The following is a 56,804-nucleotide window of genomic DNA, read 5'->3' as shown; positions in this document are numbered from 1 at the left end:
CTGTCCGAAGTGCAGGTCCGCGCCATTCTCGACCTGCGGCTCCATCGCCTGACGGCCTTGGGTCGCGACGAAATCGGCAAGGAACTGGCTGGTCTGGCCGAAGCCATCGCCGAATATCTCGCCATCCTGGGCGACCGGGTGAAGCTCTACGCCGTGATGCGCGAAGAACTGGAAGCGATCGAACGTGAATTCGCAACGCCGCGCTTGTCCGAAATCACGGCGGCGGCCGACGGCATCGATGACGAAGATCTGATCGAGCGCGAGGAGATGGTCGTCACCGTCACGGTGCAAGGCTATATCAAGCGCACCCCGCTCGAAAGTTTCCGGGCGCAGGCGCGCGGCGGCAAGGGACGGTCGGGCATGGCGACCAAGGATGAGGACGCCGTCACCGAACTGTTCGTGACGTCGACGCATACGCCGGTCCTCTTCTTCTCGACCGCGGGCAAGGTCTATCGCATGAAGGTCTGGCGCCTGCCCGAAGGTGGTCCGGCAACGCGCGGGCGTCCGATGGTCAACCTGTTGCCGCTGGCGGCCGGTGAAACCATCCAGACCGTCCTACCGCTGCCAGAGGATGAGGAAAGCTGGAAGGATTTGCACGTCATGTTCGCGACGGCGAACGGCACGGTGCGTCGCAACAGCATGGATGCCTTCGCCAATGTGCCAAGCAACGGCAAGCTCGCCATGCGCTTCGATGAAGGCAGCGACGATCGGCTGATCGGCGTGGCGCTTCTGTCTGAAGAGGATGATGTCCTCCTTGCTACGCGGCAAGGCAAGGCAATCCGCTTCGCTTCGACCGATGTGCGCGAGTTTCAAAGCCGGACCTCGACCGGGGTGCGTGGCATGACCTTAAAGGGCGACGACGAGGTTATCTCCCTTTCCATCCTTCACCGATCCGGTGCCAATCAGGAGCAGCGCGAGGAGTATCTGCGCTTTGCTCCCTGGAAGCCGGAGAAGGAAGGCGAAATGGCCGATCAAGAAATGTTCGCGCATATGAAGGAAAGCGAGCAATTCATCCTGACCGTCTGCGCCAACGGCTATGGCAAATTGTCGTCCGCCTATGACTATCGTCGCACCGGGCGCGGGGGTCAGGGCATCACCAATATCGACAATATCGGTCGTAACGGGCCAGTGGTCGCCAGCTTCGCCGCAACCCAGGGCGATCAACTGATGCTCGTCACCGATCAGGCCAAGTTGATCCGCATGGGGCTGGACAGCCTGCGCGTCATCGGCCGCAATTCGGCGGGCGTGCGCCTGTTCGATGTCGCCAAGGACGAGCATGTCGTCAGCGCCGCCAAGATTGAAGAAAGCGACGAGGCACCTGAGGCCGAAGAAGCGTGAGCGACCTCTTCGCCTATAAGATATTGACCGCCGAGCAATATGCGCAGTTCAAGGCCGACGGCGTGTTCAAGGGTGCGCCGGTCGACTTGGCGGATGGGTATATCCACCTGTCCACCCGCGATCAGGCGGCGGAAACCGTGGCGAAGCATTTCGCCGGACAGGATAGATTGGTCATGGTGATGGTCGACCTCGCGCCCTTTGGCGAGGCGATCCGTTGGGAGGAGTCGCGCGGCGGTGCGCTCTTCCCGCATCTCTATGCCGACCTGCCGATCACGGCCGTTGCGGGCAAAGTGGTGCTACGCATCGGCGACGATGGCACCCATTCCTTTCCCGCAGGTTTTTAAGGCGCGACCCGCGCCATCCGCCCCACCTTCCCGCGCTGCATCCAATAGTCCCAACCGCCCCAGCGGATATGATTGGAGGTTGCTGCCGCCACCTGAACGATCAGATGCGCCCAGGTCACAGCAAAGGGCGCGGTACAATCCCACCAGAGCGAGCGCGTCGCGTGTTTCGCCTGGTCCGGCTCCAGCACCGCATCAATGATCTGCCGCCGCACCGCTGCCCTGCCCCAGGCCGCGCCATAACCGATCGCAATGGCGCTCCAGCCACCCCAGCCCAACGCCCAGAGCCACGCGCCAGCCTGCACCGACACCCCCACCGTCGCCAACGCCCACATGCCCAGATTGTTGGTCGCAATATGCCGATATTGCCGGACGCCGAAACCGATGAGATTGCGAGCAGGTCCGTCCAGCGGGCTGGCGACCAGCAGATCGCGCACTGGCCGGAGCCGCAGCTTTGCGCGCCAGCCTGCCAGGCCGATAGTCATATCGTCGGACAACCGAGCGGCCAGCACCGCATCCAGGTCCAGTTGCTTCGCCACCGCGCGCGGCAGAGCCATCGCTCCACCCCAGGGCATGGTCGCATTGGCAGCGCGCGGCAGCGTCGCCAATTGCATCTCGACCGCGCCGACCATCGCCGCCATCAATCCACCCCTTGGCAGCAACAGCCTATAGCCCGTCACGATATCCGCCTTGTCCCGCACCAGCGGAAATAGCAGCCGGCCGACCAGCCGCGCTGGCGGTTCGATATCCGCGTCGATGAAGACCAGCCACTGGTCATCGGGACGCAAGGCCCGCAACGCTGCGCGCAGCTTGTGTACCTTCTGCCCCTCATCCGTCGCCACCCCTGCATGCACGATCTGCACCTTGTCCCCGGCCAGCGCCTCCGCTGCTGGACATGCGCCTGATGTCGTTATCAACAAGCGAAATTGTGCGCTTTGCGCCGCCAGCCGCGCCATCAGCGCCGCACCGCCGTCCCAATCGTCGCGCACGCTCAGGATCACGACCACCCCATCGGGCGCTTCCTCCCGCCGCTCGACCGGCAGATTCCGCCAATAATTGACGACACCCAGCAGCGTCAGTCCCTGAAGGACAATCCAGACCCAGATCATGACCGCCGCGCACCTCTTTACCGTCTCGCCGCCTCCTGTATGACGGCAGGCTTATGCTCTCCAACCCCTTTCTTTTCGCGCTGATGCGGGTGCTGCCCGCCCGGTCGGCCTCCTGGCTTGGTGGATGGCTGTCTGTCCATGTCGCCCGCCCCCGCATGAAACTGCGCGACGCCCGTGCCCGCGCCAATCTGGCGCTGCTCCGCCCTGATCTGGACGAGGCGACGCGGGAAGCGATACTCACACGCCGCTGGCGCAACATCGGGCGGACGCTGGCCGAACTCGCCAATGTCGACAGGCTCGTGAACGACGCGCATGTCGAGGTCGTCGATCGCGCAAGCTATCAGGCGGTGCTGGACGGGCCGCGCCCCTTGCTCGCTTTGTCCGTGCACATGGGTAATTGGGATTTGCTGGGCGCGCATGGCAAGGCGCTGACCGATCGACCAGGCCTCGGCGTCTATGCGCCGCCGCGCGATGAACGGACGGCCGCGCAACTGCAAAAGGCGCGGCAAAGCTATATGGGCGAAACGATCACCGGCGATGGCGCGGCGCGGCGCATATTGAAGCATCTGACCAGCCATCCGCGCGCCAGCCTCTATATCCTGCTCGATGAACGGCGCGATTTTCAGGTCTGGTTTCCCAAATTGGGTCGCACACTTCCGCCTTCAGGCAATCTGTCCGTGGCGCTGCGGCTGGGGCGCAAGGTCAATGCCCGCTTCCTGCCCTTCTATCTGGCGCGGACGAACGGACCCCATTTCCGGCTGCATTGGCACCCGCCGCTCGACCCGCAGACGATGAGCGACGACGAGATCATCGCGGCGGCCGACGCCTTTCTGGGACGGGCCTGCATTACCCATGCCGACGAATGGCTGGCGCTGCATGATATGGACCTGACGCAGCCGGGCCATGCGCCCACTGCCCCACCGGCCATGTGACTTGGGCGTACTTGCCCGCTAAAGCCCCTGCATGTCCCGACTCGCGATCAAAATCTGCGGCCTTTCCACGCCCAACACCGTGGGCGCAGCCGTGCGTGCGGGGGCGAGCCATATCGGTTTTGTCCACTTCGCCAAAAGCCCGCGCCATATCGACGCGGCCCAGATAACCGCGCTGGCCGCTATCGCGCCTGCGCATATGGAAAAGGTCGGCGTCGTGGTCGATCCCGCCGACGATCTGCTGGCCGAACTGACCGCAGGCAGCGCGCTCACGGCGCTGCAACTCCATGGCAAGGAAAGCCCGCAACGCGCTGCTGCCATCCGCCAGCGCTTCGGCCTACCGGTCTGGAAAGCGATATCGGTCAAGACCCGCGCCGATATAGATGCCGCGACCGCTTATGTCGGCGCAGTCGATCTGTTGCTGTTCGATGCCAAGACGCCCGATGGCGCGGCCTTGCCCGGTGGCATGGGAATGCGCTTCGACTGGACTTTGTTGCGTGGCCTTTCGATCCTAATGCCCTGGGGCCTGTCAGGCGGCTTGTCGGCCGACAATGCGGCCGAGGCCGTCCGCATCACCGACGCCCCGCTGATCGACGTATCTTCCGGCGTGGAAAGCGCGCCCGGCATCAAGAGTGTGGACAAGATCATGGCCTTCTGCAAAGCGGTATCCGCATGTTGACGCTCATCGCTCCTGTCGAGCGCATCGGGATACGATGGCGCTGATCGCTTCTCCCCTGATCGAAGCGAACCGCCCTTCATGCCTGAAAGATTGATATCATGACCGACACGATAACCTTGCCCAACAGCCTGCGATCGCAGCCCGACGCCAATGGCCATTTCGGTGCCTTTGGTGGCCGCTATGTCGCCGAAACGCTGATGCCGCTGATCCTCGACCTCGAAAAAGTCTATAAGGCGGCGAAGGAAGATCCGGCGTTCGAGGAGGAATATGACCATCTCCTCAAACATTATGTCGGCCGTCCCAACCCGCTTTATTATGCCAGCCGCCTGACCGAAGCGCTGCGCGCCAATGCGCCCACGGGCAAGGGCGCCAAAATCTATCTGAAGCGCGAGGAATTGAACCACACCGGCGCGCACAAGATCAACAATTGCATCGGCCAGGCACTGCTCGCCCGCCGCATGGGCAAGAAGAAGGTCATCGCGGAAACCGGCGCTGGCCAGCATGGCGTCGCCACCGCAACCGTCGCCGCGCTGTTCGGCATGGAATGCAAGATCTTCATGGGCGCCAAGGATGTGGAGCGCCAGCGCCCCAACGTCTTCCGCATGAAGCTGCTGGGGGCCGAGGTCATTCCCGTCACCTCCGGGTCGGCGACGCTCAAGGATTCGATGAACGACGCGCTGCGCCATTGGGTGTCGAATGTGCATGACACATTCTACATCATCGGCACGGCGGCAGGACCGCACCCCTATCCTGAAATGGTGCGCGATTTTCAGTCGATCATCGGCAAGGAAACCCGTGCCCAGATCATGGAAGCGGAAGGTCGCCTGCCCGATATGCTGATCGCGCCGGTCGGCGGTGGCTCCAACGCCATCGGCATGTTCCACCCTTTTCTGGACGATCCCGACGTCGCGATGATCGGCGTGGAAGCGGCAGGCGAAGGTCTGACGGGCAAGCACGCGGCGTCGCTGGCCGGGGGGGCGTCAGGCATCCTGCACGGCAACCGCACCTATTTGCTGCAGGACGAGGACGGCCAGATCACCGAGGCGCACAGCATTTCGGCGGGGCTCGACTATCCCGGCATCGGCCCGGAACATAGCTGGTTGCATGAGATCGGCCGGGTCAAATATATGCCCGTGACCGACGATGAAGCGCTGGCCAGCTTCCAGAAGCTCTCCGCCCTGGAAGGCATCATCCCCGCGCTCGAATCCGCCCATGCCATCGCCGCCGCCGAACAGGTTGCGCCGACCATGGATGCGGACAAGATCATCGTCATCAACCTGTCCGGCCGGGGCGACAAGGACATCTTCACCGTCGCCGAAGCGTTGGGAGTGGAAATGTGAGCATGACTGACCGCCTCTCTACCCGCTTCGCCACCTGCAAGGCGCAAGGACGCGCCGCGCTGATCACTTTCGTGACAGCCGGTGATCCCGATGTCGCGGCGACCCCTGCCATCCTCGACGCGCTGGTCGCGGGCGGCGCGGACATCATCGAACTGGGCATGCCCTTCACCGATCCGATGGCCGATGGCCCCGCGATCGAACTGGCCAATCTGCGAAGTCTGGGGTCGGGCACTAAGACGAAGCATATCTTCGCGCTCGCCGCCGAGTTTCGCGCGCGTCACCCGGACACGCCGCTGGTGCTGATGGGCTATGCCAATCCGATGCTGGTGCGCGGTTCCGACTGGTTCGCTGATCAGTGCAAGGCCGCTGGCGTCGATGGCGTCATCTGCGTCGATGCGCCGCCGGAGGAAGATGCCGAGATCGGCCCGGCGCTGCGTAGCGCGGGCGTTCACCTGATCCGCCTCGCGACCCCAACGACCGACACCGCGCGCCTGCCTGCGGTGCTCCAAGGCGCAAGCGGTTTCCTTTATTATGTCTCCGTCGCCGGGATCACCGGCAAGCAGCAGGCGGCCCAGGCCAATATCGACATGGCCGTCGGCCGCCTAAAAGCCGCTACTGACCTGCCGGTTGCGGTCGGCTTCGGCGTCCGCACCCCGGAACAGGCCGCCGCCATCGGGCGCGTTGCCGACGGCGTGGTGGTCGGCTCGGCCATCGTCGATATCGTCGGCAGCCATGGCGATGCCGCTGCCCCCTTCGTTCAGCAATTCGTCGCTGCCCTGTCCGGCGCGCTCACCCCCAAAATCCAAGAGACTGCCGCATGAGCTGGATCAACCGCGTCCGCAAGGCCATCCCCTTCATCGCCCGGAAGGAACAGACTGCCGAGACATTATGGCATAAATGCCCATCCTGTTCGGAGATGCTGTTCATCAAGGAATGGGAGGATAATCTCTCGGTCTGCCCGCGGTGCGACCATCATGGCCGCATCGGCCCGGCGGAGCGGTTCGAGCAGATCCTCGACGCCGGTTTCATCCTGCTGCCAACGCCACAGGTGCAGGAAGACCCGCTGAAATTCCGCGACACCAAACGCTATCCCGATCGTATCCGGGCGGCACGCGCCGCGACCGGCGATCAGGATGCGCTGATCAACGCGCGCGGCGCGATCGACGATGTGCCGCTGGTGCTGGGCGTGCAGAATTTCGCGTTCATGGGCGGCTCCATGGGCATGGGCGTGGGCGCGGCCTTCATCCAGGGCGTCAATGACGCGATCGCCCATAATTGCCCCTATGTCATCTTCACCGCCGCCGGCGGCGCGCGGATGCAGGAAGGCATCTTGTCGCTGATGCAAATGCCCCGCTCCACCGTGGCGATCCAGAAGCTGCACGCGGCGGGCCTGCCCTATATCGTCGTGCTGACCGATCCGACCACCGGCGGCGTGACGGCCAGCTATGCGATGCTGGGCGACGTGCAGATCGCCGAACCCAATGCCCTGATCGGCTTTGCGGGCCAGCGCGTGATCGAAAGCACGATCCGCGAGAAGCTGCCCGAAGGCTTCCAGCGCGCCGAATATCTACTCGACCATGGCATGATCGACATGGTGGTCCATCGCCACGCATTGCGCGATACGCTGGCGCGCGTGATCGGCTATCTTACGCCGCGCATCGCCGCCTGAACCAACGCGCCGGGGGGACGCGCTTATGGCCGATCATGCCGTTTCGGACGACCCGCAGGTGCAGGCGCAGCTTGACCGGCTCTGGTCGCTATCGCCGGGTGCCGACATATTGGGGCTGGAGCGCATCACCCAGTTGATGACGCGGCTGGGCGACCCCCATCGCGCCCTGCCGCCAGTCTTTCATGTCGCGGGCACTAACGGCAAGGGGTCGACCTGCGCCTTCCTGCGCGCGGCGATGGAGGCGGATGGCAAGACCGTCCATGTCTTCACCTCGCCGCACCTTGTGCGCTTCAACGAACGCATCCGCGTGTCGGGGCAACTCATCAGCGACGAAGCGCTTGCCCGCTATCTCGCGCGCGTATTGGACATTGCCGAGGGTATCGGGGCGAGCTTCTTCGAGGTCACCACGGCGGCCGCGTTCCTGGCCTTCGCCGAACATCCAGCCGACGCCTGCATCATCGAAGTGGGCCTGGGTGGTCGCCTCGACGCGACCAACATCATCGCCGATCCGGTCGTCTGCGGCATCGCCCAGCTTGGGATCGATCATCAGGCCTTTCTGGGTGATACACTGGCTGAGATCGCGGCGGAAAAGGCAGGAATCGCCAAGCCCGGCGCGCCGCTGGTGACGCAGCGCTACGCCGAATCCCTCTTCCCCGTGATGATCGACGCCGTGGCCAAGGCGCGCACCACCTGGATCGCCCAAGGCGATGGCTGGGACGCCGCCGTCTATCGCGACCGGCTCCATTATCGCGACGATCAGGGTCGGATTGACGCACCACTCCCCCGCCTGGCGGGTGCGCATCAGGTGCAAAATGCCGCACTGGCTTTTGCCATGCTGCGCCATCAAAACGCTGTCCCACTTTCAGACGCAGCGCTCAAGGCAGCGCCGCTCTGGGCGCATTGGCCCGCGCGACTACAGCGGCTCGACCATGGCCCGCTGCTGGCGCTATTGCCCGCCGGTGCCACCGCCTGGCTCGATGGCGGGCATAATGCGGGCGCGGGCGAGGCGATCAGTGCCTTCTTCACGCCGGAGCGGCTGGAAGGCCACAAGTTGCAGCTCGTCATCGGCATGCTGGCCAACAAGGATGTCGATGCCTTCCTTGCGCCCTTTGCCGGACGGATCGCCCATATTCATGCACTGCCTGTCCCCGGTCATGATCATCATCCGGCGGAACGTTTCGCCGCGATCGCGGCACAATGGGGCATTGGCTGCACGGCGCATGATGATGCGCAAGGCGCTATCGGGGCCATAGCCGCGCTGGGCGATGCTGCGCCTAAGCTGCTGATCGGCGGCTCGCTCTATCTGGCGGGCGAAATTTTGCGACTAAACGCGCAATTGCCTGACTGATTATACTTGCGACTAACTCGCAATAGCGTAGTCTGCGGAGAGCAATCACCGCAGAAGGCGTATCATCATGGCTCATGGAGAGACCTCCCCCCTCGATCTGCCCCGGCCCATGCCCACGGGCTATGGCAACCGGCTATTCCTGTTCGTCATGCGCCGCATGGCCAGCGCAGGCGTCAATGACGCCCATGCCGCCAACGCCATGTTGGGTGCGTTCGGGCGCAGCTACCGTCGCCCATTGGTGCTGATGCGGGCCATGATGCTGGAACTCGCCCGCGCCTCCAGCCGTAAGATATTGGTCGCGCCCTGCTGCTGCGCGCGCATGACCGCGGATGAGGGGATGTTGATGCAGGCGACGGGCGAAGCGCTGCGTGATCCCAACGCCGCTTATGAGCAACTGACCGACCTGCTCGGCAATGACCATGCATTGGGCGCGCTCACCTGCATGCAGGCAGTCGCGCAGGCGCATGCCGATCTGGGGCGGCCGCTCGAACTCTATTCGGGCGGCTGAGCTGTGCGATCCGTCGCGGCCGTGCCGACGCTGGCGTCGATCAGCCCGGCGCGCATCATCAGCCAGAACAGCGCGATCCCCGGCATCGCCGCCAGGGTGGTGAACAGGTAGAAATCGACATAGCCAAACTGTTCGATCAGACCGCCCGCTGTCGTGCCCGTCAAAAACCGCCCGACGATGCTTGCCGCCGCCGAGATCAGCGCATATTGCGCCGCCGTAAAGCGCAGGTCGCACAGAGCCGAGAAATAAGCGACCACGGTGACGCCGCCGATCCCGCTCGCGAAATTCTCGAACCCGATCGCGCCGGCCATGCCCCAATTGCTTTTGCCCAGCGCCGCCAGCGCGGCGAAGCTGACATTGGACACGCCCATCAGGATCAGGCTGAGCAGCACCGACCGCTTCATGCCGATTCGGGCGTAGAGGATGCCGCCGATGAAGATGCCGATCAGATAGGCCCAAAAACCAATGCCAATGTCATAGATGGCGATTTCGTCATTGCTGTAGCCCATGTCGTCGAACAGCAGGCGGAACGTCAGGTTTGCCAGCGTATCGCCGATCTTGTGCAGCAGGATGAACAGCAGCACGAGCATGGCTCCGCGTCGGCGGAAAAATTCGAGCAGCGGCCCTGAAATGGATTGCCACAACTCGCTTGCGCCCCGGCGCGCCAGCGGATCGCGGTGCCGTTCCGGTTCGCCCAGCAGCAGGCCGGTCAGCATGGCGGGCAATGCGAATATGGCGCAGGCCATATAGGCCCCCTGCCAGCCGATCCGTGCCGCCAGCACCAGCGCCAACGCACCCGCCGCGACCGATCCGATGCGCCAGCCATATTGCGACATGCCCGACCCGACGCCCAATTGTTCGGGCTTCAATGTTTCGATGCGATAGGCATCGATCACGATGTCGAATGTCGCGCCTGCCATGCCCACCAATATCGCGGCATAGGCGGTATTAATCAGGCTGGCGGAGGGATCGACCAGCGCCAGATTGACGACCGCGGCCATGACCAGCAACCCCGCAAAAACCAGCCAGGAGACGCGCTGGCCCAATCGGCCGAGCAGCGGCAAGCGGACGCCATCGACCAGCCAGGCCCAAAGCCATTTGAGATTATAGACAAGGAAGGCGAGCGTGAAGGCGGTGACTGCCTTCTTGTCGATGCCGTCCTGCGCCAGCCGGGTCGTCAGCGTGGCACCGATCATGGCGAAGGGGAACCCCGACGACACCCCCAGGAAGAAAGCGGCCAGCGGCGCTTTTTCCACATAAGGTTTCACGGCGTCGAGCCAGCTTTTGCGGCCCGCAATGGCGTCAGTCACTTCATTCCCCCGGTATCGTCCTGTTGCGCGCCACCATATGGCCTCGCGCCGGGCTGGCAAGCGTTGCGTGGGGTCAGTTTGGCTCGAACAGGCTGAGGCCTACCGGCAAGCGTGGCGGACGTGCGCCGCGCAGCCGGGCGTCGATCACCCGGATCGCGGCGACCAGATCGCGAGGGGCATAGGGTTTGGCGAGGCATCCGACCGCCAGTTCGCGGGCGTCGATCGGGCAATGGCCGGTCACGAACAGCACCGGCAATCCCTTGGCATGAGCGTGGCGGGCGACGTCGATGCCGCTCTTGGGGCCATGGAGGGCGACGTCGGCGATGACGAGATCCAGTTCCCCGCCGTCGATCACGGCGACGGCATGGTCATAATCATCGACGGTCGCGGCAATGCTGTATCCGGCCTGTTCCAGCGCATGTTCATTGTCGAACGCGACCAGCGGTTCATCCTCCACCACCAAGACGGTGCGGATTGCCTTGCGGCGCGGAAGGCGCACGCTCCCGCTATTCAAAAGCCCGAAAAACATTTGCCAAGTCCGCCCTGTTTCCGCCATGCAACCGAACAAACGCCGCGCCCCCGCGCCGGGTTGCCGAAGCGATGGGTTTTTACCCCCTCGCTCAAGCGCCGGGACGGCACATTTCAGCCTGTTGCTGGCTTATTGCCCATATGGGGAGAGCCAGAGCCTACGCAAAGGAACTTATCCGTGGAACCGCCGAAAAAATCAGGACCGCCACGCCGGTCCGGCCCCGGCGGCCCTAAACGCCCCGGTGGCCCCGGCAAGCGGCCAGGCTTTGCGCCGGGTCGCGACGAAGCGACAGGCGGCAAACCGCGCTTTGCCAAGCCGGGCGAACGTGCCCAGCCTGGGCGTGGCCCACGGCCCGATGCCGCTCCCAGTGGAGACCGCACCGGACGCGACCGCACCCGGCCGGTGACTGCCAAGGCCGATGTGCTTGTGCGCCCTCCCCGCCGCAATGATAGCGACAAGCCGCGCGGCGCGGCCTTCGGCACTGCTGCCAAGCCTTGGGCCAACAAGCCACCGCGCCGGTCGGGCACTGGCCCCAAGACCACCGCCAACCCGCATCCTGCCCATGCCACCGCCAGCGATGGCAAAGGCGAACCGCAGCGTATCGCCAAGCTGCTGGCGCGCGCGGGCATCGCCTCGCGCCGGGAAGTGGAACGGATGATCGAGGAAGGCCGCGTCACACTAGACGGCGCGACGGTCGAAACGCCCGCCACCCTACTCGCTTCGCTTGCGGGCGTGGCGGTGGATGGCGTGGCGGTCGCGGCCCCTGCCCCGACCCGGCTGTTCCTGTTCCACAAGCCGAGCGGCTGCCTGACGGCCGAGCGCGATCCGGTCGGGCGACCGACCATCTATGACCGGCTGCCCGCCGACCTGCCCCGCGTCATCCCGATCGGGCGGCTCGACATGAATACCGAGGGTCTGTTGCTGCTCACCACCGATGGCGGGTTCAAGCGGCAGATGGAACTGCCCTCGACCGGCGTGCCGCGCACCTATCGCGCACGGGCCTTTGGCGAGATCAGCCAGGCGCAGTTGGAAGATTTGTTCGACGGGCTGGAAGTCGATGGCGTCCGCTATGGTCCGATCGAGGCCAATCTGGAACGGCGCACCGGGCGCAACCAGTGGATCGAAATGACCCTGACCGAAGGCAAGAACCGCGAAGTGCGGCGCGTGCTTGAACATCTGGGGTTGCAGGTCAACCGCCTGATCCGCACCAGCTATGGTCCGTTCGTCCTCGCTGACCTGCCGATCGGCATGGTGGCGGAAGTCAGCGAACAGGATCTGGCGATATTCCGCAAGACATTGAAGGACGCGAAATGAGGATCATTTCGGGCCAATGGCGTGGCCGTCCACTGACCGCGCCCAAGGGCGATGCCACCCGCCCCACCGGCGATCGGACGCGCGAGGCGCTGTTTTCGATGCTGACCAGCCGGATCGGATCGTTCGAGGGGCTGGCCGTGGCGGACTTCTTCGCAGGCTCCGGCGCCTTGGGGTTCGAGGCGCTGTCGCGCGGCGCGGCGTCCTGCCTGTTCGTGGAACAGGACAAGCCCGCGCTCGACGCGATCCGCGCCAATGCGGAGCGGCTGGGCATTCGCCCTGATGTTCGCGCGGCGAGTGTGCTGACGCTGGGACAGGCACCCAAGCCGCTCGACCTCATCTTCATGGACCCGCCCTATGGCACAGGCGCGGGGCAGGTCGCGCTCGACAAGCTGTCGCGGCTGGGCTGGACCAGTCCGGCCAGCTGGATCAGCATCGAAACCGACAAGCGCGAGGATGTGGTGGTGAAGGGCTTTACTATCGACACGGTGCGGGATGTGGGCAAGGCGCGGATTACCCTGCTTCGGGCAGAGGGGCAAAGCGACGCCTAGCGCCACCAAGGCGGTTTCCTTCGTTTCCATAATCGAAAAGCGGACAGCGATGCGGACAATGGAATCGCTTTTTCACGAGCCATTACGATCTATCTTGGATCTATCTTGGATATATCTTGGATATATCTTAAAGACATTAAGGACGCGAGCGACAGACCTGTCATTCGCGTCCTCCACACCTATATGGATCGGCTCAGCGCTTACGCATCTTCCGCGCTTCGCTTGGGTTCACGCACTCGTCGGTTACCGTTTTCGAGCAGACCGGATAGTCCTTCGCCTCGGCGGGCGGGGGAGTCATATTGCCGCCGACCGTGACGGGATTGTTTGACGAGCCCATGGGTGCGGCCGGGTCGCGCGGCGCGCCGGGCGGAGCTGGCGCCATGCCGGGATCAGCGGGGACTGCGCCGGTCGGCATGCCTGCATTGGGGTCTTCTGCGGGCGGCGGTGGCCCCATGGATGGATCACCTTGCGGCGTCATTGCGTCACCGGGCATCTGGTTGGCGGGCATATCCTGCGCAATCGCCGTGGTGCCAAGTGAGGCGATACCTATCAAAGCTGCGCCTGCGAACATGAGGGATTTCATCGGGGGGATCCTTTCCTTATTCTTGTCGCTGCCCCGTTCTGCTGCGGGGGCGTCGAAAGAACCGGCGCTAGGCCATCTCCGTTCCGCCGCTGGCGACGAACCGAGGCGCTGGTGCCATGAAAGGAAAGGCGAATCGGCCCTATTCGCCAGGGAAGCGATCGAATTTGGGCAGCAGATGGGCGTTGGCCATCCAGTCGGCGGCTTCGGCCATCTGGATATGGGCTTGCGGCGGCAGAGCGCTGATATCGTCCAGCGTGCCGGTCTGGATGTCGATCTTGCCGGGGAAAATCGTGGCATTTGTGTAGAACAACCCCGAACCGCACGTTCCGCAGAAATGGCGGATGGCATGTTCGGAGGAGCGATATTCGACCGGCGTGCCGCTGATCGTCACCGCCTCCTGTGGGTATAGCGCCCAGCCAACCATCGGCGCGCCCGCACTGGTGCGGCAATCCTTGCAATGGCACAGTGCGCTATGCGCCGGTTCGCCCTGCGCCTCGTAGCGGATCGCGCCGCAATGACATCCTCCTGACAACATCGCTTGTCCTCCCTTGCATGATTCGCCTTTTGTTCTCATAGAAGGCGCTTCGCCGCAAGGGTCATGCCTTGCCCCTGTCGCCCCCTATCCCTAGTTGTCCTCCATGACTCTTCCATTGCCCTCGCCCAATGATCCGCCCTATTTGCGGGGTTTGAACCCGCCCCAGCGTGAGGCCGTGCTGACGACCGAAGGGCCGGTGCTGGTGCTGGCGGGCGCAGGCACGGGCAAGACCGCGGCGCTGACCGCGCGGCTGGCGCATCTGGTCGCCACGGGCCGCGCCTATCCCTCGCAATTCCTGTCCGTCACCTTCACCAACAAGGCCGCCCGCGAAATGCGGGAGCGGGTCGGCAAGATGATTGGTCCGGCGGTGGAGGGGATGCCGTGGCTTGGCACTTTCCATTCCATTGCGGCCAAGATGCTGCGCCGTCATGCCGAACTGGTAGGGCTGCAATCCAATTTCACCATCCTCGACACCGATGATCAATTGCGGCTGATGAAGCAGTTGATTCAGGCGGAAGGGATTGACGAGAAGCGCTGGCCCGCGCGGCAATTGGGCGGCCTCATCGACCAGTGGAAGAATAAGGGCTGGACCCCGGAGGATGTCGGCGCGGGCGAGAGCGAAGGCTATGCCAATGGTCAGGGGCAGAAACTCTATGCCGCCTATCAGGCGCGATTGCGTGCGGTTAATGCCTGTGATTTCGGAGACTTGCTGCTGCATGTTCTGACGATTTTGAAAAAGCATCGCGATGTGCTGCAAAGCTATCAGGAGCGGTTTCGCTATATATTGGTGGACGAATATCAGGATACGAACTCCAGCCAATATCTGTGGCTGCGGCTGCTCGCCCAGACGCGCAAGAATATTTGCTGCGTGGGCGATGACGACCAGTCCATCTATTCATGGCGTGGCGCAGAGGTTGCCAATATCCTGCGGTTCGAAAAGGATTTTCCCGGCGCGACGATCATCAAACTAGAACAAAATTATCGATCGACTCCGCATATTTTGGGAGCCGCGTCCGGGGTGATCGCCGAGAATGGCACGCGGCTGGGCAAGACATTGTGGACCGACATTGACGTGGGCGAGAAGGTGCGCGTCATCGGCATATGGGATGGGCCGGAGGAAGCGCGGCGGGTCGGCGAGGAGATCGAGACGATCCAGCGCGATGGCGGTTCGCTGGACGAGGTTGCCATATTGGTGCGCGCGCAGCACCAGACTCGCGAGTTCGAGGATCGCTTCATCCAGATCGGCCTGCCCTATCGCATCGTCGGCGGGTTCCGCTTCTATGAGCGCGCCGAAATCCGCGATGCGCTCGCCTATTTGCGGCTGGTGAACCAACCCGCGGATGATTTGGCGTTCGAGCGGATCGTCAATGTGCCCAAGCGTGGCCTGGGCGACAAGGCGGTGGAGAAATTGCATCGGCTGGCGCGGGCGGAGGGTATCCCGCTGCTCCATGCCGCCGCGCGGATATTGGACACCGACGAACTGACACCGCAGGCGCGGCGGTCGCTCGGCAGTTTCGTCGGCGATCTGGCGCGTTGGCGCGACCGGGCGGCGCAATTGCCCCATGCGGAACTGGCGCGACAGATATTGGACGAGAGCGGCTATACCGCGATGTTGCAGGCCGAACGCAGCACCGAAAGCGCGGGGCGGCTGGAAAACCTGACCGAATTGACGCGGGCGATGGAGGAATATGAGACGCTGGGTGCGTTTCTGGAGCATGTCTCGCTGGTTATGGATAATGAGGCGCAGGCCGAGTCTGCCAAGATCACCATCATGACCATCCATGCCGCCAAGGGGCTGGAGTTTGACTCGACCTTCCTGGTCGGGTGGGAGGAAGGTATTTTCCCGTCGCAGCGGGCGCTCGACGAAGGCGGGCTCAACAGCCTGGAGGAAGAGCGGCGGCTGGCCTATGTCGCGATCACGCGGGCGCGCAAGCGCTGCACCATCCTGCATGCCGCCAACCGGCGTATCTATGGCCAGTGGACGAGTTCGATCCCGTCGCGTTTCGTGGGCGAATTGCCGCCGGAGCATGTCGAGGAAGAAAGCAGCATGACCGGCGGCGCGTCTTTATGGCGGGCCAATTGGTCGGAGCGCGAAGATCCCTTTGCCCATGTCGGGCGCGGCGAAGGGCGCGGGCCGGGCTGGCAACGCGCACAGTCATCGGGCCAGTTCAGCCGCGAACCCGTGCGGATAGTCGAGGCGCGCACCGCCGCCGTGTCGATCGGCAATAAGGGGCGCAGCGACATGGCCGTGGGATTGCGCGTCTTTCATCAGAAGTTCGGCTATGGCATCGTCGCGGAGATTGAGGGCAACAAGCTGGAGATTGATTTCGAGACGGCGGGCCGCAAGCGAGTGATGGACAGTTTCGTCTCGCGGCCCTGAGAGTGATGCCCAAAGCTGGCGCCTGCCGTTTGTCCTGTTCCCCGACGAAGGTCGGGGTCCAGATCAGAGCGTGGAACTGGACCCCGACCTTCGTCGGGGAACAGGTATGCTGCGGCTCGTAACGGTCAGTCGGCGCGGGGGAGCGACAGGATGAAACGGGCACCTTCGCCTGGTGCGCCGCCGATGCGGATGTCGCCGTGCATGGCGCGTGCGAGGCGGCGTGAGATATAGAGGCCGAGGCCTGACCCGCCCGCATCATCGCGGCCAAGCCGTTCGAATTTCTCGAATATGCGTTCGCGATCGGCGAGCGCCACGCCCTGCCCCTGATCGATCACCATGATGCGCGCTTCGCCGGGCGCGGATTCGGTGACGATGCGAACCTGCGTCTCTTCGGGCGCATATCGCACGGCGTTGCCGATGAGGTTGACGAGGATTTGCAGCACGCGGCGAAATTCGCCGGTGGCGAGCAGGCTTTGATCCTCCTGCGGCGGCAGGATGGTGATGCGGCGATCGAGCGCCTTGACGGTGAGCAATCCGGCGGCGCGCCGTCCGAGATCGGCCAGGTCGACCTCTTCGGCGATGACGGCGAAATCGGGCCGGTCGATCGCCTGAAGATCGGCGAGATCATCGACCAGTGCCATCAGGTGCCGCCCGGCCGAGGCGATATCCTTGGCATAGCCCGCATAATCGGGACGGAGCGGCCCCTCCATCTGCGCGCTGATGGTATCGGCATTGGCGATGATTCGCCCCAGCGGCTGGCGCAACGAGCGGTCGAGCCGCTTGCCAAATTCGCCCGGATAGAGCGCGAGGGTCGCGCTTTCCTGCGCAAGCGGTGCGATGACGGCGCGTTCCAGCGGCATAGCGGTGCCGCGATAGCCCATGAGATGACCCGCCAGGTCAAACAGCGGAACAGCAGATAGACGAAACAGGCGAGCGGGATCGCTGACCAGCGCGGCATCCTGATCGCGAAAGGCGCGCCGCTGGGCAAAGCCACGCAGCATCGCCATGTCCCCATCGGCATCAGCGCGCAGCTCGAAATAGGCGGAAAAGCGGCTGCCCGGCAGCGGCGGATCGCGCGGCAGCGCGCCCTGCGGCCCGCAATTGTCCATCGCCATTTGAAAACGCAACTGCGTGTCGACCTGCCAGGTCCAACCTTCGGCCAGGGTAGCGATATCGGCTTCGCGGTCGATCGGCTCGACCGGGGCGACCGGAATCGGCCGCTCCTGCCAGTCGATGATCGAGAGCGATACGCCCGCGCTATCGGGCTTGGCGCGCACCCACATATCAATGTCGCCGCGTTCGGCGGCAGCGGCGACGGGCCGCGAAACGGGAACGCCGAGACGCTGGGTCAACCGGGCGATGGCGGCGAGTTGGGGGATGACGAGCAGAGAACCAAGGCTGCCGCCCGCTTCCTCCTGCAGCGCGAGCAGTGGCGCGTCGGCGCTGAGCAGCCGCCCGTCACTGGCGACGGTTGCGCGCACGATGGCCGGATGGAGCGGCATGTTCAACGCGCGGTGACTTGCAGTAGATGGTCGAGCTTCGCGCGGAAGGGCGCTGGCGTGCGCAGGGCGCTGACCGCCGCATCGGCCGCCATTTCGGGCAGATCGCGATAATGGGCCGAAGCCTCGACGATGGCGAGGTCCGACAGCGCAGGGCGAATCGGGCGCAGCGACAGGAGCAGATGGCGATAATCGGCATCCGCCCCGCCGAGCGCCCGGCACAAAGTCGCAATCTGCGCCACTGGACCCATCACCAATATGTCAATGACCTGCATCGCGCGCATCCGCAGTCGTCGGGCGGCGAGCGCGGCAAAGAGCAGGAAGCGCCGTTGGTCGAGCGCTGCCCCCAGCAGATCGGGCGCATCGGCCGCCGCGCCCATGCCGCGCACGAGCCGCTCGGCCTCGGCGATCGGGCTGACGCTTTCGTCATGGTCGGCGAGCAAGGCCCAGCCCGACCGCTCGAACGCGACCAGCATCGCGTCGCCCGCCTCCCCCGCGCCGCGCCGCGCGATCGACGCGAGGCAAGCGGCGGCGGTCCAGACCAGTTCGGCATGATATTCGGCGGGCAGATCGGGCCGCATCGGCTGATCCTCTCCCCCGCGCGCAATCCAGCGCCCTTCGGCCAGAGTGAGCGCGGAAACGGCGTTGCCGATCAGCGGATCGTCGGCGCGCAGCAGCGGTTCGCCCTCCTCCTCGGTAATGTGGTCGGCACCGGGCTGGCCGAACTGGCGCAGCATCAGCGTGACGCCAGCGCGCATCTGCATATGGGCGAGCAAGGCGGGGCTGAGCATGGCGGGATGATCGCAGAGCATCCGCCAGCAGACGGGATCGGGCCAGGGGTCCAGGGCGGTGGCGATGGCCGGGGCATGATCGAGCGAGACGCGCAGCGCCATTTCGATCGCCGTCAGGCAGCCACCCAGATGCCGCCGCGTCTCCGCGATCAGCGCGTCATGGCGCTGGCGATCGTCCTTCGGAAAGAAAAAGGCCAGGTCGATGGCATGACCGACCGGCACGGCGGACATGCCCGCCAAGACTCGCGTCATCGGCCAGCTATCCGTCATGGTCGAACCGGCAAGGGACGAAAAGACGCTCATGCGGTGCAGCATAACCGCACGTCCTTAAAATGCACTAAACCGTCCGCAGGAAATCTTTACGATCGACGCCGCAATATGATCGCGCCGATTGAGGCCACGGCGAGCAGCATGGCAACGCGCAATCCCTGCGCCAGCACGCCGAACAGGCCGGTTGCGAACATCAGCAGCAGCGCGCTGCCGGGTGTGAAGATCATCCACGGCCGCGCCTCGCCAATGCGCCCCTGACGGTCGGCAACGGAAATGATCGCCAGCAGCAAAGCGAGATCGACCGCGAGCGGACTGCGGCCCGCAAGGACGATGCCGATCAGCGCCATGACCGGCGTGGCAAAGGCCAGCACCCCTCCAGGGAGGGGCCGCAGCGCCATCATGTCAAGCCGATCCGCCAGTTCCGCCAAGAGCAGCGCGATCAGCAACAGGCAGAAGCCGGTCAGCGGCCAGAGCAGTTCAATCGGTATGAGGGCAACGGCACCGAGCGCGATCGCGGCGATGCGAAGTTGAAAGGCCGGCACCTGCATCCGCATCAGCGGGGCGCTGGCCATGCGGGCGAGCGGCGCAAGGACATAATGTTCAATGCCGCCGCGCGTCGGCGCGCGCGACACACCGGCGGCCGTAACCGCCTGCGCCACCAGTTCCGCCTGTTGCTGGCTATCGACGATAGCGACGCGGCCTTCGAGCAGATCGTCCTGCGGCGCGGTGATGCGGCGCGCACCCTTTTGCACCGCGGCACGCACCAGCGTCAGCGACAAGTCCCAGTCGCCGATCATGTCGAGCGTATCGAACATCAAAGCGGGACTGATCCGCGCGACGCCCGCCCAGCGCTGACCCGCATCGATTCGTTCGAACGGGGCACTGGCGCGGGTGTCGTCTGCCACGAGCAATGCGTTGCCCTCATTCGCTCCCAGCGCGTCGATATGCGCCTGCGCCACAATCGCGCCGTCGGCGATCAGCAGGACGTCGGCGTCGCGGGGCACATCGCGCACCATGGATATCATGTCGCGCACCAGCGCCACGGCAATACCGTCCGCGCTCAACCGATCGACCGCCTGCGACACGGCGGGCGTAATGACACTGACCAGGATCATGATTCGGTCGGCACCCGCGCGCGCCGCCTGCCGCGCCTGATATTCAACCAGCGTCTGACCCGCGAAATGCAGGCTCGCGCGCAAGCCAGCGGGCGTATCGGCCGTCGTGCGGCTGGCGCTGAGAATCGCGGAAAAACTCATATTTTTGTGCTTGTCGACCCATTGGTGGTTAGGCCGACCTTTTTGCAAGGCCGGAGGGCAGACGCAAGCAAAGCCGTATCAATCGTGCGGAATAGCTTGCTCCAAGCCCGCCAGCGCCGTGCGCAATCGCCGCAGCGCGCGCGGATCACCCGGTGCCGCCTGTGCCGCTTCGTCAGCCAATGCCATCAATGTCGTCAGCCCGAAACTGGCGGCCAAGCCCTTCAACCGCCACGCCGCCAGCGTCCAGTTGGCGTCGCAGCGGGCGCGGCCCAGCAAATCGACTTGGCGCGCGGCGCTTTCCAGGAAAGCGACGCGCAGATCCGCGATCAACGCGCGATCATCGCCGACAGCGGCGGCCAAAGCCGCGTCAAGGGCACCTGGATCATAGGACATGGCGACCAACGCTATCGAAGACGGGTTAAGTTTTGGTAACGGGGCATTCCCGCGAGCGGAAAAGATGCTAGGATGCGTGCATGACAGGGGGCAGCACAATCGTCGAGTTCTGGCGCGACGAACCATCGGAGACGCCCGCGCAAGCGGACGACATCCTGCTTTTGAAACAAGCGGTTCTGGACATCGAAGAAGATGATCCGGCGGCCGGTTCCGGCCAGGCCTGGGTCAAGCGGGTGCGCATCGCCCTGACGCTCGTGGCAATGGCGTGGATTGGCTTTGCCGGTTGGGCTATGGTCGCGTCGGGCGACCTGCGGGCCGGTCCATCGGCCTGGGCCAATGCCATCGCGACGCTGCTGATCCCGCTCACCTTGTTGGCGCTCCTCTATCTGCTGTTGGTCCGCAACAGCCGCACCGAATCGCGACGCTATCTCGACACGGCACGCGCACTGCGCACCGAAGCGGACCTGCTGGAATTGCGGCTGGGGCGGATCGCCACCCAGTTGGAAGCGGCGCGCCAGACGATGCAGGATCAGGCCGAATTGCTCGACAGCTATGGCGCAGCCGCCAGCAGCAATATGGAGGCATCGGCTGAACTGATCGCAAGCCGCACCCAGGCCAGCGCGGAGCGAGCCGAAGCCGCCGAACGCGCCGGTGCCGCGTTGATGGCGCAAATGGACGCGCTGATCGGTACGATCCCCGAACTGGAGGATCGCACCGGCCGGATGGCAGCGCAGATCATGGACAATGGCCATGCGCTGGGCGACCGGATTGATACGCTGGAGGCGCGGCTGCATGCGTTGGGCGAATTGTCCGACGATGCGCGGGCGCGCACCCTGTCGGCGACCAAGAGCCTGTCGAGCCAGTTGACGCAGTTGCAGGAAGCGACCCGGTCAGCGACCGAGGAAGTCACCGGCATGGCAGAGATTGCCGCCGGGCGCATTGATGCCACCGCGCAAACCGCGCGACAGGCGATGGATCGCACCCGGCAGGATGTGGAGGCGCAATCCGCCGCGCTCACTGCCTTGGTCGAGGCGGCGCAGGCAGGCGTCACCACCACGAGCGAAAGCGTCCGGGTGGCGCTGGTCGCGGATCTTGATCGCGCGCAGGCCGATTTGCGCGAACGGCTCGACGAGGCGATGGCGCAGGTGCGCGAGACGATGGCCGCGACCGATGATGGTTTGACGCGCCGTGCGGACACGCTGACCGCGCTGGTCGCCGCAGCCCAGGCCGGGATCGGCAGCGCCAGCGAAAATGTCATGGGCGCTCTCGCCCGCGACCTGGATCTGATCGAGCAGGAAATGCGGCAACGCATGGGTGGCGCGCTCGACCGGGCCGAGGAAGCCCTGACCTTTACCGATTCGCGGCTATCGGCGCAGGCGTCGGCGCTGGATGCGCTGATCGCGCGGTCGCGTGAGAGCCTGGATGCGATCGGCAATGACACGGTTGCTGGCCTGACCGACTCGATCGGCGATGTCGAAAGCCGCCTGCATCAGATCAACGATCTGGTCGAAGGGCAGAAGGCGTTGATGAACAGCCTGCATACCGGGCTGAATGACACGATTGCCGGGACCGAAGGCCGCTTTGCGACGCTGGAGGAAACCACCCTTACGCGCAGCGAGCGGATGGCCGAGGCGTTGGCCCGCCTGACCGTCGAGACCCAGCGGATCGACGGCGCGCTGGCGGCTGGTGGCCTGACCGCCGACAAACTGATTGGCAGCGCCGAAACCTTGCTGGTAGCGCTGGATTCGAGCGTGCGCGAACTGGATGAAACCTATCCGGCGGCGCTCGAACGGTTCGACGCCCGGATGGAACAGAGCCGCGCGCTGCTGGGCAGCGCCACGCCGGAAATGGAGCGGCTGGAGGCCATCTCGCAGGCGCTCGTCGGCCGTGCCGAAGAGGCCGAATCGCTGTTGCGGGGACAGGGCAGCCGCCTGACCGAATGGCTGGAAAGTACGCAGAGCGGGCTGGAGGCCAATCGGCAATTGGTCGATCGCCTGCGCGCTGCGCTGGATGGCGCACATCAGGACGCGACGCGGATCACCGAGGGAGCAGGCCCCCTCCTCGTCACCGCCCTGTTGCGGGTCAAGGACACGGCCGATCAGGCCGCCGAGCGGGCGCGGCAGGCGTTGGCCCGCGCCATTCCCGACGCGGCGCAGCAACTGGGCGACGCCAGCGAAGCGGCGATGCAGCGAGCGCTGGGCGACAAGGTCACCGCGCAGATCGAACAGGTCGCCAAGGTGGCCGAGGAAGCGATCAAGGCCGCGCATCAGGCGTCAGAACGACTGACCCGGCAGTTGCTGACCATCGCCGACACCAGCGCCAATGTGGAGCAGCGCATTGTGCAGGCCGAACAGGCGTCGGAAGATCGCGATCGCGACCATTTCGCGCGCCGCTCGGCCGCCTTGATCGAATCGCTCAACAGCACGGCGATCGACGTTGCCAAGATATTGTCCAACGACGTGACGGACACGGCCTGGTCCGCCTATCTGAAGGGCGACCGGGGGGTGTTTACGCGCCGCGCCGTGAAGCTGCTGGATGCGGGCGAATCGCGGGAGATCGCGCTTCATTATGATGAGGATGCCGAGTTTCGCGACCATGTGAACCGCTACATCCATGATTTCGAAGCGATGCTGCGGATCATCCTGTCGGCGCGCGACGGCAATGCGCTGGGCGTTGCCGTGCTGTCGTCGGACATGGGCAAGCTCTATGTCGCGCTGGCGCAGGCGATCGAGCGGCTGCGGCAATAGTCGTCCATGCGCGCGCAGCGACGAAGAACGCCACTCTCATTATTCCGTGAAGGCGGGGGAACGGTGCGCGTTCAGCGCGGGGCGGTGTAGCTGGGTAGCATGTCGACCGTGACCCAGCCCTGCACATAATTGGCATAATAGAGGCCGAACAGGACCGCCGACATGATAGTCGCCCGGATAGCGACGCGGCCGGGGCGGAAGTTGCTGGGGGCGCTGTCCGCCTGCCCCTTCAACATCACCTCGCCCGTTTCATCGGGCGTGCGGATGCCGAAGGGAAGGATGATGAAGGCGCACACGACCCACATCAGAAAATAGATGGCGAAAATGGCGTAGAGGTTCATGCGCGCCTGATTAGGCGCGAATGAGCAGCACGTCCACTATCGGCTTCTTGCCGGTCCAGCGCGTCGCGGTGCGACGCACGGCGAGACGTATCCGCTCACGCACGGCGTCATCCTCGCTCGACCCTTTGGGAATGACCGCCGCGGCATCATTCGATGCTTCGGCCAGGAAGGCGGCCTTGTCTTCCTCGACCGGCACGCCCTGGGTGCGCAGCGTCGGCTTGCCGATCATCTTGCCCTTGCGGTCGATCGCCACGGCGACGCTGATCTGGCCATGCAAGCCAAGTTTGCGCCGTTCGTTGATGGTGGCACCATCGGCCGGCAGGATAACGTCGCCATCCAGCACCAGGCGCCCCGTCTCCTGCTTGCCGATAATCTCCGGCGCACCGGGGGCGAGGCGCAACAGGTCGCCATTGGACTGGACCGGCGCGTGGCGGATGCCGCTGGCCAGCGCCAACCGCGCCTGCTCCGCCATATGGCGGCGTTCGCCATGAACGGGCAGCAGGATTTCGGGCCGTATCCAGCGATACATGGCTTCGAGTTCCGGGCGACCGGGGTGGCCCGACACATGGACTTCGGCCTGACGGTCCGTGACCATCAGCACGCCCGACATGGCAAGCGCATTCTGGATGCGGCCGATGGCGATTTCATTGCCGGGTATCTGCTTGGAGGAGAAGACGACCAGGTCGCCTTCGGCCAGCTTGATCGGATGGCTGTCGAACGCCACGCGGGCAAGCGCGGCGCGGGCTTCGCCCTGCCCGCCGGTCGCGATGATCATCACTTCGTTGCGGGGCAATGCCATCGCATCATCCCAATCGACCGTCGGCGGGAAGTCCTTGAGATAACCGCTGGCCTTGGCCATGCCGATGATGCGGTCGAGCGAGCGCCCGGCGACGCACACCTTGCGGCCCGTTGCCGTCGCGACTTCGCCCAACGTCTGCACGCGGGCGGCGTTGGAGGCGAAGGTGGTGACGAGGACGCGACCCTTGGCCCCGGCGATTGTTTCCATCAGTCCTTCGCGAACATCACCTTCGGAACCGCTGGCCTTGTCATTGAAGACATTGGTGCTGTCGCAGACCATGGCGAGGATGCCCTCGTCGCCGATCGCAGTCAGTTCCTTGGGGGTCGCCGGTTCACCGAGCAACGGCCGCTCGTCGAGCTTCCAGTCGCCGGTGTGGAAAATCTTGCCGTGCGGCGTGTCGATCAACAGGGCATTGCCCTCTGGAATCGAGTGGGCGAGCGGCACATAGCGGAAGCCAAACGGCCCCAGATTGAAGCTGCCTTCATTCTGGATCACATGGAGTTTGACCTCCTTGGTGAGGCCCTCTTCCTCCAGCTTGAGCCGGATCAGGCCCGCCGTGAAGGGCGTCGCATAGAGCGGTACGCCCAAGTCAGCGGCGAGATAGGGGATCGCGCCGATATGATCCTCATGCCCGTGCGTCAGCACGATGCCGAGCAGATCCTTGCGCCGTTCCTCGATGAAGGTGAGGTCAGGCAGGATCAGTTCGATGCCGGGATAGGTGGGGTCGCCGAAGGTCATGCCGAGGTCGACCATGACCCATTTGCCCTGGCAGCCGTAAAGATTGACGTTCATGCCGATCTCGCCCGACCCACCGAGGGCCAGGAAGAGCAGCTCATCCTTGGGTGTCATTATGCTTGTAAACTCCGTTCGTGCATCAGCGCGAGGCCCTGAATCGTCAGATCCGGCGCGATCGCATCGAAAATATCGCTGTTGTCGTTGAAGAGGACCGCGAGGCCCCCCGTCGAAATAACTCTGGTCGGGCGGCCGATTTCGGCCCTCATGCGGGCGACCAGCCCCTCCATCATGGCTACATAGCCCCAAAATACGCCTATATGCATCTGCGCCTCGGTCGTCCGCCCGATCACCGAACGATTTTCCGGTGGGGCGATCGCGATCCGGGGCAGCTTCGCGGCGGCCGCTACTAGCGCATCGAGCGAGAGATTGATACCCGGCGCGATGATGCCGCCCTTATAGGCCCCGCTATAGTCGATCACGTCGAACGTGGTGGCGGTGCCGAAATCGATGACGATCAGGTCGCCGCTGTAAAGATGGTGCGCAGCGATGGCGTTTACAACCCGGTCAGCGCCGACCGATCCCGGCTCCGCCACGTCGAGTTCGATGCCCCAGTCGAGCGGCGACTGGCCCGCGATCAACGCGGTCGTGTGAAAATATTTTTCGGCCAATACCTGAAGATTATGCAGCGCACGGGGCACGACCGTCGCGATGATGACGGTGTTGACGTCAGCGATCTTATAGCCTTCGAGCATCAGCAACTGGTTGAGCCAGACCGCATATTCGTCAGCCGTGCGGCGCGCGTCGGTCGCGATGCGCCAGCGTGCGCGGATGTCCCGCCCGTCGAGCAGCGCGAAAACCACATTGGTATTGCCCGCGTCGATCGCGAGAAGCATGGCAGATCCTTGGGTCAGATGAGAAAGATATCACCGGCGTGAATGGCACGGCTCTCACCATTCGCCAAGCGCAGGATGAGCATGCCCTGGCGATCGAGCGTGTCGAAAGCGCCTTCCACCGTGCTGCCGTCGGGTTGTTGCACACGCATTGGCGTGCCGGTGGGGTGGGCGTTGAGCAGCCAATGGGTGCGCACAGGGTCGAGGCCTTGCGCGCGCCAGATGGCGAGCCAATGGGCGAAAATCTGGGCCAGTCGGTCGAGCAACGCACCGGCTTCCGCATCCGTAGCCCCTTGCGCTGCGAGGCTGGTGACGGGGCGATCAAGATCGCGGGGATGATCAGTGACGTTGAGGCCGATGCCGATGACGATGGTGTCGCCGGCGCGCTCCAGCAAGATGCCTGCAATCTTTGCGCCGTCGACCAATATGTCATTGGGCCATTTGATCCGGGCTTGTCCCGCGCACAATGGCGCGACCAGGGCATGGACGGCGTTCGCCGCGACCAATGCCAGCGTATGGGGTAGCGGGTCGCTGGGCTGCAAGCGGACCAGGGTGGAGCAATAGAGATTGCCGACCGGGCTGTCCCATGTTCGGCCCATCCGTCCCCTGCCCCCGCTCTGACGCCGGGCGCGCAGCCAGTTTCCCTCGCTTAAACCACTATCGACCAATGCCAGCATGTCGGCATTGGTCGATACGGTATCTTCAACGAGACGTATATCCGTCAGAACAAGGACGCCGCCGCGGCAGCGCTCGCCTGATCCAGCATGGGGTTGAGCAGATAGCCCAGCACGATGACAGCGGCGCAGGCGGTCAGGATGATATTTTCAACCGGCCCGCCCTTTGCCTCATAGGCAGCGGTTGGCTCGTCGAAATAGATCGTCTTGATGATCTTGAGATAATAGAAAGCGCCGATCACCGAAGCCGCGATGCCCACGGCCGCCAACGCCGTCAGGCCAGCCGCGACGGCGGCATCGAACACCAGGAACTTCGCCCAGAAACCGAAGAGCGGCGGAATACCGGCCATCGAGAACATGAAGATGGCGAAGGCCGCAGCGAGGCCCTTGCGCGATTGCGACAGGCCAGCGAGGCTGGCGATCGTCTCGACCGGCTTGCCGTCGGCATCGCGCATCTGGAGGATGCAGGCGAAGGCACCGATCGTCATGATGACGTAGATCGCCATATAGCTCATCGTCGCGGCGACACCGGCCGGCGTTCCGGCGGCAAGGCCAATGAGCGCAAAGCCGACATTGTTGATGGAGGAATAGGCCATCAGACGCTTGATATTGCTCTGGCCGATGGCGGCGACCGCGCCAAAGATGATCGACGCGAGCGCCACGAAGATCACGATCTGCTGCCAATCCAAACCGGCCGGGCCAAGCGCCTCGATCGCGACGCGCACGGTCAGGGCGATGGCCGCGACCTTGGGCGCGCTGGCGAAGAAGGTCGTGACCGGCGTAGGCGCGCCTTCATAGACGTCGGGCGTCCACATGTGGAACGGCACGGCGCTGATCTTGAAAGCGAGGCCCGCCAGCACGAACACCAAGCCGAACAACGCCCCCTTGCTCACGCCGCCACCCAGCGCGACGGCGATGCCGTCGAAGGTGGTGCTGCCGGTGAAGCCATAGAGCAGCGAGATGCCATAGAGCAGGATGCCGCTGGCGAGCGAACCCAGCACGAAATATTTGAGGCCCGCTTCGGACGACCGCCCATCCTGCCGCATGAAGCTGGCGAGGACATAGGAGGCCAGGCTGTTCATTTCGAGGCCGATATAGAGCGTCAGCATATCGCCCGCCGACACCATCATGCCCATGCCGATCGACGCAAAGACGATGAGGATCGGATATTCCGGGCGCAGCGCGCCATCGGTCGAAAAGAAGCGGGGTGCAAGCAGGATCGCGGCGGCGGCCGCGCCGTAGATCAACGCCTTGGCATAGACCGAGAAAGCATCCGCCCGATATAGCCCGTCAAAGGCGTCAGGCCCGTGCGCCAGCGAGCAGAAGAGCGCAATGCCACCGCCGATCAGGGTCACGACCGACAGGCTGCCGACAAGGCGGGCCGTGCCGTCGCCACCAAAAGCCGCAACCATCAACAGGATGAGGCCGCCAATGGTGAGTACGAGTTCCGGCATGACCGCCAGAAGGGAAGTATATTCAAACATCAGTGCGCCTCCCCCGACGCTGAATGAGAGGGCGCAGCGACGTCTTCATGATGAGCCGCGTCCGCCGACTTGGGCGCGCCCAGCTTGATCTGAGCATCGCCTGTCGGTGCGGCGGGCGCGAGGCGGGCTTCAAGAGCGACGATGTCAGGACGCATCGGTGCCAAGAAGCTTTCCGGATAGATGCCCATCCACAATACGACGGCAGCGATGGGTGCGAGCAGCCACAATTCGCGCGCCGACAGGTCGGGCATGGCGGCCGCATCGGCATTGATCTGCTCACCATAGCAAATGCGACGGTAGAGATAGAGCATGTAGGCAGCGCCCAGGATGATGCCCGTCGTGCAGACCAGCGCGACCCAGGTCGATGCCTGATAAATGCCCATCAGTGCCAGAAATTCGCCGACGAAGTTGGACGTGCCCGGCAGACCGACCGACGCCATGGTGAAGAAGAGGAACAGGAGCGCATAGCGTGGCATGTTGATCGACAGACCACCATAACGCGCAATCTCACGGGTATGCAGACGGTCGTAGATGACGCCGACGCACAGGAACAGCGCGCCCGCGACCAGGCCATGGCCCAGCATGACCATCATCGCGCCTTCGATACCCGCCTGATTAAAGGCGAACAGGCCGACGGTGACGATCGCCATATGCGCGACCGACGAGTAAGCGATGAGCTTCTTCATGTCCGACTGCACCAGCGCGACCAGCGAAGTGTAAACCACCGCCACCATCGACAGGCCCCAGACCAACGGCGCGAGTTGCGCCGAGGCTTCGGGGAACATCGGCAGCGAGAAGCGGATGAAACCATAACCGCCCATCTTCAGCAGCACACCCGCCAGGATGACGGAGCCTGCGGTCGGCGCCTGGACGTGCGCGTCGGGCAGCCAGGTGTGGACCGGCCACATCGGCATCTTGACCGCGAAGCTGGCGAAGAATGCGAGGAACAGCCAGGTCTGGACCGTCGGATCGAAATTATAGGCCATCAGCGCCGGGATTTCGGTCGTCCCTGCCTCATGCACCATCCACATCATCGCGATCAGCATCAGGACCGAGCCGAGCAGCGTATAGAGGAAGAATTTGTAGCTGGCGTAGATGCGATCCGCACCGCCCCAGATGCCGATGATGAGATACATCGGGATGAGGCCGGCTTCGAACATGATGTAGAAGAGGTAGAGATCCTGCGCCGCGAAGACGCCGATCATCAGCACCTCCATGAACAGGAAGGCCGCCATATATTCGCCGACGCGCTTTTCGATCGCGCGCCAGCTTGCGCCGATGCAGATCGGCATCAGGAAGACGGTCAGCGCGATCAGCATCAGCGCGATGCCGTCAATACCCAGCGCCCAGGCGAATTTGCCGAAAATCGGCGCATATTCCTGGAACTGCCACTGCGCGCCGCTGCCCGACTGGTCGAAATTCGCCCACAGAGCCATGCCCAGCACGAAATCAATCAGGGTCGCGATCAGCGCGATCCAGCGCGCGCTGTTCGCGCCCACGAACAGACAGGCGATGGCCCCCGCCATCGGCACTGCCATCATCAGGGAAAGGATGGGGAAGCCGTCCATTATCGTGTCATCGCCCAGGTTGCGGCAGCGGCGAGGCCAATCAGCATCACCAGCGCGTAGGTGTAAAGATAGCCGGACTGGAGCCGACGGGTCACTTTATTGCCCTGCACGACCAAGGCAGCCAGACCATTAGGTCCGAAGCGGTCGATGAAACCAACGTCACCGAACTTCCAGAAGAAGCGACCGATAGCGAAGGCAGGCTTGACGAAGAGCAGATTGTAAAGCTCGTCGAAATACCATTTGTTGAGCAGGAAGGTGTAGAGGACGCCGAACTGAGCCACGAAGCGCTGCGGCCAGTCGGTATATTTCACATAGGCGAGCCATGCGATCGCAAGACCGGTCAGCATCACCGTGAAGGGCGAGAATTTGACCCAGGTCGGCACTTCATGCGCGGCGTGCATCAGATGGCTGTCGAACGCCAGCGACCCTTGCCAGAAAGCGATGCCGCCTTCCGATCCGATGAACTGATCATGGAAGACAAGGCCCGCGAACACCGCGCCGATGCTCAGCACGATCAACGGCACCAGCATGACCCAGGGGCTTTCATGCGGATGATAGCCGCCCGTGCCTGTCGCCATATGAGCGGGCGCGGTTTCATGGCCATGCGGGTCGTGACCGGCATGTTCCTGCGCCGGTGCATTGGCCTCTTCGGAGCCATGGCCGTGCGTGGCATGATCGTCATGGCCGTGGCCGTGCGCGTCATGCAACGCATGCTGGATATGCTCCGACGCGGCCCAGCGCGGCTTGCCGAAGAAGGTCAGGAACACCAGACGCCAGCTGTAGAAGCTGGTGAGCAGCGCGGCGAACACGCCGACCAGGAACGCCCCGGTGCCAGCCCCACCAGCGGCATAAGCCGCTTCGAGAATGCCGTCCTTCGAATAGAAGCCCGCAAACCCGATGCCGATGATCGGCAGGCCAACGCCCGTGATGGCGAGCGTGCCGAGCGTCATCGTCCAGAAGGTGATGGGGATGCTTTTGCGCAGGCCGCCATAATAGCGCATATCCTGCTCATGGTGCATCGCATGGATGACCGAGCCAGCGCCCAGGAACAGCAGCGCCTTGAAGAAGGCGTGGGTGAAGAGGTGGAACATCGCCGCGCCATAAGCGCCGACGCCCGCTGCAAAGAACATATAGCCCAACTGCGAACAGGTCGAATAGGCGATGACGCGCTTGATGTCGGTCTGCACCGTGCCGACGGTCGCCGCGAACAGACAGGTCGCCGCGCCGACATAGGTGACGACGGTCAGCGCCGTTTCCGAGGTTTCGAACATCGGCGAGAGGCGGCACACCATGAACACGCCCGCCGTCACCATGGTCGCGGCGTGGATCAGCGCCGACACAGGAGTCGGGCCTTCCATCGCGTCCGGCAACCAGGTGTGCAGGCCAAGCTGCGCCGACTTGCCCATCGCGCCGATGAACAGCAGCAGGCACAGCACGGTCATCGTGTCGAACCGCGCGCCAAGGAAGCCGATGGTGGAACCCGCCATCGACGGGGCCATTTCCAGGATTTCAGGGATCGAGATGGTGTTGAACACCAGATAGGTGCCGAAGATGCCCATCATGAAGCCAAGATCGCCGACGCGGTTGACGACGAACGCCTTGATCGCGGCGGCATTGGCGCTGGGCTTGCGGAACCAGAAACCGATGAGGAGATAGGATGCAAGGCCCACCCCTTCCCAACCGAAGAACATCTGCAGCAGATTGTTCGCGGTCACGAGCATCAGCATCGCGAAGGTAAAAAGCGAGAGATAGGCGAAGAAGCGCGGCTGATCCGGCTCTTCATCCATATAGCCCCAGCTATAGAGGTGAACGAGGCTCGACACGCTGGTGATGACCACCAGCATGACCGCGGTCATCGTGTCGACCCGCAGCGCCCATTGCGCGTCGAAGCTGCCCGACTGAATCCAGGTGAAGAGCGGCGCGACATAAGCCTCGCCATTGCCCATCACGAACGGGATGAAGATCGACCAGCTCATCGCGCAAATGGCAAAGAGCGCGCCGGTGGTGATGATCTTGGCAGGCAGCTTGCCGAGGGCCTTGTTACCAAGACCGGCAATGATGGCTGCGAGCAGCGGAAGAAGGACGATAAGCTGGATCATGTCTGTAAGGCTCAGCCCTTCATCCGGTTGACATCATCGACGGCGATGGAGCCGCGACCACGGAAGTAAATGACGAGGATGGCAAGGCCGATGGCCCCCTCACCCGCCGCGACGGTCAGCACGAACATGCTGAACACCTGCCCCACCATGTCGTTCAGGAATACGCTGAACGCGACGAGGTTGATGTTCACGCTCAGGAGGATCAGCTCGATCGCCATCAGGATGATGATGATGTTCTTGCGGTTGATGAAGATGCCCAGCACCCCGATCACGAACACAATGGCGCTGACCACCAGATAATGTTGAAGGCCGATCACAGCTCCACCCCCTGCCCGATGGGCTGATTGATATTGCGGACTGCATCCTGTGGACGACGACGGTTCTGCTTGCTGATATTCTGGCCCTTCACGCCGCCACGGGCGCGGTGGGTCAGGACGATCGCGCCGATCATGGCGACCAGCAGAACGACGCCCGCCGCTTCGAACAGGAAGATGTAGCGCGTATAGAGCAAGATCCCGACCGCCTTGATATTCGAAATATCCGGGTCAGTCGGCGCCGCACGCTGGGCCAGCTCAACCGGCCCGGCGCTCCACAGGCCAATGCCCAGGATGATTTCGGCCAGCAAAACGAGCGCGACCAGCAGGCCGAAGGGCAGATAGCTGACGAACCCGGCGCGCAATTCGGCAAAGTCGATGTCGAGCATCATGACCACGAAGAGGAACAGCACCGCGACCGCACCGACATAGACGATGACGAGCAGCATCGCGATGAATTCGGCACCGATCAGGATCAGCAGCCCTGCCGCATTGAAGAAGGCCAGGATCAGCCACAGCACCGAATGGACCGGGTTGCGCGACAGGATGGTCATCGCGGCGCTGCCGACCACCATGAGGGCGAACAGGTAAAAGGCTAGGACGTGGATCAATGGATGGCCCCCGGAAACCGTTCGGGCTGAGCGAAGTCGCAGTCTTCCACTGAACGAAGTGAAGTGACTTCGCGACGCTCAGTCGAACCCTTCGACAGGCTCAGGGCGAACGGGTTTGAGTTAGACACGGCGCCCATTAGCGATAAGGCGCGTCGGCGGCAAGGTTCGCGGCAATCGCCCGTTCCCACTTGTCGCCATTTTCGAGAAGCTTCGCCTTGTCGTAGATCAGCTCCTCGCGGGTTTCGGTCGCAAACTCGAAATTCGGGCCTTCGACGACCGCGTCCACCGGACAGGCTTCCTGACAGAAACCGCAATAGATGCACTTGGTCATGTCGATGTCGTAGCGCGTCGTGCGGCGGCTGCCATCCTCGCGCGGCTGCGCTTCGATGGTGATCGCTTGCGCCGGGCACACTGCCTCGCACAGCTTGCACGCGATGCAGCGCTCTTCCCCATTGGGATAGCGACGCAGCGCATGTTCACCCCGGAACCGCGGCGAAATCGGGTTCTTCTCATAAGGGTAGTTGATGGTCGCCTTGGGCTTGAAAAAATATTTCAAGGTCAGGGCGTGCGCCTTCACAAACTCCCAGAGGGTGAAGCTCTTGATATAATATGCGAGGCTCATAGGGCGCCTCCATAGCGCGTCAGCATGAGGAAGCCCGACACCAGGAAGATGAAGACGAGCGACACGGGCAGGAAGATTTTCCAACCCAATCGCATCAACTGGTCATACCGGAAGCGGGGCACCGTCGCCTTCACCCAGGAGAAGACGAAGAAGAAGAAGAGGATTTTGGCGAACAGCCAGAGGATGCCGGGCACATAATAGAGCGGTGCCCAGTCGAAGGGCGGCAGATAGCCACCCCAAAAGAGAATGGCGTTGAGCGCGCACATGAGAATGACGTTGGCATATTCGCCAAGCCAATAGAGCGCGAATGACATGGACGAATATTCGGTCTGATAGCCCGCAACCAACTCGCTTTCCGCTTCGGTCAGATCGAAGGGCGCGCGCGCGGTTTCAGCCAGCGCCGAGATCAGGAACATGACCGCCATCGGGAAAAGCAGCGGATTGAAGCCGTTGCCGTTCAGGAAGCCATAATAGCCCTTCTGGCTTTCGACGATGGCGCTCAGGTTGAAGCTGCCCGCCCACAATACCACCGTGACGATGGTAAAGCCGATCGAGACTTCATAGCTGATCATCTGCGCGCTGGCGCGGATCGCGGAATAGAAGGGATATTTGGAGTTGGAGGCCCAACCCGCCAAAATGATCCCGTACACGCCAAGCGAACTGATCGCCAAAATGTAGAGCAGGCCGACATTGATGTCCGCCAGCACGACGCCGACATCGAACGGCACCACGGCCCAGGCCATCAGCGCCACGGTGAAGGTGATGATCGGCGCGATCAGGAACAAGGCCTTGTTCGACGCCGACGGGATGATGGTTTCCTGCAGGAAGACTTTGAGGCCGTCCGCGAAGGATTGCAGCAGCCCGAACGGGCCGACCACGTTGGGACCACGGCGCAACGCCATCGCCGCCCAGATCTTGCGGTCGGCATAGATGATCATCGCGACGGCCAGCATCAGCGGCAGGGCGATGACGAGGATGCCGATGATGGTCGACAGCAGCCAGGCACCCTCGAACGGCATGCCCAGATTTTGGAAGAAAGCGGTCATTATTCCGTATCCCCCTTCCCGTTCGCTTCGAGCAGCTTCGAGCGAAGTCGAGAAGCGTCAGTCGAGAAGTCCGCGCGCAGTTCTCGACAAGCTCGAACCGAACGGATGTGAGCGCGTGGCGCTGAAAAAGTCATTCCGCCGCCTCCGCAAATTCGACGCCATGGACCAGTTCGGCCGAGCATTGCTGCATCGTCGGGCTAGCGCGGCAGATGGCGTTGGTGAGGTAGAAGTCCTTGATCGGCGAACCGAACTCGCCGGTCGCGCCGGTCGGCAGCGACGGCATGGACCAGCCATAATCGGCGAGACCCTCGACACCCAGAGCCGGCACGGCCTTGGCCATTTCCGCCCGCAGCGCATCGAAACTGTCGAACGGCAGCTTGACGCCCATCACGTCGGACAGGGCGCGCAGGATCGACCAGTCCTCGCGGGCGTCGCCCGGCGCGAACACGGCCTTTTCGCCGCGCTGCACCCGGCCTTCCAGATTGACATAGGTGCCTGCCTTTTCGGCATAGCTGGCACCCGGCAGGATCACGTCGGCGGCATGCGCACCCTTGTCGCCATGATGGCCGACATAGACTTTGAAGCTATCAGGGAACGCGGCATAATCGACTTCGTCCGCGCCCAGCGCGAAGAGCAGCTTCGGCTTGGCCGCCGCGATCGCCTTGATCCCGCCCGCGGTGGCGAAGCCGAGCATCAGCCCGCCCATGCGCGATGCCGCGAAATGCAGGACATTATAACCGTTCCAGCCCTCTTTCACGAGGCCCAGCGTCTCGACCAGCGCCAGCGTGTCGCCATGCGCGCCGTCCTTGGCCAGCACGCCCCCACCCACGATCATCGCGGGCCGCGCCGCCTTGCCAAATGCCTCGACCACCGCTTCCGGCAGCTTGGCGAGCAACGACGCATCGTTACCCAGCCATTCGACCTTATAGGTCAGGTCGACTTCGGGGCCGATGGCAAAAACCTTCGCGCCCTTTCTGATCGCCTTGCGGATGCGGGTGTTCACCAGCGGCGCTTCCCAGCGCAGATTGGTGCCGACCAGCAGGATGGCATCCGCCGTCTCGATGCCGTTCAAGGTCGTATTGAAATTCACCGCGCTCAGCGAGGAGACATCATAGGCGAGGCCCGTCTGACGCCCTTCGAGCATCGTGCCGCCCAGCTTTTCAACCAGAAGCTTGCCCGCGAACATCGTCTCGCAATCAAGCAGGTCGCCCGCGATCGCCGCTACGCTGCCACCATGCGGCACCGCCGCGATCGCTGCGAATGCTTCGGCCCAGGTCGCAGGCACCAGCTTGCCGTCCTTGCGGACATAGGGCTTGTCGAGGCGCTTGCGGACCAGACCATCGACATTGTGCCGGGTCTTGTCCGACGCCCATTCCTCATTCACGTCGTCATTGATGCGCGGCACCGCGCGCAGCACCTGACGGCCCCGACTGTCGAGGCGGATGTTGGTGCCGACCGCATCCATTACGTCGATGGCGTGGGTCTTCTTCAATTCCCAGGGCCGCGCTTCGAAGGCATAGGGCTTGCTCGTCAGCGCGCCGACCGGGCAGAGATCGACCACATTGCCGGACAGCTCGCTCTTGGCGGCATGTTCCAGATAGGTGGTGATCTGCATATTTTCGCCGCGATAGATGGCGCCGATTTCCGGCACGCCAGCCACTTCCTCGGCAAAGCGCACGCAGCGGGTGCATTGGATGCAGCGGGTCATGACCGTTTTCACGATCGGCCCCATATTCTTCTCGGTCACCGCGCGCTTGTTTTCGTCATAGCGCGACGCGCCGCGCCCATAGGCAACCGACTGGTCCTGCAAATCGCATTCGCCACCCTGATCGCAGATCGGGCAATCGAGCGGATGGTTGATGAGGAGAAACTCCATCACCCCTTCGCGCGCCTTCTTGACCATTTCGCTATCGGTGCGGATGTCCTGCCCCTCGGCAGCGGGCAGCGCGCACGATGCCTGAGGCTTGGGCGGGCCGGGCTTCACTTCAACCAGGCACATGCGGCAATTGCCCGCAATGGATAGCCGCTCATGATAGCAAAAGCGCGGAATTTCCTTCCCCGCCAGCTCACACGCCTGGAGGACAGTCGCGCCCGCCGGGACTTCCAGTTCTACGCCGTCTACTTTGACTTTAGGCATTAGTGCGTAGTCCTTGCATAACGCGCCCACATGCCGTCAGCGACAAGCGCACGGATGGTCAGGGGAGTCATCTTGAAAGTTTGGCCTTGCGTCATACAACTGCCGAGGGTCGGAGCCAGTGCGATCGCAGCAGAACGTTCATCGCTCGAACCCGGAGGTGTCCGTAAAAGAGCATCTGCCTTTTCCGCCTCGGTAAAAGTCAAGCAATCCACTAAAGCCGCCATCCCATCAACTGTAGCCGCGCTAACTGCGTCTTTCGAATGAAATCTCGGAAGACTTTTCTCTGCATTGCCGGACAACACAGGCGGCCTCTTATGCGAAGCGAGGTAAGCCTCTTCCGCCATCATAGAGCGAAACCGCGTCGCACTAATACGCGACTGCATCGTTCTGCCTGCTCCGCTAGCAATTCCGAGACATTCCTCAACCCGATACATTTTGGCGAGCTTCGCCTGCTCCATTCTATCGGGCTTATCCTCTCGAAAAATGACACCCAATTGAACATCGGTATCGATTTCCAAGGCATTAGAATTTGCCAGCATTTCCCAAACTGCGTCTTTATTCCTACGGTAGACGCAACGCGCGAATTCCTTGTCAATCTGCCCTGCATGGTCCGCATCTAACGGTTTGAACCGCTGCCTGTCACGCGAGCCTGTCTGAAATTCCCCATCGACCCTTTGCGTCAGGGCAGAAGTCGGCGAACTCACTATTAGCGACACACAAATGCTGGCCGCAGCAACTCGCCTCATCCTGTATGAAGATGACGCTCTCACTCCGCGGCCTCCATCACGGGCGCGCCGCGCTCGTTGATCCGCCGCTCGATTTCAGGCCGGAAATGCTTGATCAGACCCTGGATCGGCCAGGCCGCCGCGTCGCCGAGCGCGCAGATGGTGTGGCCTTCGACCTGCTTGGTGACCTGATGCAGCATGTCGATTTCGGACAGTTCCGCTTCGCCGGTGCGCAGCCGTTCCATCACGCGCCACATCCAGCCCGTGCCTTCGCGGCAGGGGGTGCATTGGCCGCAGCTTTCATGCTTGTAGAAATAGGACAGCCGCGAAATGGCGCGGACGATGTCGGTGGACTTGTCCATGACGATGACGGCGGCGGTGCCGAGGCCGGAACCGAGCGCCTTCAAACCGTCGAAGTCCATCGGCGCGTCCATGATTTCGCGCGCCGGGACCAGGGGGACCGAGGAGCCGCCGGGGATGACCGCCAGCAGATTGTCCCAGCCGCCGCGAATGCCGCCGCAGTGGCGGTCGATCAGTTCGCGGAACGGGATCGACATCGATTCTTCGACCACGCAGGGCTTGTTCACATGGCCGCTGATCTGGAACAGCTTGGTGCCGCGATTGCCTTCGCGCCCGAAGCGGTTGAACCAAGCCGCGCCGCGCCGCAGGATCGTCGGCGTCACCGCGATGCTCTCGACATTGTTGACCGTGGTGGGGCAGCCATAGAGGCCCGCGCCCGCCGGGAAAGGCGGCTTGAGACGCGGCTGGCCCTTCTTGCCTTCCAGGCTTTCGATCTGCGCGGTTTCCTCGCCGCAGATATAGGCGCCCGCGCCGCGATGGACGAAGACGTCGAAATCATAGCCGGACCCGCAGGCATTTTTGCCGATGAAGCCCTTGGCATAGGCCTGCTCGACCGCCGCGAACAGCACCTTGGCTTCGTAGATGAACTCGCCACGGATGTAGATATAGGCGGCGCGCGCGCGCATCGCGAACCCGGCGATCAGCGCGCCTTCGATCAGCTTGTGCGGATCGTGGCGGACGATTTCGCGGTCCTTGCAGCTACCCGGCTCGGATTCGTCGGCATTGATGACCAGGAAGCTTGGACGACCATCCTTGCTTTCCTTGGGCATGAAGCTCCACTTCATGCCGGTCGGGAAGCCCGCGCCGCCACGGCCGCGCAGGTTCGACGCCTTGATGATGTCGATGATCGCGTCCTGGCCCAGGCTCAGCAGATCCTTGGTATTGTCCCAATCGCCGCGTTTCATCGCCGCGTCGATGGCCCAATCCTGGAACCCATGGACGTTGGTGAAGATGCGGTCCTTGTCCTCCAGCGGGCCGACAAACGGCGGCGGCGGAGGCGGCGCAACAGGGGCGGTGTCGTCGGCCATCAGCGGCCCTTTCCGATCAGTTTTTCAGCCACGAAATATGCGACAACGGCGAGGCCCAGCCCGATAACCAGCCCCAGCACCGCGCCGATGATCTTGAGCGCGAACACGAAGACGATGAGGCCCAGGATGATGGCGACGAGGGCGCTCATGCGGCGGCCCCCGATACACTACATCCGTTCGTGTCGAGCGAAGTCGAGACACGCCCGCGCAGCGCTGACCGCTTCTCGACTACGCTCGAAGCGAACGGGGTTGGGTGGATTGCTTTCACGCCCACTCCCCCCGATAATCATGATTTTCAGCGATCATGTCCTTCAACGCGGTCGGGCCACCCTCCGGGCAGCTCGTCTGCCGCTCGATCTGCGGACCGATCTTGGGTTGCCCGCCAGCGGCCAGCGTTTCCAGCACCGCGCTCATGCTGTCATAGGTCAGGTCTTCGAAATTATCGTCGTTGATCTGGACCATCGGCGCATTGGCGCAGGCACCCAGGCATTCGACTTCGGTCAGCGTGAACAGGCCGTCGGGTGTGGTCGCGCCCTTGACCAGACCCTTATTCTTGCACGCCGCGAACACATCGTCGGAGCCGCGCAACATGCAGGGCGTCGTGCCGCACACCTGCACATGATAGCGGCCGACGGGCGCGAGGTTGTACATCGTATAGAAGGTCGCGACTTCGTAGACGCGCATGTACGGCATATCGAGCTGGTCGCCGATAAACTCCATCACCGGCACGGGCAGCCAGCCTTGCGTCTGCGTTTCCGCACCGACCTGCCGCTGGGCGAGATCGAGCAGCGGCATGACCGCCGACTGCTGGCGACCGGCGGGGTAGCGGGCGATGATGGTCTTCACCTGCTCGGCATTCTCCGCCGTCCACGCGAAATTGCCCCAGCGGGCGCGGGTTTCGGTTTCGTCGGGAATATGGGGTGCGTCAGCCATTAGCGATGTTCCGAAATATTCAGCCGCTGCTCGATGCGTTCCACCCGGTCGGTGACACGATCGAGACGGCTGTTGACGCCAGAAATGGCGATGATGGATGAACCAAGATGTTCCTCTACCATCGTCATCCGGCCCTTAATGTCCCGCATATCGAACTTCAGTTCGGACATGTCGGCCTGCATCTGCTGAAGAACCGAAAAGATGAGTTCGTTGGTCACATTCTCGCTCACCGATCACACTCCCCGAACACGATGTCCATCGAGCCGAGAATGGCGGTGATGTCGGCGAGCATATGGCCCTTCGCCATGAAGTCCATTGCCTGCAAATGGCTGAACGCGGTCGGGCGGATCTTGCAGCGATAGGGCTTGTTGGAGCCGTCCGCGACCAGATAGACGCCGAACTCGCCCTTGGGGCTTTCGGTCGCGACATAGACTTCGCCAGCCGGAACGTGGAAGCCTTCGGTATAGAGTTTGAAGTGATGGATCAGCGCTTCCATCGACCGCTTCATTTCACCGCGCTTGGGCGGCGACACCTTACGGTCGAAGCTGGCGATCGGGCCTTCGGGCATGTCCTGCAGACATTGCTTCATGATGCGCGCGGACTGGCGCACTTCCTCGACCCGGACCATGAAACGGTCATAACAGTCATAATTGGTGCCGACCGGCACGTCGAAATCGACGCGATCATAGACATCATAGGGCTGCGCCTTGCGGATATCCCACGCAATGCCGGAGCCGCGCAGCATCGGGCCGGAAAAGCCCCACTTCAGCGCATCTTCCTTGGACACGACGGCGATATCGACATTGCGCTGCTTGAAGATGCGGTTGTCCGCGACCAGGCTGACCGCGTCCTCGAACAGGCGCGGCATACGGTTGTCGAGCCAATCGCCAATGTCGGTAAGCAGCTTGAGCGGCACGTCCTGATGCACACCACCCGGCCGGAAATAGGCGCTGTGCATCCGCGCGCCCGAAGCGCGCTCGAAGAAGTTGAGGCAATCCTCGCGAATCTCAAACATCCACAGGTTCGGCGTCATCGCGCCGACGTCCATCACATGCGACCCAAGATTGAGCATATGATTGCAGATGCGCGTGAGTTCCGCGAAGAACACGCGCAGATATTGCGCGCGCAGCGGCACTTCGAGGTTCAGCAGCTTTTCGATCGCCAGCACATAGCTATGCTCCATGCCGAGCGGCGAGCAATAATCGAGCCGATCGAAATAGGGCAAAGCCTGGAGATAGGTCTTATATTCGATCAGTTTTTCGGTGCCGCGATGCAGCAGCCCGACATGCGGATCGCACCGTTCGACGATCTCGCCTTCCAGCTCCATGACGAGGCGCAACACGCCGTGCGCCGCAGGATGCTGCGGGCCGAAATTGATCGTGTAATTCTGGATTTCCGTGTCGCCATAGGTCGGATCGGCGGCGTCCGTGTGGTGGTCCAGCTTTTCGAGATAATCAGCCATTACGCCTTGTCCTCCGGCTTGGCCACGCCTTCGCCTTCATCGGTCGCCGAAGCCGCCTTGGTCGGCGCATCGGCGGACTTGGTTTCCGCCGCCTTGTTCGCCGCTTCACCCGCGCCGGTGTCGGACTTTTTCTCGGTGGTCTTGGGCGTCGAGGCCACGGCATCGCCCTTGGGCGCAGCAGGTGGCGGCGGCGGCGCAGCAGCCGGGGTCGGCGCGCTAGGCGCCTGCGGCGCCTTCTCGTCGCCGGGCAGGATATATTCGGCGCCTTCCCACGGCGACATGAAGTCGAAGCTGCGGAAATCCTGCGCCAGCTTCACCGGCTCATAGACGACGCGCTTGTCCTCCTCGGAATAGCGCAGTTCAACATAGCCGGTCAGCGGGAAGTCCTTGCGCTGCGGATAGCCCTTGAACCCGTAATCGGTCAGGATGCGGCGCAGATCGGTATTGCCGTCGAACACGACGCCATACATGTCGAACACTTCGCGCTCCAGCCAGCCGGCAACCGGCCAGAGATGCGTGACGGTCGGCACCGGCATATCCTCGTCGGTCGACACCTTGATGCGGATGCGATGATTCCGGGTGACCGACAGAAGATGATAGGCCACCTCGAACCGTTCGGCCCGTTCGGGATAATCTATCCCGGCGACTTCCATAAGCTGCTGATACTGCGCCTGATCGCGCAGCAGCGTCATCGCCTGCGCCAGCGCGTCGCGCTGCACGGTGAAGGTCAGTTCATCGGCATGATCGACGGTTTCGATCAGCATCGAACCCAACAGGGTCTCGATTTCCTGCGCGATCCCATCAATGGTCGCGATCCGGGGTGCGGAATGGCCCATTACAGACCTCCGTTCGTATCGAGCGCAGTCGAGATACGCTCGCACTGTGCCAGAAACAGGTTTCTCGACTTCGCTCGAAACGAACGGTGAAAAAGAGACGTCATGCCTGTCATTACCGTTCAATCGTCCCGATCCGGCGGATCTTCCGCTGCAACTGCATCACGCCATAAAGCAACGCTTCGGCAGTCGGCGGGCAACCCGGCACATAGATGTCGACCGGCACGATCCGGTCGCACCCGCGCACTACAGAATAGCTGTAATGATAATAGCCCCCGCCATTGGCGCAGGACCCCATGGAAATGACATATTTCGGTTCAGACATCTGATCGTAAACTTTGCGCAACGCAGGAGCCATCTTGTTGCACAGCGTTCCCGCGACGATCATCACGTCGCTCTGGCGCGGTGAGGCGCGCGGGGCTGCACCAAAACGCTCCATGTCGTAACGCGGCATGTTGACGTGGATCATCTCGACCGCGCAGCAGGCCAGGCCGAACGTCATCCACCACAGCGAGCCGGTCCGCGCCCAGGTGAACAGATCCTCCGTCGAGGTCACGAGGAAGCCCTTGTCATTCACTTCGCTGTTGAGCGAGTTGAAGAAATCCTGATCGGGCTGAGTCCCGACGGGCGGCAAGGTGCCGGGCGCCGGGTTATAGAGTTCTACTCCCAATCGAGTGCTCCCTTCTTCCACGCATAAACGAGACCGAGCACCAGCTCCGCTATGAAAATCATCATCGTCGCCCAGCCGGCCCAGCCGATCTGGTCGAGGCTTACCGCCCAGGGAAACAGGAATGCCGCTTCAAGATCGAAGATGATGAAGAGGATCGCCACCAGATAGAAGCGCACGTCATACTGACTGCGCGGCTCCTCAAAAGCGGGAAAGCCGCATTCATATTCGCTGAGCTTGGCCGGGTCCGGCTTATGCGCGCCGGTCAGGCGACCGACCAGCATCGGCAGGAAAACGAACGTGCCGGACAGCAGCAAGGCGATCCCCAAAAAGAGCAGGATCGGCAGATATTGGGCAAGATCGACCAATGGTATCCCCTGGGCGAAAAGGTTGTGGGGGCGCTTTAGGCCTGCTGCATATGCGAAGCAAGGGGCCAAGGCCGTGAGAATGAATCGCAAAAAGGCCAAGTGCTTGAAGCGCTTGGCCTAGCTGCACCTTAGCGCAGGGCGTTTGCCACCAACTTGTGCAATTTGCTGTGGATGGCGTCATTGCCCGCAATCACTTCGCGGCGCTCGATCATCTGCTCGCCACCGCGAAAATCGCTGACGAAACCGCCCGCTTCGCGCACCAGCAGCATGCCGGCCGCGACGTCCCAGGGTTGCAGGCCGCTTTCCCAGAAACCATCATAGCGCCCCGACGCCACATGCGCGAGATCGAGCGAGGCCGCGCCAAAACGGCGGATACCCGCGATCGACGGCGCGACCGCGCCGAAAATACGCACCCACTGCCCCATGTCGCCATGGCCCATGAAGGGGATGCCGGTGGAGATGACGCAATCGGCCAGATCGCGGCGCGCGGAGACGCGCAGCCGCTGATCATGGCGCCAAGCACCGCGATTCTTCTCCGCCCAATAGCTTTCGTCGGTGAAGGGCTGGTAGATGAGGCCGGTCGTGATCTCGCGCTTGCCGCCGTAAAGCGGCTCCTCGACCGCGATCGAAATGGCGAAATGCGGGATGCCGTGCAGGAAATTGGTGGTGCCATCGAGCGGATCAATGATCCAGCGCGGCTTGGTCGGGTCGCCCTCGATCACGCCGCCTTCTTCGAGCAGGAAGCCCCAGTCGGGCCGGGCGCGCTGCAATTCCTCGACCAGCGTCTTTTCCGCTTGCTCGTCGGCCTTCGACACGAAGTCGGCCGGCCCCTTGCGGGACACCTGCAGATGCTCGACCTCGCCGAAGTCGCGGCGCAGCTTGCCGCCCGCCTTGCGTGCGGCGCGTTCCATGACGGTGAGAAGGCCTGAATGGGATGCCATTAACTTCGCTTTCGCTTTGACAGTTGAGCGCCGGTGGTCGAATCAATTTTAGATAACCAAGATCGCAAACCCCTTCCGCTAATCTCCCGCAGCAGCCAATCTGGAGGCCGTTGGTTAGTCAGCGTTGACAAGGCTGTTTCTGACGTGGAAACTTTTTCAAGCAATGGATACCAAATTACTCGAAAACTTCGTCTATTGAGTTCGACCCGGCTTACTATTTCATGCCGATATCCGCCCCCGGAAGACCAATTTTTATACCTTGGTGCCCGCTTGGATATCGGCATTGCAGCTTAGTCCGCGCGCTTTACATATTCGCGGGCGTACACATCGACGACGATGCGGGTGCCGCTGACGATATGCGGGGGGACCATGACGCGGACGCCATTGTCGAGGATCGCGGGCTTGTAGCTGGCCGAGGCGGTCTGCCCCTTGACCACGGCATCGGCTTCCACGACCGTCGCTTCGATGGTGTCGGGCAACTGCACCGAAATCGGCCGCTCCTCATACATTTCCAGCGTCACTTCCATGCCATCCTGCAGGAAGTCGGCGGCGTCGCCGAGCAGTTCCTTGGGCAGATTGATCTGCTCATAGGTCTCATTGTCCATGAAGACGAGCATATCGCCTTCGGCAAAGAGATACTGGAAATCCTTGGTATCGAGCCGGATGCGCTCGACGCTTTCCGCCGAACGGAAGCGCACGTTATTCTTGCGGCCGTCGATGAGATTCTTCAACTCCACCTGCATATAGGCACCGCCCTTGCCGGGCTGGGTGTGCTGAATCTTGACAGCGCGCCACAGGCCGCCCTCATATTCGATATTGTTGCCGGGACGAATGTCCACGCCGCTGATCTTCATGGGAAGAGCCTGCCTATATGTCCAAGAGTGAAAGAGCCGGCCTCGCGGGAGGCTGGGCGGCCGTTTACAGCGGGATGGTGCGAAGGGCAAGGGGGCGATCAGGGCGTGGCAAGCAACGGATAGGGATTGACCGGCTCACCGCCATGCCAGGGCGTGTCCGGGCTGGCGCGGTGGATGGCGAAATGGAGGTGCGGCGCGCCGGGGTCGGCATTGCCGGTGCTGCCCACGGTCGCAATGCGCTGCCCCCGTCGCACCATCTCCCCTTCGCGCAGACCCGGCGCATAACGATCAAGATGCGCGTAATAATAGAGCGTGAGGCCATCGGGCGCGCGCTGATAGACGGTCCGCCCGCCCTCCTCGCTCCAATGGATTTTGTCGATCCGGCCATCGGCAACGGCCAGCACGGCCCTGCCCCGCGCTGCCATAATATCGATAGCGTCGTGCGATCTTTCGCCCAAAGCGCGAGCTTGGGTGAAAGTATCGGTCAGCGCCGACGCGGGAACGCCTTCGACCGGGATCAGCAGCGCACCCGATGACGACTTGGCGACAGGTGCGTTGGCAGAAGATAGGGGCGCATCCGCTGGCACGATCTGCACGCAATAGTGCGCAAAGGCGACGCATAGCGCGACCGCCCCCGCGCCCCACAACCAACGACGCCACCTGAAGGTCGTCGGCATGGCCCTAAGCCTGAAACTTCGCCTTGGTGCCCGGCTTGACCATCTGCGCCAGCCGCGCCGCATCCCAATTGGTCAGCCGGACACAGCCATGGCTTTCGCTGCGGCCGATCGTCTGGGGTTCGGGCGTGCCGTGAATGCCATAATGATCCTTCGACAGGTCGATCCATACGACACCAACCGGGCCATTGGGGCCGGGTTTCAGCACCGCCTTCTCATCCTTCGCTCCGGCATCCCAGAAGAGCGCAGGGTTGTAATGATAGTCAGGGTTGCGGCTGACGCCCTTGATCGTCCATTCGCCGAGCGGCAGCGGATCATATTGCGACCCCATGGTGGCGGGGAACTGCGCGATCAGGCGGTTGTCGGCGGCATAGACTTTGAGCAGCCCTTCGGACTTGTCGACCACGACATGGTCGGCCTGCGGCTGATCCTTCGCGACGCCCAGGCTGGCGAGCGTCGCGCCCCAGCCGCGCTCATCGCCCTCGATCTGCGCGACCGGCTGATTCTCGATCGCGGGCACGCGGATGGTGGTCCCCGCCCCAACCTTGGTGTCCGGCGCATTGATCGACACGAGGAATTCGGGCGTGGTGTGGAAACGCTCGGCGAGCTTTTCGAGCAGGTTGCGATAGGTCAACGCCGGAAGCTCCGCCTTTTCCTTCATCCCCTTGGGCATGTCGAAAAATGGACCGCGCGCGAAGTCGGCCGGGATACGTACCAGCCAGGTGGTCGGCCGCGCCTCACCTTCCAGCAGCGCGAGTGCCGTCTTCTGGTCATAGTCACCCGTCACCGGCAGCTTGTTTGCCTCCTGAAAGCCGCTAACGGCCGCCTTGAACGACATGCCGTCCTTGCCATCGAGCACACCGGGCGAAAAGCCCCAGCGATCAAGCTGGACCTGCGCCTGGAATATGCGGTCGGCTTGCCAGGCATTCTGCTCCGGCACGACCTGAAAATCATAGGCCTCGTTCGCGGCGGTCGCGGCATTGCCAGGCGCAGCGGCGTTGGCCGTCGGCGCGCTGTCATTGGCATCGGTGACGGACACGTTGCAGGCGCTGCACAATAGCGCGGTCAGCAAGATGATGTGGCGCGGCAGCAAGCGGTGGTGGCTCAAGGCATTCTCTCCCAAACTATGGGCGAGCAACGCTTGATGGCGCGGAAAGCTGCGTCGGGCGGGAATTTGGGCCGACGTGGCTTAGCGTGGCGGCGGCGGCTTGCTCGCGAGGACGTCGGCAAAGGCGGCGACCCCTGCCTTCGGGCCTTCGGGATGATCCCATACCGCGCTACTGACCGCCAGGAAATCCGCGCCCGCCATCACCAGCGGCCCCGCATTATCCGCGGTCACGCCGCCGATCGCGACGCAGGGCAGTTCGAACAAAGTCGTCCACCAGCCCAGGATCGACGGTTCGGCGCGGTGCTGCGTTTCCTTGGTCGTGGTCGGGAAGAAGGCGCCGAAGGCGACATAGTCGGCCCCCGCCTCGCCCGCTTCCATCGCCAGATGACGGCTGTCATGGCACGTCACGCCGATCTGGACATTGGGGCCAAGCTGCTTGCGCGCATCGCGCGGGTCGCCATCTTCCTGCCCCAAATGGACGCCATCCGCACCCAGCCGCTTGGCAAGGCCAATGCTGTCGTTGACGATGAAGGCGACCTCATGCTCAGCGCAGATCGCTTGCAACGGCGGCGCGAGCGCGGCGATCGCATGGTCATCCAGCCCCTTGAGCCGCAGTTGGAACGCCGCAACCTTTCCGCCTTCCAGCGCTTGCGCCAGGCGCGGCGCGAAGTCCGCGTCGATCGCGGGCGGCGAAATCAGGTAAAGTTGGCAGGCGGGGCGAAAGCCCGTCTGAAACTGATCGGCGAAATGCGGATCGAGCGCCAGTTCTTCATCGGTAAAATCAGTCATGGCCGATGCCCTAACCGATCCCGCCGATCCGGGAAAGGGGGGCCGGGCAGGCGCAAGGCCCGCCCGGCCGATCCGGTTCAGGCCGTAACGGGCGTCTTGGCGACCGATGCACCGTGGATTTCGTCGATCGCTTCGCCCAGCGCGGCGTTGAATTCGTCATCGCTCATCTGGTGGCGCAGGTCGTTGAGCAACGCGCGACTGAAGCTGGCGATGATGCCGCGATTCTTGGCCAGCTCGACGCAGGCTTCGGGACGGGCAAAGCCACCCGACAGCGCAACGACGCGCAGCACGCGGGGATGATCGACCAGCGGATCGAACAGACCGGCCTTGGTCGGCAGCGACAATTTCAGCATCACCTGCTGGTCGTCCGGCAGCGCGTCGAGCGCCTTGACCAGTTCGTCGAGCAAGATCGCATCGGCTTCCGCGCGTTCGGGCGACTTGATGTTCACTTCCGGCTCGATGATCGGCATCAGGCCTGCGGCCAGAACCTGCTGGCCGGTTTCGAACTGCTGCTTGACCACGGCGGCGATGCCCTCGCGATTGGCGAGGTTGACAACCGAACGCTCCTTGGTGCCGAACACGCCCAGCGCCTTGGCGCGGTGCAGCAGGACGTCGAGATCGGGGTTCGGCTTCATCAACTGGACGCCATTGGCTTCGTCCTCCAGCCCCTTGTCGATCTTGATGAAGGGCACGACGCCCTTGTCGATCAGCGCCTGCGGGGTCAGCTTGCCATCGACGGTGCCGTCCATCGTGCGCTCGAACAGGATCGCGCCCAGCACCTTGTCGCCGGTGAACACGGGCGAGGTGATGATGCGGCTGCGCATCGCGTGGATCAGGCCGAACATTTCCTCGTCATTGGCCCAGGCACCCTCTTCGATGCCATAGCCCTTGAGCGCCTTGGGCGTCGATCCGCCGCTCTGGTCAAGCGCGGCGATGAAGCCCTCCCCATCGGCGATTTTCTGCTTCATGGTCTGATCCAGCATCTGCACATACCTTCTCTTGAGGCGCGCCGTCGATCTGGTCGCGCGTGAACATACGATCGACGGGCGCTCCATCGCCTGTCTGCCGGGCACAGCAATATCATTGAAATCCCCAGTCTTCGCGCTGTTAGCCAGTCCAATGCCGCACCGCAAGAAACAACGCACCTCGACTGTGTCACATTGCGTCCGGCCAGCAGGCCGCTATTGTTGCACGCTTGGGGCAAATGGGGGGCGACAATGATTGCATCGTGGCGACTGGCGGCGGCGATGGCCGGTGGGCTAGCAACGCTTTCATCCAACGGGGTGATGGCGCGGGAGAAGGTGGCGATAGACGCCCCTGCGCCGGACTTCGAACTGACGCTGATAGGCGGCGAAAAGGTCGCACTGGCGGATCTTAAGGGGCAAGTCGTGCTGCTGAATTTCTGGGCGACATGGTGCGTCCCGTGCCGCACCGAATTGCCGACACTCGACGCTTATTATTCGCTGCAAAAGAAGAATGGCCTGCGCGTCTTTGCGGTCACGACGCAGGATTCTGCGCCGCTGGGCCAGTTGAAAAAGCTGTTCGCCGTTCTGCGGATGCCATCGGCCAAGCGGATCAAGGGCCCCTATGGACCGCTGACCGGGGTGCCGACCAACTTCATCATCGATCGGTCTGGAACCGTGCGCTACGCCAAGGCGGGCGCGCTCGATCTCGATGCGCTTAACCGGCTGCTCGTGCCCCTGTTGCGCGAACCCGTCCCCGCCAGTTGAGCGGAACAGGAAGGCGCAGCGGCTGCGCCTTCCTCTCCTATGGTCAGGCCATCAGCGCCTTGACGCCGGGCAAGTCCTTGCCTTCCATCCATTCCAGGAAAGCGCCGCCCGCGGTCGAAACGAACGTGAAATCGGCCGCTACGCCCGCATGATTGAGCGCGGCAACGGTATCGCCGCCGCCTGCGACCGAGGTCAACTGGCCTTCCTTGGTCAATGCAGCCGCCGTCCGCGCCAGCGCGACCGTCGCGGTGTCGAACGGCGCGATCTCGAACGCGCCGAGCGGGCCGTTCCACACCAAGGTCCGGCAATTTTTCAGCACATCGGCCAGCGCCTCGACAGCGGCCGGGCCGACGTCGAGGATCATTTCATCCTCAGCGACTTCGTGGACGTTGCACGTCCGCACCGATGGCGGATTGGCGGCAAATTCCTTCGCCACCACCACATCATAGGGCAGATGGATGGTACAACCGGCCGCTTCCGCCTTGTCGAAAATGGCCTCCGCCGTGTCCGCCAGATCCTTCTCGCACAGCGACTTGCCGACATCGACCCCGCGCGCGTGGAGGAAAGTGTTAGCCATGCCGCCGCCGATGATCAGATGATCGACCTTGGTGACGAGATGATTGAGAACATCGAGCTTGGTCGAGACTTTCGCCCCGCCCACGACCGCCGCGACCGGCTTGACCGGGGTGCCGAGCGCCGCTTGCAACGCATCGAGTTCACGCTCCATCGCGCGCCCGGCAAAGGCGGGCAGCTTGTGCGCGATGCCCTCGGTCGAAACATGGGCGCGGTGCGCGGCGGAGAAGGCGTCGTTGACATAGAGGTCGGCGATCGCCGCCATCGCGTCGGCCAGCGCCGGATCATTCTGTTCTTCACCCGCATGGAAGCGGGTATTTTCCAGGATCGCAATGTCGCCGGGGCGCATCACCGCAATGCCGTCCACCGCTGCCTGGCCGGCGCAATCGGGGATGAACTGCACTTCGCGGCCCAGCACCTGGCTCAAGGGCCGAGTGATCTTCGACAGCGAAAATTCGGGGTTTTTCTGACCCTTGGGACGGCCGAAATGGGCGAGGATCAGCACCTTCGCGCCGCGATCGGCCAGTTCCAGCACGGTCGGCATCGCCGAACGCAGGCGTGTGTCATCGCTGACCGACCCTTCATGCATCGGCACGTTAAGGTCTTCGCGCACCAACACGGCCTTGCCGCTGATGTCGCCCATATCATCGAGAGTCTTGAACGGCTTGGTCATTCAGGTTTTCCTATATTCCCAATCCGTTCGGGCTGAGCCTGTCGAAGCCTCTTTCTTCTGAGAAGGAAGGCCCTTCGACAGGCTCAGGGCGAACGGAGGTTAGTCCGTTCTGTATCTTACAGGAACTTCGCCACCACGCCGCTGGTGTCGATCATACGGTTGGAGAAGCCCCATTCATTGTCGTACCAGCTCAGCACCCGAACCAGCGTGCCGTCGATGACGGCGGTTTCCAGGCTGTCGACGGTCGAACTGCGCGGATCGCCATTATAGTCGATCGAGACCAGAGGCTCGTCGGAATAGCCCAGCACACCCTTGAGCGGTCCGACTTCCGAAGCGGCCTTGAGCAGCGCGTTGACTTCCTCGACGCTGGTCGCGCGCTTGGCGTCGAACTTGAGGTCGACAACCGACACGTTCGGGGTCGGCACGCGAACCGACGAGCCATCCAGCTTGCCCTTCAGTTCGGGCATAACCTCGCCCACCGCACGGGCAGCGCCAGTGGTGGTCGGGATCATTGAGAGGGCAGCGGCGCGGGCGCGGCGCATATCCTTGTGGATCTGGTCCAGCGTGTTCTGGTCGTTGGTATAGCTGTGGATCGTCGTCATGAAACCGCGCTCGATGCCGATCGCATCGTGCAGCACCTTGGCGAGCGGGGCCAGGCAGTTGGTGGTGCAACTGGCGTTCGAAATCACGATATCGTCAGCGGTCAGCGCGTCATGATTGACGCCGAACACGATCGTCTTGTCGACGCCCGTGGCAGGCGCGGAAATGATGACGCGCTTGGCACCGGCGGTCAGGTGGGCGCTGGCCTTGCCCTTGTCGGCGAAGATGCCCGTGCATTCGAGCGCGATCTCGACGCCCTGTGCGGCGTGGGGCAGATTGGCGGGGTCGCGTTCGGCGGTGACGGCGATGCGCTTGCCGTCGATGACCAGAAAGTCGCCATCGACGCTGACGTCACCCTGCCAATTGCCATGGACCGAATCGCGCTTGAACAGCAGGGCGTTGGCCTTGGCATCGCCCAGATCGTTGATGCTGACCAGTTCCAGGTCATGGTCGGTGCGCGAGAGGATGGCGCGCGCCACCAGGCGGCCGATACGTCCGAAACCGTTAATTGCTACCTTCGTTGCCACTGCACTAGCCTCCCTTAAGGTGTTGATTGTCGATCAGTTGTCGAGCGCGGCCACGATCTGCGGCGCGATCTTCACGGCGGTCAGGCCGAAATGGTCATAGAGTGCCTCGGCCGGCGCGGACGCGCCGAAGCTGTCGATGCCAAAGCGCAGGCCACCGATGCCGGTATGCCGTTCCCAGCCGAAGGTCGTGCCCGCCTCGATCGAAACGCGCAGCACATCATAGGGCAGCACGTCATCCTTGTAGGATTGCGGCTGCGCCTCGAAATGCGCCCAGCTCGGCATCGACACGACATCGGCGCCAATGCCCTGCTCTTCCAGCAGCTTGGCGGTATCGACCGCGATTTCGACTTCCGACCCAGTGGCCATGATGACCACGCGGCGATCGCCGGTCGCTGCGCGCAAGCGATAGGCACCCTTGGCGCACAGATTCTCGCTCTTTTCGGTGCGCAACTGCGGCAGATTCTGGCGGGTCAGCGCCAGCACCGATGGGCCGGTCGTATCCTTGAGCGCCAGTTCCCAGCATTCCGCCGTCTCGACAATGTCGGCCGGGCGATAGACGTCCAGATTGGGGATCATGCGCAGCGACATGACATGCTCGATCGGCTGATGGGTCGGGCCATCTTCGCCAAGGCCGATGCTGTCATGGGTCAGCACATGGATGACCCGCTGCTGCTGCAATGCGGCCAGGCGAATGCCGCCGCGCATATAGTCGGAAAAGACCAGAAAGGTACCGCCATAGGGGATCACGCCGCCATGCAGCGCCATGCCGTTCATCGCGCAGGCCATGCCGAATTCGCGAATGCCATAATAGACATAGCGACCCGAATAATCATCCTTGGTCAGCGGGCCGGTCGACTTTGTCTTGGTATTGTTGGAGCCGGTCAGGTCCGCCGAACCACCCAGCGTTTCGGGCAACAGGTCGTTGATCGCGCCCAGCGCCAATTCGCTCGCCTTGCGGGTCGCGACCTTCTGCGGCGCGGCGATCAGACTATCGATATAGGTTTCGAGCGAGAAGTCGGCAGGCAAATCGCCACCCATGCGACGCGCAAATTCGCCGCCCTTCTCGTTACTTGCGAGGCGGGCTTCCCATGCGGTGCGCGCGTCGCCGCCCTTGGCGCCGATGGCCTTCCAGGCAGCGGCAACATCTTCAGGGATGACGAAGGGTTCGGCGGTCCAGCCGAGAAATTCGCGCGCGGCGGCGACTTCGTCCGTGCCGAGCGCGGAGCCATGGACGCCCGACGTGCCCGCCTTGTTGGGCGAACCATAGCCGATCTTGGTCGCGCAAGCGACGAGCGAGGGACGCGGATCGGCAATCGCTTCGGCTAGCGCACGGCGCACATCTGCAACGTCATGGCCGTCGCACGACACGACATGCCAGCCAGTGGCGACATAGCGCGCGCGCACATCTTCGCTGCTCGACAGGTCGACCGCGCCGTCGATGGTGATCTTGTTATCATCCCACAACACGATCAGGCGGCCAAGGTTCAGGTGGCCCGCAAGGCCGATCGCCTCATGGTTGATGCCTTCCATCAGGCAACCGTCGCCCGCAATCACCCAGGTCCGGTGATCGACCAGATCGTCGCCGAACTGCGCATTCAGATGGCGCTCGGCAATCGCCATGCCGACGGCGGTGGCGAGGCCCGAACCCAACGGGCCAGTGGTCGCTTCCACGCCCGCCAGCTCGAAATTCTCAGGATGGCCAGCGCAGGGGCTATGCAACTGGCGGAAATTGGCGATGTCCTCGATCGTGGGCCGCGCATAGCCGGTCAGGTGCAGCAGGCTGTAGATCAGCATCGAGCCATGGCCGGCCGACAGGACGAACCGGTCGCGATCGGCCCATTTGGGCTGGGTGGGGTCGAACTTCAGATAATCGCTGAACAACACCGTCGCGACATCGGCCATCCCCATCGGCATCCCCGGATGGCCGCTATTGGCGGCCTGCACCGCGTCCATGGAAAGCGCGCGAATGGCGTTGGCGAGCGACTTATCAGTGACGGTCATTATGGGCGGGCGTCTTTCCTGAACGAATAGGGCGGATCGTTTGCGGGCGGGCGAACGAGTCGAGATCGCGCTTCCTTTGTCGCGTCAAGCCCCATGCGTCAACCATAGCGGGGCGCAATGCCCGTCGCTTAGGCCCAAAGACCGCTTTTGTGTGCGGCCGAATCGGGCTATGCTTGGGCCATGGCAAGCGAGCGCATGATGCTGGCGATCGGCACGCTGGAGCGGGCGATCGGTCGGCTGGAACAGGATGTGACCCATTTCGTCGCGGCCATCCCGCCCCCTGCGCCGCCGGACACCCCGCAGATCGATATGCCCGCCGCCCGCGAAGCCTTGCGATCGCTCGATCAGTTGATTGATGACCTGAAAGCCAAGGCCCATGGCTGAAACCACGCTGCACATTGCCGGACGGCAATATGACATACGCTGCCGCGATGGCGAGGAAGCGCATCTGGCGCAGTTGGCGGCGATGATCGATGGCAAGGCCCGCGCCGCGCAGCAGGGCATGTCGGGCATGACCGAAGTGCGCAATCTGCTCTTCGCCGCGCTCTTTCTGGCCGATGAAGTGACCGACCTGCGCCGCGAGGTTACCGGACGGCAGGAGAAACTGGCGCTGGAAACGCAGGATGACGATGCGGCGCAGGCGGTCGAGGCGCTGGCGGCGCGGATAGAAAAGCTGCGCGAGAGACTTGCCGCGCCGCACCCGGACGCCTAGATTGGGGATGACGGGTACTGCCTGGTACGAGCTTTAGCGAACATCCCTGAGGCGATAAGCACATCCTAGGGGGCTGTCCCTGGGCGGGTTCCGGCCCGATCTACATGGTCCCCACCTGACGTTGAGGCGTCAGAGGATCTTCCAGCACACGGCCAAGGTGGTCCCGTCACCCCTGCCAAACGCGCTCAATGATTTGGTGATGATGCCCCTAAACTATCCGATACATGCCCATCCTCCCCTCGCAGGGGAGGTGGCAGGGCGAAGCCCTGACGGAGGGGTGTCACCCTATCGAGAGGGTGATACCCCTACGGCCATCCACCTCCCCCACAGGGGGAGGATCGTTTGACGCACGGGAACACCGCAATGACCAGGCAGACATTTGAGTGAATAGCGACAGCGCCGACAAAGCCGACCTGCGCGTCCTCGCGCGCGATCAGCGGCGCGCCTTCGTCGCCACGCTTGATCCGCTGGCGCATCGGCTGGCGTTCAAGGTGTTGCCTTCCCCGCTCGCCCGGCGTCTGGCCGATGCGCGCACCGTTGCCCTCTATATGGGGCTGGACGACGAAGCCCCGGCGCAGCGGCTGGCCGCGCCCTTGATCGCGATGGGCAAGCGGGTGGCGCTACCGCGCGTGCTGGACCGGCTGGGGTCGATGGATTTCCTAGCGTGGACGCCCGACGCCCCGCTCATCCCCGGCCCGTTCCGCACCAGCCATCCCGAACCCGGCGATGGCCCGGTAACGCCTGACGCAATCATCGCGCCGCTGGTGGGGTTCGACCGCGCGCTCAACCGGCTGGGCCAGGGCGGTGGCTATTATGATCGCGCCTTCGCCCGTTTTCCTGATGCGCTGCGCATCGGCCTGGCCTGGTCGGCGCAGGAACTGGATAATGTGCCCGCCGACCCGTGGGACTTACCACTCGACATCATCCTGACCGAAGCCGAACTGATCGAAGGACCGGACGCATGAGCATCGACCCGCGCCATTTTCACCAGCCAAGCTGGCGCAAGCCCGTGGGGATGCTGGCGATCGTCGGGCTGATCGCGCTGTGGGCGGTGCTGGTGGGCAGCCTGTCGGGCCAGATCGGCACTTTGCCCATGTGGGTGCAGGTGCCCGTCTATATCTTCCTTGGCCTGATCTGGATCTGGATACTCCCGCTCAGGCGATTGCTGGCCTGGATGGAAACGGGGCGCTGGCGGCGCGGATAGGCCGTGACATAGCCTTTGTTTATCCTTATCGCTAACCGTTGAGTAACCGTAACGGACAACCCCGACTATGGGGCCGTGAGCGGTTACCGATGACGGGAGGCAAGCCATGTCCATGAACCGGCCATCAGCATTGCAGATGCTCGCCCGATGCGACTCGCGCCCTCTCCTACCGACTCCGTTCCCGACTTTGCCGGGTGGTGCCACCCCGCCACGGCAAGTCTGCAATCCGGTGGCGATTGCACAGGCTGACAGGAGGAAGCGATGGTTCCCTTGAGCAAACGGCTCTTCGCCGAAACATTTGGTACATTCTGGCTGGTCTTCGGCGGTTGCGGCAGCGCCGTACTCGCCGCGGGCTTTCCCGACGTCGGGATCGGCCTGCTGGGCGTCAGCCTGGCCTTTGGCCTGACCGTGCTGACCATGGCCTATTCGGTCGGCCATATTTCGGGATGTCATCTCAATCCGGCGGTGACGGTCGGGCTTTGGGCTGGCGGGCGCTTTCCTGTGCGCGACATCGCGCCCTATATCGTCGCGCAACTGGTGGGTGCAGTGATCGCGGCGGCAGTGCTGCTTTATATCGCCAGCGGTCAACCGGGCTATGCACTGACCGACACCGGGCTGGCGGTGAATGGCTATGGCAGCCAATCGCCTGGCGGCTATGCACTGTCGGCCGGGCTGCTGATCGAAGTGGTGCTGACCTTCGGCTTCCTGATGGTGATCCTGGGATCGACCGACAGCCGTGCGCCCGCAGGCTTTGCGCCGATCGCAATCGGGCTGGCGCTTACGCTCATCCACCTGATCAGCATTCCGGTAACCAACACATCGGTCAATCCGGCGCGCAGTACCGGCCCGGCGCTGCTGGTCGGTGGGCTGGCGATGCAGCAATTATGGCTGTTCTGGCTGGCACCGATGATCGGCGCTCTGGTCGCAGGCGGCACCTATCGCTGGCTGGCCAAAGCTCCGCTGGCCCCCGCCATCGTCGGCGATAATCTGTAGATTTTTACGAGAAGGGTCGACGCCTGGTGCGTCGGCCCGATCCTCTGCGCGGTCTGCGTCACTTGCTGTATCCACAGGCAAGTGGCGCGAGTGACGGGGCTCGAACCCGCGACCTCCGGCGTGACAGGCCGGCACTCTAACCAACTGAGCTACACCCGCGCAGGGTGACATCTATTTCCACACCAGTTCGCCAGACGATGCTGATCCGGGAACCTTTCCACTTTCCGGTCAAGGAAAGTGGCGCGAGTGACGGGGCTCGAACCCGCGACCTCCGGCGTGACAGGCCGGCACTCTAACCAACTGAGCTACACCG

Annotated in this window: 58 protein-coding genes and 1 tRNA gene (1 of these 59 only partly in view); 19 read left to right on the top strand and 40 right to left on the bottom strand. The window is 63.2% G+C overall.

Going from position 1 to position 56,804, the window contains the following annotated elements; translation table 11 throughout:
* Window positions 1-1,338, top strand: the 3' portion of a protein-coding gene (gyrA, locus tag V2I08_RS02790; protein WP_349633818.1) for a DNA gyrase subunit A. Its footprint begins 1,332 nt before the window's first position; only the last 1,338 of its 2,670 coding nucleotides appear in the window; the start codon falls outside the window, past its left edge; its stop codon occupies window positions 1,336-1,338.
* Window positions 1,335-1,682: a DUF952 domain-containing protein gene (locus V2I08_RS02785; protein WP_349633817.1), complete on the top strand. Its 348-nt coding sequence runs from the start codon at window positions 1,335-1,337 to the stop codon at window positions 1,680-1,682. Before gyrA ends, V2I08_RS02785 begins: the two co-directional genes overlap by 4 nt.
* Here V2I08_RS02785 and V2I08_RS02780 read toward each other — a convergent pair.
* Window positions 1,679-2,788: a glycosyltransferase gene (locus tag V2I08_RS02780; protein WP_349633816.1), complete on the bottom strand. Its 1,110-nt coding sequence runs from the start codon at window positions 2,786-2,788 to the stop codon at window positions 1,679-1,681. The genes V2I08_RS02785 and V2I08_RS02780 overlap by 4 nt on opposite strands.
* A gap of 53 nt (window positions 2,789-2,841) precedes the next feature.
* Between V2I08_RS02780 and V2I08_RS02775 the strand changes: the two genes are divergently transcribed.
* The 7 genes from V2I08_RS02775 to V2I08_RS02745 all read left to right on the top strand — a co-directional run bounded on the left by V2I08_RS02775 (window position 2,842) and on the right by V2I08_RS02745 (window position 9,261).
* Complete coding sequence (locus V2I08_RS02775) at window positions 2,842-3,720, top strand: lauroyl acyltransferase (RefSeq protein ID WP_349633815.1); 879 nt, start codon at window positions 2,842-2,844, stop codon at window positions 3,718-3,720.
* Window positions 3,721-3,751: 31 nt separating this feature from the next.
* Window positions 3,752-4,396 (top strand): phosphoribosylanthranilate isomerase, encoded by a 645-nt coding sequence (locus V2I08_RS02770; protein WP_349633814.1) that lies wholly within the window; start codon window positions 3,752-3,754, stop codon window positions 4,394-4,396.
* Between the two features lie 98 nt (window positions 4,397-4,494).
* On the top strand, window positions 4,495-5,736 hold the full coding sequence (gene trpB / locus V2I08_RS02765; RefSeq protein ID WP_349633813.1) for a tryptophan synthase subunit beta: 1,242 nt from the start codon (window positions 4,495-4,497) through the stop codon (window positions 5,734-5,736).
* Between the two features lie 2 nt (window positions 5,737-5,738).
* Complete coding sequence (gene trpA / locus V2I08_RS02760) at window positions 5,739-6,557, top strand: tryptophan synthase subunit alpha (RefSeq protein WP_349633812.1); 819 nt, start codon at window positions 5,739-5,741, stop codon at window positions 6,555-6,557.
* Entirely contained in the window at window positions 6,554-7,405 is an 852-nt protein-coding gene (gene accD, locus V2I08_RS02755; RefSeq protein ID WP_349633811.1) for an acetyl-CoA carboxylase, carboxyltransferase subunit beta, read from the top strand. Before trpA ends, accD begins: the two co-directional genes overlap by 4 nt.
* 25 nt (window positions 7,406-7,430) lie before the next feature.
* Window positions 7,431-8,753, top strand: a complete 1,323-nt coding sequence (locus tag V2I08_RS02750) for a folylpolyglutamate synthase/dihydrofolate synthase family protein (RefSeq protein WP_349633810.1) — start codon at window positions 7,431-7,433, stop codon at window positions 8,751-8,753.
* Window positions 8,754-8,820: 67 nt separating this feature from the next.
* Window positions 8,821-9,261 (top strand): DUF6628 family protein, encoded by a 441-nt coding sequence (locus tag V2I08_RS02745; RefSeq protein WP_349633809.1) that lies wholly within the window; start codon window positions 8,821-8,823, stop codon window positions 9,259-9,261.
* Here V2I08_RS02745 and V2I08_RS02740 read toward each other — a convergent pair.
* Window positions 9,246-10,571, bottom strand: a complete 1,326-nt coding sequence (locus V2I08_RS02740; RefSeq protein WP_349633808.1) for an AmpG family muropeptide MFS transporter — start codon at window positions 10,569-10,571, stop codon at window positions 9,246-9,248. The genes V2I08_RS02745 and V2I08_RS02740 overlap by 16 nt on opposite strands.
* A gap of 73 nt (window positions 10,572-10,644) precedes the next feature.
* Entirely contained in the window at window positions 10,645-11,100 is a 456-nt protein-coding gene (locus tag V2I08_RS02735; protein ID WP_313924149.1) for a response regulator, read from the bottom strand.
* Between the two features lie 420 nt (window positions 11,101-11,520).
* On the opposite strand from V2I08_RS02735, the gene V2I08_RS02730 reads away from it, so the two are divergent.
* Window positions 11,521-12,414, top strand: coding sequence for a pseudouridine synthase (locus V2I08_RS02730; RefSeq protein ID WP_405053616.1), 894 nt, complete (start codon window positions 11,521-11,523; stop codon window positions 12,412-12,414).
* Window positions 12,411-12,962, top strand: coding sequence for a 16S rRNA (guanine(966)-N(2))-methyltransferase RsmD (rsmD, locus tag V2I08_RS02725; protein ID WP_349633806.1), 552 nt, complete (start codon window positions 12,411-12,413; stop codon window positions 12,960-12,962). Before V2I08_RS02730 ends, rsmD begins: the two co-directional genes overlap by 4 nt.
* Before the next feature lie 193 nt (window positions 12,963-13,155).
* On the opposite strand, the gene V2I08_RS02720 is transcribed toward rsmD, so the two are convergent.
* Both V2I08_RS02720 and V2I08_RS02715 read right to left on the bottom strand, forming a co-directional pair.
* Entirely contained in the window at window positions 13,156-13,545 is a 390-nt protein-coding gene (locus V2I08_RS02720) for a Fe-S oxidoreductase (protein ID WP_349633805.1), read from the bottom strand.
* Window positions 13,546-13,684: 139 nt separating this feature from the next.
* Entirely contained in the window at window positions 13,685-14,080 is a 396-nt protein-coding gene (locus V2I08_RS02715; protein WP_349633804.1) for a GFA family protein, read from the bottom strand.
* A 103-nt stretch (window positions 14,081-14,183) separates the two neighbouring features.
* On the opposite strand from V2I08_RS02715, the gene V2I08_RS02710 reads away from it, so the two are divergent.
* On the top strand, window positions 14,184-16,460 hold the full coding sequence (locus V2I08_RS02710; RefSeq protein ID WP_349633803.1) for a UvrD-helicase domain-containing protein: 2,277 nt from the start codon (window positions 14,184-14,186) through the stop codon (window positions 16,458-16,460).
* 125 nt (window positions 16,461-16,585) lie between these two features.
* Here the strand turns inward: V2I08_RS02710 and V2I08_RS02705 are convergent, their stop codons facing one another.
* From V2I08_RS02705 to V2I08_RS02690, 4 genes are all read right to left on the bottom strand, one after another.
* Window positions 16,586-17,968: a HAMP domain-containing sensor histidine kinase gene (locus V2I08_RS02705; protein ID WP_349633802.1), complete on the bottom strand. Its 1,383-nt coding sequence runs from the start codon at window positions 17,966-17,968 to the stop codon at window positions 16,586-16,588.
* Window positions 17,965-19,065 (bottom strand): hypothetical protein, encoded by a 1,101-nt coding sequence (locus V2I08_RS02700; RefSeq protein ID WP_349633801.1) that lies wholly within the window; start codon window positions 19,063-19,065, stop codon window positions 17,965-17,967. Before V2I08_RS02700 ends, V2I08_RS02705 begins: the two co-directional genes overlap by 4 nt.
* 44 nt (window positions 19,066-19,109) lie before the next feature.
* A complete protein-coding gene (locus V2I08_RS02695) occupies window positions 19,110-20,276 on the bottom strand; it encodes a hypothetical protein (RefSeq protein WP_349633800.1) in 1,167 nt (388 codons plus the stop codon).
* A 78-nt stretch (window positions 20,277-20,354) separates the two neighbouring features.
* Window positions 20,355-20,669 carry an Hpt domain-containing protein gene (locus V2I08_RS02690; RefSeq protein ID WP_310222054.1) on the bottom strand — a complete coding sequence of 105 codons (315 nt, stop codon included), beginning with the start codon at window positions 20,667-20,669 and terminating at the stop codon, window positions 20,355-20,357.
* 80 nt (window positions 20,670-20,749) lie between these two features.
* Here V2I08_RS02690 and V2I08_RS02685 point away from each other — a divergent pair, with 80 nt between their 5' ends.
* On the top strand, window positions 20,750-23,416 hold the full coding sequence (locus V2I08_RS02685; RefSeq protein ID WP_349633799.1) for a hypothetical protein: 2,667 nt from the start codon (window positions 20,750-20,752) through the stop codon (window positions 23,414-23,416).
* A 71-nt stretch (window positions 23,417-23,487) separates the two neighbouring features.
* Here the strand turns inward: V2I08_RS02685 and V2I08_RS02680 are convergent, their stop codons facing one another.
* The 27 genes from V2I08_RS02680 to V2I08_RS02550 all read right to left on the bottom strand — a co-directional run bounded on the left by V2I08_RS02680 (window position 23,488) and on the right by V2I08_RS02550 (window position 48,461).
* A complete protein-coding gene (locus V2I08_RS02680) occupies window positions 23,488-23,757 on the bottom strand; it encodes a DUF1467 family protein (RefSeq protein WP_349633798.1) in 270 nt (89 codons plus the stop codon).
* 10 nt (window positions 23,758-23,767) lie between these two features.
* Entirely contained in the window at window positions 23,768-25,405 is a 1,638-nt protein-coding gene (locus tag V2I08_RS02675; protein WP_349633797.1) for a ribonuclease J, read from the bottom strand.
* A complete protein-coding gene (locus V2I08_RS02670; protein WP_349633796.1) occupies window positions 25,405-26,184 on the bottom strand; it encodes a type III pantothenate kinase in 780 nt (259 codons plus the stop codon). Before V2I08_RS02670 ends, V2I08_RS02675 begins: the two co-directional genes overlap by 1 nt.
* Before the next feature lie 14 nt (window positions 26,185-26,198).
* On the bottom strand, window positions 26,199-26,897 hold the full coding sequence (locus V2I08_RS02665) for a biotin--[acetyl-CoA-carboxylase] ligase (protein WP_349633834.1): 699 nt from the start codon (window positions 26,895-26,897) through the stop codon (window positions 26,199-26,201).
* Window positions 26,898-26,902: 5 nt separating this feature from the next.
* Window positions 26,903-28,339 carry an NADH-quinone oxidoreductase subunit NuoN gene (gene nuoN / locus V2I08_RS02660; RefSeq protein WP_349633795.1) on the bottom strand — a complete coding sequence of 479 codons (1,437 nt, stop codon included), beginning with the start codon at window positions 28,337-28,339 and terminating at the stop codon, window positions 26,903-26,905.
* The gene (locus tag V2I08_RS02655) at window positions 28,339-29,907 is read right to left on the bottom strand and encodes an NADH-quinone oxidoreductase subunit M (RefSeq protein ID WP_349633794.1); all 1,569 of its coding nucleotides are present in this window, start codon (window positions 29,905-29,907) and stop codon (window positions 28,339-28,341) included. The genes nuoN and V2I08_RS02655 overlap by 1 nt, the downstream gene beginning before the upstream one ends.
* Window positions 29,907-32,006 carry an NADH-quinone oxidoreductase subunit L gene (gene nuoL / locus V2I08_RS02650; protein WP_349633793.1) on the bottom strand — a complete coding sequence of 700 codons (2,100 nt, stop codon included), beginning with the start codon at window positions 32,004-32,006 and terminating at the stop codon, window positions 29,907-29,909. The genes V2I08_RS02655 and nuoL overlap by 1 nt, the downstream gene beginning before the upstream one ends.
* A gap of 11 nt (window positions 32,007-32,017) precedes the next feature.
* Window positions 32,018-32,323, bottom strand: coding sequence for an NADH-quinone oxidoreductase subunit NuoK (gene nuoK, locus V2I08_RS02645; RefSeq protein WP_310222060.1), 306 nt, complete (start codon window positions 32,321-32,323; stop codon window positions 32,018-32,020).
* A complete protein-coding gene (locus V2I08_RS02640; RefSeq protein WP_310222061.1) occupies window positions 32,320-32,931 on the bottom strand; it encodes an NADH-quinone oxidoreductase subunit J in 612 nt (203 codons plus the stop codon). The genes nuoK and V2I08_RS02640 overlap by 4 nt, the downstream gene beginning before the upstream one ends.
* Window positions 32,932-33,067: 136 nt before the next feature.
* Window positions 33,068-33,553 carry an NADH-quinone oxidoreductase subunit NuoI gene (nuoI, locus tag V2I08_RS02635; RefSeq protein ID WP_043153504.1) on the bottom strand — a complete coding sequence of 162 codons (486 nt, stop codon included), beginning with the start codon at window positions 33,551-33,553 and terminating at the stop codon, window positions 33,068-33,070.
* A complete protein-coding gene (nuoH, locus tag V2I08_RS02630; RefSeq protein ID WP_349633792.1) occupies window positions 33,550-34,599 on the bottom strand; it encodes an NADH-quinone oxidoreductase subunit NuoH in 1,050 nt (349 codons plus the stop codon). Before nuoH ends, nuoI begins: the two co-directional genes overlap by 4 nt.
* Before the next feature lie 130 nt (window positions 34,600-34,729).
* A complete protein-coding gene (gene nuoG, locus V2I08_RS02625) occupies window positions 34,730-36,736 on the bottom strand; it encodes an NADH-quinone oxidoreductase subunit NuoG (RefSeq protein WP_349633791.1) in 2,007 nt (668 codons plus the stop codon).
* Window positions 36,736-37,254 carry a hypothetical protein gene (locus V2I08_RS02620; RefSeq protein WP_349633790.1) on the bottom strand — a complete coding sequence of 173 codons (519 nt, stop codon included), beginning with the start codon at window positions 37,252-37,254 and terminating at the stop codon, window positions 36,736-36,738. Before V2I08_RS02620 ends, nuoG begins: the two co-directional genes overlap by 1 nt.
* Window positions 37,255-37,502: 248 nt before the next feature.
* Entirely contained in the window at window positions 37,503-38,849 is a 1,347-nt protein-coding gene (gene nuoF, locus V2I08_RS02615) for an NADH-quinone oxidoreductase subunit NuoF (protein ID WP_349633789.1), read from the bottom strand.
* Window positions 38,849-38,998: a hypothetical protein gene (locus tag V2I08_RS02610; RefSeq protein WP_349633788.1), complete on the bottom strand. Its 150-nt coding sequence runs from the start codon at window positions 38,996-38,998 to the stop codon at window positions 38,849-38,851. The genes nuoF and V2I08_RS02610 overlap by 1 nt, the downstream gene beginning before the upstream one ends.
* A gap of 115 nt (window positions 38,999-39,113) precedes the next feature.
* Window positions 39,114-39,782, bottom strand: coding sequence for an NAD(P)H-dependent oxidoreductase subunit E (locus V2I08_RS02605; protein WP_349633787.1), 669 nt, complete (start codon window positions 39,780-39,782; stop codon window positions 39,114-39,116).
* The gene (locus tag V2I08_RS02600; protein ID WP_349633786.1) at window positions 39,782-40,012 is read right to left on the bottom strand and encodes a hypothetical protein; all 231 of its coding nucleotides are present in this window, start codon (window positions 40,010-40,012) and stop codon (window positions 39,782-39,784) included. Before V2I08_RS02600 ends, V2I08_RS02605 begins: the two co-directional genes overlap by 1 nt.
* Window positions 40,009-41,244, bottom strand: a complete 1,236-nt coding sequence (locus V2I08_RS02595; protein ID WP_349633785.1) for an NADH-quinone oxidoreductase subunit D — start codon at window positions 41,242-41,244, stop codon at window positions 40,009-40,011. The genes V2I08_RS02600 and V2I08_RS02595 overlap by 4 nt, the downstream gene beginning before the upstream one ends.
* Window positions 41,244-42,080, bottom strand: a complete 837-nt coding sequence (locus V2I08_RS02590; RefSeq protein ID WP_349633784.1) for an NADH-quinone oxidoreductase subunit C — start codon at window positions 42,078-42,080, stop codon at window positions 41,244-41,246. Before V2I08_RS02590 ends, V2I08_RS02595 begins: the two co-directional genes overlap by 1 nt.
* A 112-nt stretch (window positions 42,081-42,192) precedes the next feature.
* On the bottom strand, window positions 42,193-42,747 hold the full coding sequence (locus V2I08_RS02585) for an NADH-quinone oxidoreductase subunit B family protein (RefSeq protein ID WP_037473949.1): 555 nt from the start codon (window positions 42,745-42,747) through the stop codon (window positions 42,193-42,195).
* Window positions 42,738-43,112, bottom strand: coding sequence for an NADH-quinone oxidoreductase subunit A (gene ndhC / locus V2I08_RS02580; RefSeq protein WP_037473947.1), 375 nt, complete (start codon window positions 43,110-43,112; stop codon window positions 42,738-42,740). The genes V2I08_RS02585 and ndhC overlap by 10 nt, the downstream gene beginning before the upstream one ends.
* Before the next feature lie 128 nt (window positions 43,113-43,240).
* Window positions 43,241-44,053, bottom strand: a complete 813-nt coding sequence (locus V2I08_RS02575; RefSeq protein WP_069064737.1) for an inositol monophosphatase family protein — start codon at window positions 44,051-44,053, stop codon at window positions 43,241-43,243.
* Between the two features lie 290 nt (window positions 44,054-44,343).
* Entirely contained in the window at window positions 44,344-44,907 is a 564-nt protein-coding gene (gene efp, locus V2I08_RS02570) for an elongation factor P (RefSeq protein WP_349633783.1), read from the bottom strand.
* A 98-nt stretch (window positions 44,908-45,005) separates the two neighbouring features.
* Window positions 45,006-45,584, bottom strand: a complete 579-nt coding sequence (locus V2I08_RS02565) for a M23 family metallopeptidase (protein ID WP_349633782.1) — start codon at window positions 45,582-45,584, stop codon at window positions 45,006-45,008.
* 4 nt (window positions 45,585-45,588) lie between these two features.
* Window positions 45,589-46,689: a L,D-transpeptidase gene (locus V2I08_RS02560; RefSeq protein ID WP_405053615.1), complete on the bottom strand. Its 1,101-nt coding sequence runs from the start codon at window positions 46,687-46,689 to the stop codon at window positions 45,589-45,591.
* A gap of 81 nt (window positions 46,690-46,770) precedes the next feature.
* Entirely contained in the window at window positions 46,771-47,478 is a 708-nt protein-coding gene (gene thiE, locus V2I08_RS02555) for a thiamine phosphate synthase (RefSeq protein ID WP_349633781.1), read from the bottom strand.
* A 77-nt stretch (window positions 47,479-47,555) separates the two neighbouring features.
* A complete protein-coding gene (locus tag V2I08_RS02550; RefSeq protein ID WP_349633780.1) occupies window positions 47,556-48,461 on the bottom strand; it encodes a fructose bisphosphate aldolase in 906 nt (301 codons plus the stop codon).
* 303 nt (window positions 48,462-48,764) lie between these two features.
* Between V2I08_RS02550 and V2I08_RS02545 the strand changes: the two genes are divergently transcribed.
* Window positions 48,765-49,208, top strand: coding sequence for a TlpA disulfide reductase family protein (locus tag V2I08_RS02545; RefSeq protein WP_349633832.1), 444 nt, complete (start codon window positions 48,765-48,767; stop codon window positions 49,206-49,208).
* A gap of 43 nt (window positions 49,209-49,251) precedes the next feature.
* Here V2I08_RS02545 and V2I08_RS02540 read toward each other — a convergent pair whose 3' ends face one another.
* The 3 genes from V2I08_RS02540 to tkt all read right to left on the bottom strand — a co-directional run bounded on the left by V2I08_RS02540 (window position 49,252) and on the right by tkt (window position 53,582).
* On the bottom strand, window positions 49,252-50,454 hold the full coding sequence (locus V2I08_RS02540; protein ID WP_349633779.1) for a phosphoglycerate kinase: 1,203 nt from the start codon (window positions 50,452-50,454) through the stop codon (window positions 49,252-49,254).
* A gap of 116 nt (window positions 50,455-50,570) precedes the next feature.
* Window positions 50,571-51,581: a type I glyceraldehyde-3-phosphate dehydrogenase gene (gap, locus tag V2I08_RS02535; protein WP_349633778.1), complete on the bottom strand. Its 1,011-nt coding sequence runs from the start codon at window positions 51,579-51,581 to the stop codon at window positions 50,571-50,573.
* A 33-nt stretch (window positions 51,582-51,614) separates the two neighbouring features.
* Window positions 51,615-53,582 carry a transketolase gene (tkt, locus tag V2I08_RS02530; protein ID WP_349633777.1) on the bottom strand — a complete coding sequence of 656 codons (1,968 nt, stop codon included), beginning with the start codon at window positions 53,580-53,582 and terminating at the stop codon, window positions 51,615-51,617.
* A gap of 180 nt (window positions 53,583-53,762) precedes the next feature.
* Between tkt and V2I08_RS02525 the strand changes: the two genes are divergently transcribed.
* The 5 genes from V2I08_RS02525 to aqpZ all read left to right on the top strand — a co-directional run bounded on the left by V2I08_RS02525 (window position 53,763) and on the right by aqpZ (window position 56,491).
* A complete protein-coding gene (locus V2I08_RS02525) occupies window positions 53,763-53,966 on the top strand; it encodes a hypothetical protein (RefSeq protein ID WP_349633776.1) in 204 nt (67 codons plus the stop codon).
* A complete protein-coding gene (locus V2I08_RS02520; protein ID WP_349633775.1) occupies window positions 53,959-54,294 on the top strand; it encodes a cell division protein ZapA in 336 nt (111 codons plus the stop codon). The genes V2I08_RS02525 and V2I08_RS02520 overlap by 8 nt, the downstream gene beginning before the upstream one ends.
* 383 nt (window positions 54,295-54,677) lie before the next feature.
* Window positions 54,678-55,259: a 5-formyltetrahydrofolate cyclo-ligase gene (locus V2I08_RS02515; RefSeq protein ID WP_349633774.1), complete on the top strand. Its 582-nt coding sequence runs from the start codon at window positions 54,678-54,680 to the stop codon at window positions 55,257-55,259.
* Window positions 55,256-55,498 (top strand): DUF2842 domain-containing protein, encoded by a 243-nt coding sequence (locus tag V2I08_RS02510; protein WP_349633773.1) that lies wholly within the window; start codon window positions 55,256-55,258, stop codon window positions 55,496-55,498. The genes V2I08_RS02515 and V2I08_RS02510 overlap by 4 nt, the downstream gene beginning before the upstream one ends.
* A gap of 261 nt (window positions 55,499-55,759) precedes the next feature.
* On the top strand, window positions 55,760-56,491 hold the full coding sequence (gene aqpZ / locus V2I08_RS02505; protein ID WP_349633772.1) for an aquaporin Z: 732 nt from the start codon (window positions 55,760-55,762) through the stop codon (window positions 56,489-56,491).
* Between the two features lie 82 nt (window positions 56,492-56,573).
* On the opposite strand, the gene V2I08_RS02500 is transcribed toward aqpZ, so the two are convergent.
* Window positions 56,574-56,650: transfer RNA gene (locus V2I08_RS02500), tRNA-Asp, on the bottom strand.
* Window positions 56,651-56,804 lie beyond the last annotated feature (154 nt).

The sequence above is a fragment of the Sphingobium sp. MK2 genome (assembly GCF_040170545.1).
GTDB lineage: Bacteria > Pseudomonadota > Alphaproteobacteria > Sphingomonadales > Sphingomonadaceae > Sphingobium.
This window is presented reverse-complemented; position numbering and strand designations above follow the sequence as displayed.

Bases quoted from the DNA above. Each gene is read 5' to 3' on its own strand.
- V2I08_RS02780 (WP_349633816.1), bottom strand. From the start codon at position 2,788: ATGATCTGGGTCTGGATTGTCCTTCAGGGACTGACGCTGCTGGGTGTC.
- V2I08_RS02775 (WP_349633815.1), top strand. From the start codon at position 2,842: ATGCTCTCCAACCCCTTTCTTTTCGCGCTGATGCGGGTGCTGCCCGCC.
- V2I08_RS02770 (WP_349633814.1), top strand. From the start codon at position 3,752: ATGTCCCGACTCGCGATCAAAATCTGCGGCCTTTCCACGCCCAACACC.
- trpB (WP_349633813.1), top strand. From the start codon at position 4,495: ATGACCGACACGATAACCTTGCCCAACAGCCTGCGATCGCAGCCCGAC.
- trpA (WP_349633812.1), top strand. From the start codon at position 5,739: ATGACTGACCGCCTCTCTACCCGCTTCGCCACCTGCAAGGCGCAAGGA.
- accD (WP_349633811.1), top strand. From the start codon at position 6,554: ATGAGCTGGATCAACCGCGTCCGCAAGGCCATCCCCTTCATCGCCCGG.
- V2I08_RS02750 (WP_349633810.1), top strand. From the start codon at position 7,431: ATGGCCGATCATGCCGTTTCGGACGACCCGCAGGTGCAGGCGCAGCTT.
- V2I08_RS02745 (WP_349633809.1), top strand. From the start codon at position 8,821: ATGGCTCATGGAGAGACCTCCCCCCTCGATCTGCCCCGGCCCATGCCC.
- V2I08_RS02735 (WP_313924149.1), bottom strand. From the start codon at position 11,100: ATGTTTTTCGGGCTTTTGAATAGCGGGAGCGTGCGCCTTCCGCGCCGC.
- rsmD (WP_349633806.1), top strand. From the start codon at position 12,411: ATGAGGATCATTTCGGGCCAATGGCGTGGCCGTCCACTGACCGCGCCC.
- V2I08_RS02720 (WP_349633805.1), bottom strand. From the start codon at position 13,545: ATGAAATCCCTCATGTTCGCAGGCGCAGCTTTGATAGGTATCGCCTCA.
- V2I08_RS02715 (WP_349633804.1), bottom strand. From the start codon at position 14,080: ATGTTGTCAGGAGGATGTCATTGCGGCGCGATCCGCTACGAGGCGCAG.
- V2I08_RS02710 (WP_349633803.1), top strand. From the start codon at position 14,184: ATGACTCTTCCATTGCCCTCGCCCAATGATCCGCCCTATTTGCGGGGT.
- V2I08_RS02700 (WP_349633801.1), bottom strand. From the start codon at position 19,065: ATGCTGCACCGCATGAGCGTCTTTTCGTCCCTTGCCGGTTCGACCATG.
- V2I08_RS02695 (WP_349633800.1), bottom strand. From the start codon at position 20,276: ATGAGTTTTTCCGCGATTCTCAGCGCCAGCCGCACGACGGCCGATACG.
- V2I08_RS02690 (WP_310222054.1), bottom strand. From the start codon at position 20,669: ATGTCCTATGATCCAGGTGCCCTTGACGCGGCTTTGGCCGCCGCTGTC.
- V2I08_RS02685 (WP_349633799.1), top strand. From the start codon at position 20,750: ATGACAGGGGGCAGCACAATCGTCGAGTTCTGGCGCGACGAACCATCG.
- V2I08_RS02680 (WP_349633798.1), bottom strand. From the start codon at position 23,757: ATGAACCTCTACGCCATTTTCGCCATCTATTTTCTGATGTGGGTCGTG.
- V2I08_RS02675 (WP_349633797.1), bottom strand. From the start codon at position 25,405: ATGACACCCAAGGATGAGCTGCTCTTCCTGGCCCTCGGTGGGTCGGGC.
- V2I08_RS02670 (WP_349633796.1), bottom strand. From the start codon at position 26,184: ATGCTTCTCGCGATCGACGCGGGCAATACCAATGTGGTTTTCGCGCTG.
- nuoN (WP_349633795.1), bottom strand. From the start codon at position 28,339: ATGTTTGAATATACTTCCCTTCTGGCGGTCATGCCGGAACTCGTACTC.
- V2I08_RS02655 (WP_349633794.1), bottom strand. From the start codon at position 29,907: ATGGACGGCTTCCCCATCCTTTCCCTGATGATGGCAGTGCCGATGGCG.
- nuoL (WP_349633793.1), bottom strand. From the start codon at position 32,006: ATGATCCAGCTTATCGTCCTTCTTCCGCTGCTCGCAGCCATCATTGCC.
- nuoI (WP_043153504.1), bottom strand. From the start codon at position 33,553: ATGAGCCTCGCATATTATATCAAGAGCTTCACCCTCTGGGAGTTTGTG.
- nuoH (WP_349633792.1), bottom strand. From the start codon at position 34,599: ATGACCGCTTTCTTCCAAAATCTGGGCATGCCGTTCGAGGGTGCCTGG.
- nuoG (WP_349633791.1), bottom strand. From the start codon at position 36,736: ATGCCTAAAGTCAAAGTAGACGGCGTAGAACTGGAAGTCCCGGCGGGC.
- nuoF (WP_349633789.1), bottom strand. From the start codon at position 38,849: ATGGCCGACGACACCGCCCCTGTTGCGCCGCCTCCGCCGCCGCCGTTT.
- V2I08_RS02610 (WP_349633788.1), bottom strand. From the start codon at position 38,998: ATGAGCGCCCTCGTCGCCATCATCCTGGGCCTCATCGTCTTCGTGTTC.
- V2I08_RS02605 (WP_349633787.1), bottom strand. From the start codon at position 39,782: ATGGCTGACGCACCCCATATTCCCGACGAAACCGAAACCCGCGCCCGC.
- V2I08_RS02595 (WP_349633785.1), bottom strand. From the start codon at position 41,244: ATGGCTGATTATCTCGAAAAGCTGGACCACCACACGGACGCCGCCGAT.
- V2I08_RS02590 (WP_349633784.1), bottom strand. From the start codon at position 42,080: ATGGGCCATTCCGCACCCCGGATCGCGACCATTGATGGGATCGCGCAG.
- V2I08_RS02575 (WP_069064737.1), bottom strand. From the start codon at position 44,053: ATGGCATCCCATTCAGGCCTTCTCACCGTCATGGAACGCGCCGCACGC.
- efp (WP_349633783.1), bottom strand. From the start codon at position 44,907: ATGAAGATCAGCGGCGTGGACATTCGTCCCGGCAACAATATCGAATAT.
- V2I08_RS02565 (WP_349633782.1), bottom strand. From the start codon at position 45,584: ATGCCGACGACCTTCAGGTGGCGTCGTTGGTTGTGGGGCGCGGGGGCG.
- thiE (WP_349633781.1), bottom strand. From the start codon at position 47,478: ATGACTGATTTTACCGATGAAGAACTGGCGCTCGATCCGCATTTCGCC.
- V2I08_RS02550 (WP_349633780.1), bottom strand. From the start codon at position 48,461: ATGCTGGATCAGACCATGAAGCAGAAAATCGCCGATGGGGAGGGCTTC.
- V2I08_RS02545 (WP_349633832.1), top strand. From the start codon at position 48,765: ATGGCGCGGGAGAAGGTGGCGATAGACGCCCCTGCGCCGGACTTCGAA.
- V2I08_RS02540 (WP_349633779.1), bottom strand. From the start codon at position 50,454: ATGACCAAGCCGTTCAAGACTCTCGATGATATGGGCGACATCAGCGGC.
- tkt (WP_349633777.1), bottom strand. From the start codon at position 53,582: ATGACCGTCACTGATAAGTCGCTCGCCAACGCCATTCGCGCGCTTTCC.
- V2I08_RS02525 (WP_349633776.1), top strand. From the start codon at position 53,763: ATGGCAAGCGAGCGCATGATGCTGGCGATCGGCACGCTGGAGCGGGCG.
- V2I08_RS02520 (WP_349633775.1), top strand. From the start codon at position 53,959: ATGGCTGAAACCACGCTGCACATTGCCGGACGGCAATATGACATACGC.
- V2I08_RS02510 (WP_349633773.1), top strand. From the start codon at position 55,256: ATGAGCATCGACCCGCGCCATTTTCACCAGCCAAGCTGGCGCAAGCCC.
- aqpZ (WP_349633772.1), top strand. From the start codon at position 55,760: ATGGTTCCCTTGAGCAAACGGCTCTTCGCCGAAACATTTGGTACATTC.